Origin of the sequence: Methylobacterium currus, assembly GCF_003058325.1 — a bacterium.
In the GTDB taxonomy this organism is placed as follows: domain Bacteria; phylum Pseudomonadota; class Alphaproteobacteria; order Rhizobiales; family Beijerinckiaceae; genus Methylobacterium; species Methylobacterium currus.
Map to the genome: position 1 here is coordinate 699174 of NZ_CP028844.1, position 56656 is coordinate 755829.

53 protein-coding genes, 1 tRNA gene and 3 pseudogenes (2 of these 57 only partly in view) are annotated in these 56656 nt (G+C 66.7%); 39 read left to right on the top strand and 18 right to left on the bottom strand.

The window, feature by feature from the left end:
• The 9 genes from DA075_RS37940 to DA075_RS33395 all read left to right on the top strand — a co-directional run.
• Positions 1–399: the 3' portion of an SLC5/6 family protein gene (locus DA075_RS37940; protein WP_244537589.1), read on the top strand. It extends 108 nt beyond the left edge of the window; only the last 399 of its 507 coding nucleotides appear in the window; the start codon falls outside the window, past its left edge; it ends in the stop codon at positions 397–399.
• 60 nt (positions 400–459) lie between these two features.
• Positions 460–1317, top strand: coding sequence for an AraC family transcriptional regulator (locus DA075_RS33360; protein WP_048427910.1), 858 nt, complete (start codon positions 460–462; stop codon positions 1315–1317).
• A 269-nt stretch (positions 1318–1586) separates the two neighbouring features.
• On the top strand, positions 1587–4544 hold the full coding sequence (locus DA075_RS33365; protein ID WP_091887005.1) for a xanthine dehydrogenase family protein molybdopterin-binding subunit: 2958 nt from the start codon (positions 1587–1589) through the stop codon (positions 4542–4544).
• Positions 4541–5380, top strand: a complete 840-nt coding sequence (locus DA075_RS33370) for an FAD binding domain-containing protein (RefSeq protein ID WP_091887003.1) — start codon at positions 4541–4543, stop codon at positions 5378–5380. Before DA075_RS33365 ends, DA075_RS33370 begins: the two co-directional genes overlap by 4 nt.
• Positions 5368–5892 (top strand): (2Fe-2S)-binding protein, encoded by a 525-nt coding sequence (locus DA075_RS33375; protein ID WP_091887001.1) that lies wholly within the window; start codon positions 5368–5370, stop codon positions 5890–5892. The genes DA075_RS33370 and DA075_RS33375 overlap by 13 nt, the downstream gene beginning before the upstream one ends.
• Positions 5885–7435 carry an AMP-binding protein gene (locus tag DA075_RS33380; RefSeq protein WP_091886999.1) on the top strand — a complete coding sequence of 517 codons (1551 nt, stop codon included), beginning with the start codon at positions 5885–5887 and terminating at the stop codon, positions 7433–7435. Before DA075_RS33375 ends, DA075_RS33380 begins: the two co-directional genes overlap by 8 nt.
• 56 nt (positions 7436–7491) lie before the next feature.
• Positions 7492–8298 (top strand): enoyl-CoA hydratase/isomerase family protein, encoded by an 807-nt coding sequence (locus tag DA075_RS33385; RefSeq protein ID WP_091886997.1) that lies wholly within the window; start codon positions 7492–7494, stop codon positions 8296–8298.
• Between the two features lie 152 nt (positions 8299–8450).
• The gene (locus tag DA075_RS33390; RefSeq protein ID WP_091886995.1) at positions 8451–9797 is read left to right on the top strand and encodes an MFS transporter; all 1347 of its coding nucleotides are present in this window, start codon (positions 8451–8453) and stop codon (positions 9795–9797) included.
• A gap of 94 nt (positions 9798–9891) precedes the next feature.
• A complete protein-coding gene (locus DA075_RS33395) occupies positions 9892–10374 on the top strand; it encodes a TIGR02444 family protein (protein ID WP_091886993.1) in 483 nt (160 codons plus the stop codon).
• Between the two features lie 2 nt (positions 10375–10376).
• On the opposite strand, the gene DA075_RS33400 is transcribed toward DA075_RS33395, so the two are convergent.
• The 3 genes from DA075_RS33400 to DA075_RS33410 all read right to left on the bottom strand — a co-directional run bounded on the left by DA075_RS33400 (position 10377) and on the right by DA075_RS33410 (position 13463).
• Positions 10377–10949, bottom strand: a complete 573-nt coding sequence (locus DA075_RS33400; RefSeq protein ID WP_048436754.1) for a UbiX family flavin prenyltransferase — start codon at positions 10947–10949, stop codon at positions 10377–10379.
• Positions 10946–12403, bottom strand: a complete 1458-nt coding sequence (locus DA075_RS33405) for an aldehyde dehydrogenase family protein (protein ID WP_091886991.1) — start codon at positions 12401–12403, stop codon at positions 10946–10948. The genes DA075_RS33400 and DA075_RS33405 overlap by 4 nt, the downstream gene beginning before the upstream one ends.
• A gap of 133 nt (positions 12404–12536) precedes the next feature.
• Positions 12537–13463, bottom strand: coding sequence for a LysR family transcriptional regulator (locus DA075_RS33410; protein WP_048427920.1), 927 nt, complete (start codon positions 13461–13463; stop codon positions 12537–12539).
• A 205-nt stretch (positions 13464–13668) separates the two neighbouring features.
• Here DA075_RS33410 and DA075_RS33415 point away from each other — a divergent pair, with 205 nt between their 5' ends.
• Both DA075_RS33415 and DA075_RS33420 read left to right on the top strand, forming a co-directional pair.
• Positions 13669–15057, top strand: a complete 1389-nt coding sequence (locus DA075_RS33415) for a UbiD family decarboxylase (RefSeq protein WP_091886989.1) — start codon at positions 13669–13671, stop codon at positions 15055–15057.
• 5 nt (positions 15058–15062) lie between these two features.
• Entirely contained in the window at positions 15063–16778 is a 1716-nt protein-coding gene (locus DA075_RS33420; RefSeq protein WP_091887066.1) for a GMC family oxidoreductase, read from the top strand.
• Between the two features lie 19 nt (positions 16779–16797).
• On the opposite strand, the gene DA075_RS33425 is transcribed toward DA075_RS33420, so the two are convergent.
• Positions 16798–17622: a sterol desaturase family protein gene (locus tag DA075_RS33425; protein WP_091886987.1), complete on the bottom strand. Its 825-nt coding sequence runs from the start codon at positions 17620–17622 to the stop codon at positions 16798–16800.
• A 227-nt stretch (positions 17623–17849) separates the two neighbouring features.
• Here DA075_RS33425 and DA075_RS33430 point away from each other — a divergent pair, with 227 nt between their 5' ends.
• Both DA075_RS33430 and DA075_RS33435 read left to right on the top strand, forming a co-directional pair.
• The gene (locus tag DA075_RS33430) at positions 17850–18674 is read left to right on the top strand and encodes a helix-turn-helix domain-containing protein (protein WP_091886985.1); all 825 of its coding nucleotides are present in this window, start codon (positions 17850–17852) and stop codon (positions 18672–18674) included.
• Positions 18675–19727: 1053 nt separating this feature from the next.
• Positions 19728–20387, top strand: coding sequence for a tyrosine-type recombinase/integrase (locus DA075_RS33435; protein ID WP_244936660.1), 660 nt, complete (start codon positions 19728–19730; stop codon positions 20385–20387).
• Between the two features lie 163 nt (positions 20388–20550).
• On the opposite strand, the gene DA075_RS33440 is transcribed toward DA075_RS33435, so the two are convergent.
• Entirely contained in the window at positions 20551–22215 is a 1665-nt protein-coding gene (locus DA075_RS33440; protein ID WP_099957598.1) for an IS1182 family transposase, read from the bottom strand.
• Positions 22216–22316: 101 nt separating this feature from the next.
• On the opposite strand from DA075_RS33440, the gene DA075_RS38310 reads away from it, so the two are divergent.
• Complete coding sequence (locus DA075_RS38310) at positions 22317–22448, top strand: hypothetical protein (protein ID WP_276330944.1); 132 nt, start codon at positions 22317–22319, stop codon at positions 22446–22448.
• Between the two features lie 435 nt (positions 22449–22883).
• Here the strand turns inward: DA075_RS38310 and DA075_RS33445 are convergent, their stop codons facing one another.
• Together DA075_RS33445 and DA075_RS37945 are read right to left on the bottom strand one after the other, a co-directional pair.
• Positions 22884–24335, bottom strand: coding sequence for a diguanylate cyclase domain-containing protein (locus tag DA075_RS33445; protein WP_099957380.1), 1452 nt, complete (start codon positions 24333–24335; stop codon positions 22884–22886).
• Positions 24336–24444: 109 nt separating this feature from the next.
• A pseudogene (locus tag DA075_RS37945) lies at positions 24445–24884 on the bottom strand (hypothetical protein).
• Between the two features lie 301 nt (positions 24885–25185).
• Between DA075_RS37945 and DA075_RS33455 the strand changes: the two are divergent.
• From DA075_RS33455 to istB (DA075_RS33480), 6 genes and pseudogenes are all read left to right on the top strand, one after another.
• The gene (locus tag DA075_RS33455; protein WP_099957382.1) at positions 25186–25932 is read left to right on the top strand and encodes a LuxR C-terminal-related transcriptional regulator; all 747 of its coding nucleotides are present in this window, start codon (positions 25186–25188) and stop codon (positions 25930–25932) included.
• Between the two features lie 377 nt (positions 25933–26309).
• A pseudogene (locus tag DA075_RS33460) lies at positions 26310–26702 on the top strand (DDE-type integrase/transposase/recombinase); the annotation flags it as partial.
• A 153-nt stretch (positions 26703–26855) separates the two neighbouring features.
• Positions 26856–28121, top strand: a complete 1266-nt coding sequence (istA, locus tag DA075_RS33465) for an IS21-like element ISMex13 family transposase (RefSeq protein ID WP_200602002.1) — start codon at positions 26856–26858, stop codon at positions 28119–28121.
• Complete coding sequence (gene istB, locus DA075_RS33470; protein ID WP_099952836.1) at positions 28118–28984, top strand: IS21-like element ISMex13 family helper ATPase IstB; 867 nt, start codon at positions 28118–28120, stop codon at positions 28982–28984. The genes istA and istB (DA075_RS33470) overlap by 4 nt, the downstream gene beginning before the upstream one ends.
• A 189-nt stretch (positions 28985–29173) precedes the next feature.
• Positions 29174–29485 (top strand): hypothetical protein, encoded by a 312-nt coding sequence (locus DA075_RS38715; protein WP_420813168.1) that lies wholly within the window; start codon positions 29174–29176, stop codon positions 29483–29485.
• The gene (istB, locus tag DA075_RS33480) at positions 29482–30276 is read left to right on the top strand and encodes an IS21-like element helper ATPase IstB (RefSeq protein ID WP_091889755.1); all 795 of its coding nucleotides are present in this window, start codon (positions 29482–29484) and stop codon (positions 30274–30276) included. The genes DA075_RS38715 and istB (DA075_RS33480) overlap by 4 nt, the downstream gene beginning before the upstream one ends.
• A 569-nt stretch (positions 30277–30845) precedes the next feature.
• Here the strand turns inward: istB (DA075_RS33480) and DA075_RS38315 are convergent.
• The 3 genes from DA075_RS38315 to DA075_RS33490 form a co-directional block, all read right to left on the bottom strand.
• On the bottom strand, positions 30846–31094 hold the full coding sequence (locus DA075_RS38315) for a BA14K family protein (protein ID WP_276330945.1): 249 nt from the start codon (positions 31092–31094) through the stop codon (positions 30846–30848).
• A gap of 2 nt (positions 31095–31096) precedes the next feature.
• Positions 31097–31486 (bottom strand): hypothetical protein, encoded by a 390-nt coding sequence (locus DA075_RS37950; protein ID WP_244936661.1) that lies wholly within the window; start codon positions 31484–31486, stop codon positions 31097–31099.
• A 696-nt stretch (positions 31487–32182) separates the two neighbouring features.
• Positions 32183–33274, bottom strand: a complete 1092-nt coding sequence (locus tag DA075_RS33490) for an IS5 family transposase (RefSeq protein ID WP_099951685.1) — start codon at positions 33272–33274, stop codon at positions 32183–32185.
• Between the two features lie 188 nt (positions 33275–33462).
• Between DA075_RS33490 and DA075_RS36910 the strand changes: the two genes are divergently transcribed.
• Complete coding sequence (locus DA075_RS36910; RefSeq protein ID WP_164712588.1) at positions 33463–33606, top strand: hypothetical protein; 144 nt, start codon at positions 33463–33465, stop codon at positions 33604–33606.
• Between the two features lie 109 nt (positions 33607–33715).
• On the opposite strand, the gene DA075_RS33495 is transcribed toward DA075_RS36910, so the two are convergent.
• On the bottom strand, positions 33716–34564 hold the full coding sequence (locus tag DA075_RS33495) for an alpha/beta fold hydrolase (protein ID WP_164712589.1): 849 nt from the start codon (positions 34562–34564) through the stop codon (positions 33716–33718).
• 123 nt (positions 34565–34687) lie between these two features.
• On the opposite strand from DA075_RS33495, the gene DA075_RS33500 reads away from it, so the two are divergent.
• Positions 34688–35587: a LysR family transcriptional regulator gene (locus DA075_RS33500; RefSeq protein WP_164712590.1), complete on the top strand. Its 900-nt coding sequence runs from the start codon at positions 34688–34690 to the stop codon at positions 35585–35587.
• A 240-nt stretch (positions 35588–35827) separates the two neighbouring features.
• On the opposite strand, the gene DA075_RS33505 is transcribed toward DA075_RS33500, so the two are convergent.
• A complete protein-coding gene (locus DA075_RS33505) occupies positions 35828–36439 on the bottom strand; it encodes a TetR/AcrR family transcriptional regulator (protein ID WP_164712591.1) in 612 nt (203 codons plus the stop codon).
• 509 nt (positions 36440–36948) lie between these two features.
• On the opposite strand from DA075_RS33505, the gene DA075_RS33510 reads away from it, so the two are divergent.
• The 4 genes from DA075_RS33510 to DA075_RS33525 all read left to right on the top strand — a co-directional run bounded on the left by DA075_RS33510 (position 36949) and on the right by DA075_RS33525 (position 40721).
• Positions 36949–37821, top strand: a complete 873-nt coding sequence (locus tag DA075_RS33510) for a hypothetical protein (protein WP_099957386.1) — start codon at positions 36949–36951, stop codon at positions 37819–37821.
• A 165-nt stretch (positions 37822–37986) separates the two neighbouring features.
• On the top strand, positions 37987–39483 hold the full coding sequence (locus tag DA075_RS33515) for an ATPase domain-containing protein (protein ID WP_099957387.1): 1497 nt from the start codon (positions 37987–37989) through the stop codon (positions 39481–39483).
• 286 nt (positions 39484–39769) lie between these two features.
• Positions 39770–40231: a hypothetical protein gene (locus DA075_RS33520; protein ID WP_099957388.1), complete on the top strand. Its 462-nt coding sequence runs from the start codon at positions 39770–39772 to the stop codon at positions 40229–40231.
• A gap of 229 nt (positions 40232–40460) precedes the next feature.
• The gene (locus DA075_RS33525) at positions 40461–40721 is read left to right on the top strand and encodes a hypothetical protein (RefSeq protein ID WP_099957389.1); all 261 of its coding nucleotides are present in this window, start codon (positions 40461–40463) and stop codon (positions 40719–40721) included.
• A 1161-nt stretch (positions 40722–41882) separates the two neighbouring features.
• On the opposite strand, the gene DA075_RS33535 is transcribed toward DA075_RS33525, so the two are convergent.
• Positions 41883–43040, bottom strand: a complete 1158-nt coding sequence (locus DA075_RS33535) for a PAS domain-containing protein (RefSeq protein WP_164712592.1) — start codon at positions 43038–43040, stop codon at positions 41883–41885.
• 341 nt (positions 43041–43381) lie between these two features.
• Between DA075_RS33535 and DA075_RS33540 the strand changes: the two are divergent.
• Positions 43382–43968 (top strand): annotated as a pseudogene (locus DA075_RS33540) (MmgE/PrpD family protein); the annotation flags it as partial.
• Positions 43969–44263: 295 nt separating this feature from the next.
• Positions 44264–44455: a hypothetical protein gene (locus DA075_RS33545; RefSeq protein WP_164712561.1), complete on the top strand. Its 192-nt coding sequence runs from the start codon at positions 44264–44266 to the stop codon at positions 44453–44455.
• Here the strand turns inward: DA075_RS33545 and DA075_RS33550 are convergent.
• Positions 44436–45356, bottom strand: a complete 921-nt coding sequence (locus DA075_RS33550; RefSeq protein ID WP_244936662.1) for a helix-turn-helix domain-containing protein — start codon at positions 45354–45356, stop codon at positions 44436–44438. The genes DA075_RS33545 and DA075_RS33550 overlap by 20 nt on opposite strands.
• 248 nt (positions 45357–45604) lie before the next feature.
• Here DA075_RS33550 and DA075_RS33555 point away from each other — a divergent pair, with 248 nt between their 5' ends.
• The 4 genes from DA075_RS33555 (at position 45605) to DA075_RS33570 (ending at position 49361) form a co-directional block, all read left to right on the top strand.
• On the top strand, positions 45605–46771 hold the full coding sequence (locus tag DA075_RS33555; RefSeq protein ID WP_099957393.1) for an NADH:flavin oxidoreductase/NADH oxidase: 1167 nt from the start codon (positions 45605–45607) through the stop codon (positions 46769–46771).
• A 46-nt stretch (positions 46772–46817) separates the two neighbouring features.
• Positions 46818–47081: a DUF485 domain-containing protein gene (locus DA075_RS33560; protein WP_099957394.1), complete on the top strand. Its 264-nt coding sequence runs from the start codon at positions 46818–46820 to the stop codon at positions 47079–47081.
• Positions 47082–47095: 14 nt separating this feature from the next.
• Positions 47096–48688 (top strand): sodium:solute symporter family transporter, encoded by a 1593-nt coding sequence (locus DA075_RS33565; RefSeq protein ID WP_099957395.1) that lies wholly within the window; start codon positions 47096–47098, stop codon positions 48686–48688.
• Positions 48689–49284: 596 nt separating this feature from the next.
• Positions 49285–49361, top strand: a tRNA-Arg gene (locus tag DA075_RS33570).
• 130 nt (positions 49362–49491) lie between these two features.
• Here the strand turns inward: DA075_RS33570 and DA075_RS33575 are convergent.
• The 3 genes from DA075_RS33575 to DA075_RS33585 are packed head-to-tail and all read right to left on the bottom strand — an operon-like array spanning position 49492 to position 51523.
• Positions 49492–49935 carry an ester cyclase gene (locus DA075_RS33575; protein ID WP_165080825.1) on the bottom strand — a complete coding sequence of 148 codons (444 nt, stop codon included), beginning with the start codon at positions 49933–49935 and terminating at the stop codon, positions 49492–49494.
• A 5-nt stretch (positions 49936–49940) separates the two neighbouring features.
• Entirely contained in the window at positions 49941–51113 is a 1173-nt protein-coding gene (locus DA075_RS33580; RefSeq protein WP_099957397.1) for an alpha/beta hydrolase family protein, read from the bottom strand.
• A 5-nt stretch (positions 51114–51118) separates the two neighbouring features.
• Entirely contained in the window at positions 51119–51523 is a 405-nt protein-coding gene (locus DA075_RS33585; RefSeq protein ID WP_099957398.1) for a Dabb family protein, read from the bottom strand.
• Positions 51524–51670: 147 nt separating this feature from the next.
• On the opposite strand from DA075_RS33585, the gene DA075_RS33590 reads away from it, so the two are divergent.
• Together DA075_RS33590 and DA075_RS33595 are read left to right on the top strand one after the other, a co-directional pair.
• A complete protein-coding gene (locus DA075_RS33590) occupies positions 51671–52567 on the top strand; it encodes a LysR family transcriptional regulator (protein ID WP_099957399.1) in 897 nt (298 codons plus the stop codon).
• Between the two features lie 9 nt (positions 52568–52576).
• Complete coding sequence (locus tag DA075_RS33595) at positions 52577–53140, top strand: carboxymuconolactone decarboxylase family protein (RefSeq protein ID WP_099957400.1); 564 nt, start codon at positions 52577–52579, stop codon at positions 53138–53140.
• A 76-nt stretch (positions 53141–53216) separates the two neighbouring features.
• Here the strand turns inward: DA075_RS33595 and DA075_RS33600 are convergent, their stop codons facing one another.
• Positions 53217–53798 carry a TetR/AcrR family transcriptional regulator gene (locus tag DA075_RS33600; RefSeq protein WP_099957401.1) on the bottom strand — a complete coding sequence of 194 codons (582 nt, stop codon included), beginning with the start codon at positions 53796–53798 and terminating at the stop codon, positions 53217–53219.
• A gap of 148 nt (positions 53799–53946) precedes the next feature.
• Here DA075_RS33600 and DA075_RS33605 point away from each other — a divergent pair, with 148 nt between their 5' ends.
• The 5 genes in view from DA075_RS33605 to DA075_RS33625 are tightly spaced (at most 42 nt apart) and all read left to right on the top strand, a layout consistent with a single transcriptional unit that may run on beyond the window.
• Positions 53947–54912, top strand: a complete 966-nt coding sequence (locus tag DA075_RS33605) for an SDR family NAD(P)-dependent oxidoreductase (RefSeq protein WP_099957402.1) — start codon at positions 53947–53949, stop codon at positions 54910–54912.
• The gene (locus tag DA075_RS33610; RefSeq protein ID WP_099957403.1) at positions 54909–55565 is read left to right on the top strand and encodes an NADPH-dependent F420 reductase; all 657 of its coding nucleotides are present in this window, start codon (positions 54909–54911) and stop codon (positions 55563–55565) included. Before DA075_RS33605 ends, DA075_RS33610 begins: the two co-directional genes overlap by 4 nt.
• Before the next feature lie 42 nt (positions 55566–55607).
• Complete coding sequence (locus DA075_RS33615; protein ID WP_099957404.1) at positions 55608–56000, top strand: ester cyclase; 393 nt, start codon at positions 55608–55610, stop codon at positions 55998–56000.
• A 2-nt stretch (positions 56001–56002) separates the two neighbouring features.
• A complete protein-coding gene (locus DA075_RS33620) occupies positions 56003–56452 on the top strand; it encodes a VOC family protein (RefSeq protein WP_099957405.1) in 450 nt (149 codons plus the stop codon).
• A 20-nt stretch (positions 56453–56472) separates the two neighbouring features.
• A protein-coding gene (locus DA075_RS33625) for a nuclear transport factor 2 family protein (RefSeq protein ID WP_206289432.1) crosses the window boundary here: on the top strand, positions 56473–56656 show its 5' portion. Its footprint extends 242 nt past the window's final position; 184 of the gene's 426 nt are visible here — the first part of the coding sequence; it begins with the start codon at positions 56473–56475; the stop codon falls past the right edge of the window.

A 56656-nucleotide genomic window follows, 5' to 3' on the forward strand; every position in this document is an offset into this window, starting at 1 on the left:
TACATACCCCTTCGCGGCGATGTGGAAGGACGCGGCTCGCTCGCCTTCGTGCGTGCGGCGACGATCGCGGTGGGGCTGCTGCCGATTCCGCTCGCGATCTACGCGCCGGATATCCTGAAGGTTACCTTCCTCGCCAAGTCCCTGCGCGCCACTCTCGCGGTCCTGGTCCTGTTCGCCTTCTACGCGCCACACGTGACGCGGCCGCGGGCCGCATTCGTCAGCATCGTCGCGTCCCTCGTGCTGACGATCGGCTGGTTCCTGGCGGGCGACCCATTCGGGATCGACAATGCCTACGTGGCTCTGGTCATCCCACTGGTCGTGATGGGGACGGATCACCTGCTGAAGCGGTCAGGCGCGGACATCCCGGCCTCTGTTCCGGTATCCCTGCGACAGAAGTAGCAGCGAGGCTGGGCATGGCGACGGCTGGCTGCGTTCGGCACCGGGTGCTAGGCTGTTCTCATGTCTGATGCTCTCGAAATCACGTACGGAGATTTCGGCCGCGTTGCCCTGCTCGACATGGATCGCGGGTTGGTTCGCCACGCCCATCCGCACTGCCACGTGCTGCTGAAGGTCGAGGGTGACGACACGCAGTTCCTGGTCGGCGACCGGGTGGTCAACCTGACCGACAGCCAGGCGGTCCTCGTCAACGCGTGGGAGACCCACGCCTACGTCCACGATCCGCGCCGCGAGCCGTCGATGATCCTCGCGCTGTACATCGAGCCGGCATGGCTCGGCGCCTTCCGGCACAATTGGTCGGCGAGCGCCGCACCGGGCTTCTTCGACGAGCCCGCCGGGCTGATCACCGCGGTGATCCGCGGTCTCGTGCGGGATCTCGCCGCCGAGATGGTCTACACCCCCGGTTCACCGCGCATCCGGGGCGAGCTGCTGCCGGGACTGATGATCGCCCTGATCGAGCGGTTCACGAAGTGGCGCGAGATCGGAACCTCCCTGCGCGAAGCAGGGCGGCGCCCGCGGGGAGACTGGCGTGTGCAGCGGGCCATGGCCCGGATGCGCGGCGAGGACGGGCTCGGCCTCAGCGCCGAAGCCCTGGCCCGCGAAGCCGGCCTGTCGCGCGCCCATTTCTACCGCCTGTTCGAGCAGACGACCGGCGCCTCGCCGCACGTCTTCCTCAACTCGATCCGGATCGAGCGCGCCGTCGAGGCGATCGTCGCGGGCGACGAGAGCCTTTCGGATCTCGGCACGAAGCTCGGCTTCGCGGCACCCGCGCATTTCTCGCGCTTCTTCCGCGACCACGTCAGCGTGCCCCCGAGCGTCTTCCGCGGCATCGTCCGCCGCTCGGCCGGCTTCGCGGCCTGATCCCACCCGCCGCAACTCACGCGCTGCTCCCTGCCTGCACGACCGCCGCCCATTGCCGGACGGGGTGCGACGCTCGCCTGTCCCGTGCGCCGGAGAAGCAAGGGTCGCACCCCTGCACCAGCAAGCCCGCCCGGACGTCACGATGCCGGTCCGCGGATTTTGAGACGTTTCGGTAAGTCGTGAGACGGGGGCGTCTCACGTCCCGCGGCGGGGTCGATGCAGTTTGCACTCACGAGGCCTCCCTAGAGCCTCGAACGAGGAAGCGAGCATTGGGCATCGAGCACAGCCGTTTCGTCGGGCAGTCGGTCGAGCGCGTCGAGGACGCCGCTCTGCTGTCCGGACGCGGACGCTACATCGACGATCTCGGGCACAAGCCCGGTACGCTGCACGCGGCGATCCTGCGCTCCCCTCACGCGCACGCCGACATCCTCGGCCTCGACGCCGACGCGGCCCGCGCGCTCCCGGGCGTGGTCGCGGTGCTCACCGGACACGATCTCGCCGACGTCGCCGGTCCCCTCGTCCCGGCGCTCCGCGCCGCCGTGGACGCACGGGCGATCGCTGTCGACCGGGTGCGCTACGTCGGCGAGCCGGTCGCCGTGGTCGTGGCGCAGGATCGTTACGTCGCCGAGGACGGCTGCGACCTGATCGAGGTCGAGTACCGCGCCCGTCCGGCGATGGTCGATCCGCTGGCAGCGCTGGCCGAGGACGCGCCCGTCCTGCACGAGGGCGTCGGGCAGAACCTCGTCAGCGACCGCGCCTTCCGGTACGGCGACCCGGACGCCGCCTTCGCGCAGGCCCGCCACACCCTCTCGGTGACGGTCCGCTATCCCCGGAACACCGGTTCGCCGATGGAGACCTACGGGGTCGTCGCCGAGTACGACCCGAGCGACGATTCCTACGATCTCCTCGCGAACTTCCAGGGCCCCTTCAGCATCCATGCCGTGGTGGCCCGCGCCCTCAAGGTGCCGGGCAACCGCCTGCGGCTGCGCACGCCGCCGGATTCCGGCGGCAGCTTCGGCGTGAAGCAGGGCGTCGCCCCCTACGCGGTCCTGATCTGCGCCGCCGCCCGCAAGGTCGGGCGCCCGGTCAAGTGGATCGAGGACCGGATGGAGCACCTCGCCGCCTCGGTCTCGGCGACGAACCGCGTCACCACCCTGACGGCCGCCTTCGACGGCGAGGGCCGCATCGCTGCCCTCGACTGGGACCAGGTCGAGGATTGCGGCGCCACCCTGCGCGCACCGGAGCCGGCGACCCTGTACCGGATGCACGGCAACATGACCGGCGCCTACGCGATCCGGCACGTGCGCATCCGCAACCGGGTGGTGGTCACCAACAAGACGCCGACCGGCCTCGTGCGCGGCTTCGGCGGCCCGCAGGTCTACTACCCTCTCGAGCGCCTCGTGCAGCGCATCGCCGCGACGCTCGGGCTCGACCCGCTCGACGTGATCCGCCGGAACCTGATCCCGGCGGATGCCTTCCCGTACCGCACCGCGACCGGGGCACTGTACGACTCGGGCGACTACCAGCGCGCCCTCGACGAGGCCGTTCGCGATGGTGGTCTCGACGCTCTGCGCCGCCGTCGCGAGGCGGCGCGGGCGGAGGGCCGGCTCTACGGCATCGGCTTTACCGCCGCGGTCGAGCCCAGCGTCTCGAACATGGGCTACATCACCACGGTGCTGACCGCCGCCGAGCGCGCCAAGGCCGGCCCGAAGAACGGCGCGCAGGCCACCGCGACCATCACCCTCGATCCGGTCGGCTCGGTGACCGTGCAGGTCGCCTCGGTGCCGCAGGGCCAGGGCCATCGCACCGTTCTCGCCCAGGTCGTGGCCGACGTCTTCGGCATCCCGCTCGATCAGGTCCGGGTGACCACGGATCTCGACACCGCCAAGGACGCGTGGTCGATCGCCTCGGGCAATTATTCGAGCCGCTTCGCCGCCGCGGTCGCCGGGGTGGCCTACCAGGCCGCCACGCGCCTGCGCGACCGGCTCGCCCAGGTGGCGGCGGCCCAGCTCAACGTGCGGGCCGACGACCTCGTCTTCGCGGGCGGCCGCGTAGCGTCGCGGACGAACCCGGACGCCGCGCTGCCCTTCGCGCGCGTCGCCGCGACGAGCCACTGGTCGCCGGGCCTCGTGCCCGACGAGGTCGGCTCCGTCATCCGCGAGACGGCGTTCTGGACGCCGCCGGAGCTGGCAGCACCCGACGAGGGCGATGCCGTCAACTCCTCGCTGTGTCACGGCTTCATCTTCGATTTCTGCGGCGTGGAGGTGGATCGGGCGACGGGCAAGCTCGTCATCGACCGCTACGTCTCGATGCACGATTGCGGCCGGATCCTCCACCCCGGCATGGTCGAGGGCCAGGTGCGTGGCGGCTTCGCCCAGGCGCTCGGCGCCGCCGTGTACGAGGAGCTCGCCTACGGCGAGGACGGCGCCTTCCTGTCCGGCACCTTCGCCGATTACCTCTTGCCGACCGCAACCGAGATCCCCGACCTCGTCGTCCTGCATCTCGAGAGTCCCTCTCCTTTCACACCCCTCGGAGCGAAGGGCGTAGGCGAGGGCAACTGCATGTCGACGCCGGTCTGCCTCGCCAATGCGGTGGCGGACGCGCTCGGGATCGACGCCATCGACCTGCCGCTGACGCCCGCCAAGCTCGCCGCGCTCAGCGAGCGCAGCGACGAGCCGGCTCCCCCGCAGGGCCGCACCGTGCAGGCGCAGGCCCGCCCGGGCGACCGGACCATGCGCGGCGAGGGTGAAGCCCGGGTGGCGGCGGCCCCGGAGGCGGTCTGGGCGATGCTGCTCGACCCCGCCGTGCTGACCTCGGTGATCCCGGGCGCGCATGGCGTGCGCAAGCTGTCGGAGACGCATTTCCGAGCCGACGTGACCCTCGGCGTCGGCCCCGTGAAGGGCCGCTACAAGGCCGACATCACGCTCTCGGATCTCGATCCGCCCCGGGCCGCGACGTTGTCGGGCACCGTGACGGGGGCGCTCGGCAACGGCGGCGGCAGCGGGCGGATCACCCTGGCGCCGGACGCCCGGGGCGGGACGCGCATCGGCTACGCCTACGAGGCCTCCGTCGGCGGCAAGGTCGCGGCGGTGGGTGGCCGTCTCCTCGACGGGGCGGCCCGGGTGATCATCGGCGGCTTCTTCTCCGCCCTCGCGCGCCGTGCCGGCGGCGAGTCCCGGCCCGGCCTGCTGCGCCGGCTCCTCGCGCGCCTGGGGGTCTCCGCATGAAGCCCGCCCGCTTCGACTACCTGCGCGCCGCGAGCCTCGACGAGGTTCTGGAGGCGCTGACCCGCCATCGCGACGAGGCCCGCATCGTCGCGGGCGGCCAGTCGCTCGTGCCGATGCTGAACATGCGGCTAACGAAGCCCGCGCTGATCGTCGACCTCATGCGGATCGAGACGCTGCGGTCGCCCCGCCGCGAGAACGGCGCCCTCGTCATCCCGGCGGGCGTGCGGCAGACGCTCCTGCTCGACCGGCCGGGCCTCGCTGACGAGGTGCCGCTCCTGGCCGCAGCCCTCCCCTTCGTCGGCCACGTCCAGACCCGGGCCCGGGGCACCCTGTGCGGCTCCGTCGCCCATGCCGACCCCAGCGCCGAGATCCCGCTCTGCCTCGTCGCCCTCGAGGGCGAGGTGCATCTGCGCTCCGCCAAGCGGGCGCGGCGGGTGCGGGCCGACGACTTCTTCGTCGGGATGATGGTGACCGACCGGGCCGACGACGAGCTCGTCGAGGCGATCGCCCTGCCGGTGCGCAGGCCGGGCTCCGGCTACGCCTTCACGGAGATGGCCCGGCGCCACGGCGATTTCGCCATCGTGGCCTGCGCGGCCGTGGTCGACGGGCAGCGGATGCGCCTCGCGGTGGGCGGCGTCGCCGACCGGCCGACCGCCCGCGACTGGCCGCTCCTAGACGGCGCCGCCCTCGACGACGCCCTCAACGCCCTCGCCTGGGACCTCGGCGCAGGGGACGATGTCCACGCCACTGCCCGCTACCGCCGCGACCTCGTGCGCCGCCTCGGCCGCCAGGTCCTCGAACAGGCCGCAGAGGAGGCCCGCCGATGCCACGGCTAGACGCGACGCGACGCCACGAGGTCGCCTTCACGCTGAACGGCGCCCCCGCCCGGGTCGAGGTCGAACCGCGGACGCTGCTCACCGACGCGCTCCGCCACGGCCTCGGCATGACCGGCACCCATGTCGGCTGCGAGCACGGCGTCTGCGGCGCCTGCACGATCACCATCGACGGGTTGCCCGCCCGCGCCTGCCTGACGCTCGCCGTCGCCGTGGAGGGCAGCGACGTGCGCACCGTCGAAGGGCTGGCGCCGGAACCCGGCCGGCTCGGCGTGCTCCAGGCGGCCTTCCGGCGCCACCACGCCCTGCAATGCGGCTTCTGCACCGCCGGCATCCTGATGTCGCTCGACGCCTACCTGCGGCACCGCCCGCACGCGACGCAGGGAGAGCTCACCGAGGTGATCGGCGGGCATCTCTGCCGCTGCACCGGCTACGCCCCGATCATCGCGGCCGCCGTCGAGGCCGCCGCCCTGCTGCGCGGCGAACCGACCGAGGAGACCCCATCCCATGCTTGACCTTGGCACCAGCTTCCTGGCGAGCGTGTCCCGCGACCCGCGGGGCATCGCCATCGTCGACCGGGAGATCCGCCTCACCTACGCGGAGTGGTATGGGCTGATCTCCTCCGTGGTCGCGGGCCTCGACGCGCTCGGCCTTAAGCCCGGCGACCACCTCGTCACGGTGCTGCAGAACCGCCTGGAAGCGGCGACGCTCCACTGGGCCTGCCAGTTCGCCGGCCTCGTGCTCACGCCGGTCAACTGGCGGGCGAATCCCGACGAGATCGACTTCGTGGTCGAGAACGCGGAGGCGAAGGCGGTCGCCTACGAGGGCGTCTCGGCCGCGAGCGTGCGGGCGAGTGCCGCCGCCCGCCTCTGCCCGCGCATCGTCGTCGGCGTGGAGCCCGAGCCCGGCGAGACGCGCTTTGCCGACCTCGCCGCCTTAGCGGCCGAGCCCATCGCGCCTAGGGCCGATGCCGAGGCGGTCTCGCTGATGCTCTATACCTCGGGCACCACGGCGAAACCCAAGGGCGTGCCGCGCCGCCACCGCACGGAGCGCGCCGCCGCCCTCGCCCACGTGGCCCAGAACCTCTATGGCCGCGGCGAGCGGACCCTCGGCGTCATGCCGCTCTACCACACGATGGGGGTGCGCTCGCTGCTCGCCATGTCGCTCATCGGCGGCACCTTCGTGTGCCTGCCGCGCTTCGACGTGGCGGGCGCGCTGCGTCTGATCGCGGCTGAGAGGGTGACGAACCTCTACCTCGTGCCGACGCTCTACCACGACCTCGTCCACCATCCGGACTTCGCCGCGACCGACACGTCGTCGGTGCGCAAGCTCGGCTTCGCGGGCGCGCCGATGACGGACGGCCTCCTCGGCCGGCTGACCGAGGCGTTCCGGCCGGACCTCTTCGTCAACCATTACGGCTCGTCGGAGGTCTACACCTTCACGATCAACCAGGACGCCGCGGTGAAGCCCGGCTCGGCAGGGCGGGCCGGCCTCAACACCCTGGTGCGGATCGTCCCGCTCGGGGCCACCGATCCGCACGCGGCCGCCGCCCCCGGCGAGGAGGGCGAGATCGCCGTGATCGCGAGCGGCGACGAGGCCTTCGAGGGCTACTGGCGCCGCCCGGAGGCCGACGCGAAGGCGTTCCGCCAGGGCTGGTACTTCACGGGCGACACCGGCTTCATGGACGGCGATGGCGACGTGTTCGTGACCGGCCGGGTCGACGACATGATCATCACGGGCGGGGAGAACGTCTCTCCGGTCGAGATCGAGAGCTGCCTGTCGCTGCACCCGGCCGTCTCGGAGATCGCCGTGGTCGGCCTGCCCGACGAGCGCTGGGGGAAGGTGGTCACCGCCTTCGTCAAGCGCCGTGCGTCCGTCGACGAAGCCGCTCTCGACGCCCATTGCCGCGCGGCCGGGCTGCCGAGCCACAAGCGCCCGCGCGCCTACGTGTTCGTCGCCGAGATCCCGAAATCCCCGGTCGGCAAGCTCCTGCGCCGCCAGCTCGTCGCGGGCGCGTACGAGGCCGAGGCGGCGAGCGACCCCTCCGCCGCCGCCTGAGGCGATTCCTTCCCCCCCAAAGGCCTTGTCCCCAAGGTCAACGAGAGAGTGACCCCATGACCAGTGATTCCCGGACCAGCGATCCCCGGCTTTCCAACCTCGACGGCTTCCGCGTCGAAATCGACCCCGCCCGTGAGCGCGCCGACGTCATCCTGGCCCGCCCGCCGATGAACGTGATCGAGATGCCCCAGCGCGACCAGATCCGGAAGGTGTTCGAGGCCCTCGACGAGGACGACCGGGTCCGCGTGATCGTGCTGCGCGCCGAGGGCGAACACTTCTCCTCGGGCGGCTACATCAAGGGCTTCCTCGACGCCTCGCCCGAGCATGTCTCCAAGCTCGCCTGGAACATGGCGGCGCCGGCCCGCTGTGCCAAGCCGGTGATCGCGGCCAACCGCGGCTATACGTTCGGCGTCGGCTTCGAGATCTCGCTCGCCTGCGACTTCCGCATCGTCTCGGAGACCTGCCGGTACGCGCTGCCCGAGCAGAAGCTCGGCCAGATCCCAGGCTCCGGGGGCTCGGCCCGCCTGCAGAAGATCGTCGGCATCACCCGCACCAAGGATATCGTGATGCGCTCGAAGCGCATTCCCGGCCGGCAGGCGCTGGAATGGGGGATCGCCACCGAGTGCGTGCCGGACGGCGAACTCGAAGCCGCCGTCGACGCGCTGGTGGAGGAGCTGCGCGGCTTCTCGCCCATCGCCCAGCGCACGGCCAAGAAGCTCCTCAACGACACCGAGGACTCGACCCTCTCGATCGCCATCGAACTCGAGGGCCACTGCTACAGCCGCCTGCGCCAGTCCGACGACTTCCGCGAGGGCGTCGAGGCCTTCCACGCCAAGCGCAAGCCGAGCTTCCGCGGCTCGTAGCGCTGCCCCGCCCCAGCCGGCGACAAGAACCAGCGCCAAGAACCAGCGCCAAGAGCCGGCCGGGCGGCCCCGAAATCGACCCTCATGACCATCGGAAGGCCCGGCCGCACCGGCCGGGCCAACGATGCCGCGTGCCCAAAGGAGGAAACCCGATGTCCGCCGCCACCACGATTCCCGTGTCCGAGGCCTTGCCCAAGCCGACGACCCGCCAGACCGCCACCGCCGCCATGGCCTCGCTGTTCGGATGGGGCCTCGACCTGTTCGACCTCTTCATCCTGCTCTACGTTGCTCCCGTCATCGGGACGCTGTTCTTCCCCGCCGACAAGCCGATGCTGTCGCTTGCGGGCGCCTACGCATCCTTCGCCGTCACGCTGCTGATCCGTCCCCTCGGCTCGGCCCTGTTCGGGTCCTACGCCGATCGCCTCGGCCGGCGGCGCGCGCTGATGATCGCCGTGCTCGGGGTCGGCGTCTCGACCGCGGCCTTCGGGCTCCTGCCCACGGTCGGCCAGATCGGCTGGGCCGCTACGGCGATCTTCCTCGCATTCCGACTGATTCAAGGCATCTTCGTCGGCGGCGTGGTCGCGGCCTCGCACACGATCGGCACCGAATCCGTCCCCGAGCGCTGGCGCGGCCTGATGTCGGGCGCAGTCGGCGGCGGCGGCGCGGCGATCGGCGGGTTACTGGCCTCGCTGGTCTTCTACGTGATCTCCCTGCTGGCACCCGGCGAGGCCTTCGCCTCCTGGGGCTGGCGGGCGATGTTCTTCTCGGGGCTCCTGACCTCGGCCGTCGGCCTGGTCCTGTTCCGCAACCTTGAGGAATCCCCGATCTTCCGGCAGCTCCAGGCGGAGAAGTCGGCGCGCCGCGCCGGGGCACCCGTGGTCGCCTCGCCGGTGCGTGCCCTGTTCTCGGCCGAGTACATCAGGGCCTTCCTGGTCTCGACCCTGATCTCGTTCGGCGGTGGCGCAGCCTACTATCTCACCTCCGGCTACCTGCCGACCTACCTCAAGCTCGTGAATGGCGTTCCGAATGCGACCGCGTCGATGATGCTCATCGCCGCCAACGTCGCCGCCGCATTCGGCGCCTGCGCGCTCGGCGAACTGAGTCAGCGCATCGGACGCCGATCGAGCTTCCTGCTCATGGGCGCCGTGCGACTGGTGGCCTTCCCGGCGCTCTTCCTCGCCATGGCCCAGACCACCGACACTGCGCTCCTCACAGTCTACGTCATGCTCCTGTCCCTCATCGCCAACGCGAGCTACGGCCCGCTGCTGATCTTTCTCAACGAGAAGTTCCCGACCGCTTTGCGCGCCACCGGCACCGGCCTGACCTGGAACGTCGGCTTCGCGCTGGGCGGCATGCTGCCGACGCTGGTGTCGCTGGCGGTCGACGGTCCCGGCCAGATCCCGATGATGCTCGCGATCTTCACGACCGCCGTCACCGCCGTCTACCTCGTTGGCGCCTTCATGACGGAGGAGACGCGGGGCAACCTCGAGCGCATCTGAGCGCTCCCTTCTCTGCAGACTTGTACCTGCCGCTGATCCCGGGACCGGCCAGGGCATACCTGGCCGGTCACCCCCGTTTCCGAAGGAATGTGCGATGGACGCACACGCGCTCTGGGCCTTTGCCCTTGCTCTCTATGGCCGTCCGGGGGCCGCGCCGGCCTGCCTCGCCCTCCAGGACGAAGCAGCGGCGGACGTGACACTCGTGCTCTACCTGATCTGGTGCGCGGAGACTGGCCGGCCTCTCGATGCAGAAGCGGTCCGGTCGGCCGACGCCGCCGTCGCGCCGTGGCGCGCAGCCGTGGTCGCACCGCTCAGAGCCGTGCGCAGGGCCATGAAGGCGCCCCTCCTGCCCGGCCTCGCGACAGAGTCGCTACGGGACAGGATCAAGGCCTCGGAAATCGAGGCGGAGCGCCTCGCCCTGGTAATACTCGCGGGGGGCGCGCCCGCTCCGGAGCCGTCCGCTCCCGAGCCCCTCGCAGCGGCAAACCGATACCTCGACCTTTACGCCGTTCATCTCGGCCGGCCCCTGCCGGGAGTCCCCCGCGAGGCGCTGCTCCGGGCTTTGGCAGAAGCATGACCTCAAGAACTGGCGTCGCGCCAGCGCCGGACCCGCCCGGATTCGATCTCGAAGAGGTCGAGTACCCGGCCGAGCGTGTGGTCGATCATCTCGGCGAGGCTCTCGGGCCGCGCGTAGAAGGCAGGGACCGGAGGCGCGATGATCGCCCCCATCTCCGACAGGGCCGTCATGGTGCGCAGGTGGCCAGTATGCAGGGGGGTCTCTCGCACCATGAGGACGAGACGGCGCCGCTCCTTCAGCACCACGTCCGCGGCCCGGGTCAGCAGGCCAGAGGTCACGCCGGTGGCGATCTCAGCCATACTGCGCATCGAGCATGGCGCCACGACCATGCCGCGGGTGCGGAAGGAACCGGAGGAGATCGCCGCGCCAATATCGGCCTGCGCGTACGTCCGGGCGGCCAGTACGCGCACCTCTGAGACCTTGAGGTCGGTCTCGTGGGCGAGCGTCACCTCGGCCGAGCGCGACATCACGAGATGTGCCGGAATGTCGAGGTCGCGCAGGATCTCCAGCAGGCGGATCCCATAGATCACGCCCGAGGCCCCCGAGATGCCGACCACCAGGGGCAGGTTCGTCACGGCACTGTACCCTCGACGAGGCCCGGCGCCTGATAGATGTGTTTCAGTTCCGTGAAGTCATGGACTGCGTCGTAGCCGTGCAGGCGCCCCAGGCCGCTCTGCCGGTAACCGCCGGTTTCGGCTTCGGCGAACAGCTTGTTGTGGTCGTTGATCCAGACCGTGCCGTTGCGCAGCGCCCGGGCCACCCGCAGCGCCCGCGCCCCGTCGCGGGTCCAGACGCTGGCGGAGAGACCGAACACGGTATCGTTCGCCCGCGCCACCGCCTCGGCCTCGGTGTCGAAGGCTTCGAGCACTACAAAGGGCCCGAAGATCTCCTCCTGCACGAAGTCCGCATGCGGATCGTCGTGCGCGACGAGGGCCGGCGTGAGGAAGGCGCCGCGCGCCCGCGCCCCGTCGGGAATCGTGGCCCGCAGCAGCACCCGGTCGGCCGCTGCGCAGGCTGCCTCCATCCGGGCCGCGACCGCGTCGCGGCTCGCCCGGTCGATCAGCGGGCCCATCTGCGTGCCAGCCTCGAGGCCCGGTCCGACCCGCAGGTCGGCCAGGGCAGCGGTCAGAGCGTCGCGCATCGCGGGCAGCCCCGCACGGTGGACGAGGACGCGCCGCGCAGCGGTACATTGCTGGCCCGAGATGACCGTCGCGGCGGCGGCAAGCTTGCGCGCGACGTCGCCGATCTCCGCGTCGGGGAAAACGAGGCAGGCGGATTTTCCCCCGAGTTCCAGCGAGAGCTTCTTCATGCTGTCGGCGGCGGCCCGCATGATCGCCTTGCCGGTCGCCGTCGAACCGGTGAAGCTCAGGACGTCGACGTCGTGCGACACCGACAGGTGCTGGGCACCTGCGTGCCCGGTCTCGACCACAACGTTGACGACGCCCGGCGGCAGCCCGGGGGCGGTCAAGAGCGGCGCCATCAGGGCCGCGTTGAACACTGCTGTCTGCGCGGCGGGCTTGACGACGGTGGTGCAGCCCGCGGCCAGCGCCGGAGCGAGCGAGCGGACGAGCAGCACCGCGGGCGCGTTCCACGGCACGATGATGCCGGCGACGCCGGCCGGCTCGCGCTGCATGGTCGAGAGCACGCCGGGCTCGGGTTCCAGTACGTGGCCCGGTATGTGGCGGGCGAGGCCCGCGTAGTAGAGGATCTCGGAAATCGCGCCCGCGAGTTCCCCGCGCGCCTGCGCGAGCGGCTTGCCGTTGTCGCGGGTCAGGAGTTCGGCGAGGGGTTCCTTGCCGGTTTCGAGCGCGGCCGCCCAGTGCAGCAGCACCGTTTGCCGCAACCGAGGCGACGACGCCCAGATGCCCCGGTCGAAGGCCCGTCGCGCGGCGGCGACGGCTGCTTCGGCCTCCCGGGCGCCACCCTGCGCGAGGTGGCCGACCCGCTCGCCGCTCGCCGGATCGAGGCTGTCCGCCTCCGGCTGGCCGTAGGCCTCCCCGTCGATCCAGTGGCGTGCCACCGCGTCCATGCCTGCTTCCCCGCTCTCTGATGTGCGTCCCGGGCCTGGGCGCCGGGTTGGGGCGGAATGGTAGGGTTGAGGGTGTTTTCCTGTCGAATAAGGATGGATGATGCGGGCGATCAGCGGGACGTCGGTTCGCCGGTCAGGGACCCGTGACGATATGGGCCTGGAGCGCGGCCGCGGCTGCCGACAGCTCCTCGCCAAGGATCTCGACGAAGCGCATCGCCGCGGGGGTGAGCGGGTATTTTGGGTGATGGATGATGACGAGCTGGCGGGTGATCCGCGGCGCCACGATGCGGTAGGCCTTGAGCGAGCCCTCAACGAGCTGCCGGCTCACCGCGATGCTGGGAAGGACCGTGAAGCGGTTCGAGCGCGCGACGAAATCCGCGATCGCGGAGGGCAGGTCGAGTTCGATCTGGGGGCTCAAGGTGATGTCCTCCGCGCCGACCCGCCGGTCGAGTTCCAGGCGTAGACCGTGGCGGGCCGAGGGCAGGACGAGGTCGAGTCCGACGAGATCGCGCGTGCGCACCGGCATGGGGATCGGCAGCGGCGTCGCGCTCCCGCCCACCACCACCATCTCTTCATCGAGAAGTGGCTCCATCATCAGCCCGAGGCGGCGGTTGGGCTTGTTGATCACCGCCAGGTCGAGGCTGCCGTCGCCAACGCCGTCGATGAAGGTCGAGGAATAGCCGTCCGCCAGAGACAGTTCCACCTGCGGGTAGGTGGCGGCGAAGCGCGCCAGCACGCTCGGCACCACGCTCATCGAGAGCGACGACAGGATGCCTGCGGTCACCCGCCCCGACACGCTCTGGGAGAGCTGCGCCATCGTGGCCCGGGCCTCGGCAACGTCGCGTAGGATCGGCTGCACGAGCCGGTGCAGCAGCCGGCCTGCGGCGGTCGGCACCATTGCCTTAGGTTGCCGCTCGAAGAGGCGCTGATCCAGTTCGCGCTCGAGCTTGGCGATCTGCATGCTGAGTGCTGGCTGCACCACGTTCATCCGCTGCGCCGCGCGCGTCACGCTGCCTTCCTCGAACAGAGCGACGAAGTAGGAGATCTGGCGCAAATCCACGTGCGGAATCCTGGCTTCCGGCGGTGCTCCAATGCGGCGGTCGGCCGTCGAAAACACGCCGTATCACAGGAGCATAAGCCTGCTGCCACGGCAATTCAGACCGCCTGATCGGCCCCATCAGCAATCCTTATTTCAGTCCGTCGCCGCAGCAGCCTAACGAGACGGGACGACGGCGCCCCGCGCGGGCCGCGACCGGGAGGACAACATGAGCGTGCCGGCCCCAGCCCGATCCCTGCGCGACTGGCTCGCTCGCCTCGGGCAGAGCGGGCGCCTCAGCGTGACACGGCCGGGCATCGGGCTTCGCCACGAGGCCGCGGCGGTGGCGAACCGGCTTGACGGGCGCAGCGCCACTCTGTTTCCCCGCCCCGACGGTCAGGACGGCACCATCGTCTCGGGCCTCGTCTCCAGCCGGGCCTGGATGGCCGAAGCGCTCGGGACGACGGAGGACCGCCTCGTCGCGCATGTCCAGCAGGCCTGTGCGGCGCCGCTGCCCTGGCGCGAGCGTGAGACCGGGCCCGCCCAGAGCATCGTCCACCGCACCGACATCGATCTCCTGCGGATGCTGCCCGTGCCGACGCTCAACGAGCACGATGGAGGTCCCTACATCTCGGCGGGGCTGATGATCTCGCGCGATCCAGAGACCGGCGCGCAGAACGTCGCCATCCTGCGCTGCCAGATCAACGGGCCCGACCGCATCGGCGTTCTCGTGCTGCCGCGCCACACCGATCATTTCTACCGCCGCGCCGAAGCCGCCGGCCGCGGCCTGGAGGTCGCGCTCGTTGTGGGCGTCGATCCGGCCTGCCTGCTCGCCTCCCAGGCGATCGTGCCGCTCGGCCAGGACGAACTCGAGATCGCCGGTGCGCTCACGGGCGTTCCCCTCGACGTGGTGAAGTGCCTCACGAACGACGTGCGCGTGCCGGCAGAAGCCGAGATCGTGATCGAGGGGAGAATCTTGCCGGAGCTGCGCGAGCCGGAGGGGCCGTTCGGCGAGTTCCCGCAATATTACGGCGAGCGGGCCGAGCGCCACGTCATGCAGGTCGACGCCGTCACCCACCGCGAGCGGCCGCTCTTCCACATGATCGTCGGAGGCGGACTCGAGCACCTGCTGCTCGGGGCAATCCCCCGCGAGGCCACGATCCTGGCAACCCTCAAGCGTAGTTTCCCAGGGGTCGAGGACGTCCATCTCTCCCTCGGTGGGGTTGGCCGCTACCACCTCTACGTGAAACTGCGCAAGACGCAGGAGGGCGAGGCCAAGAACGTCCTGCTTGGCGCCTTCGCCGCCCATTACGACATCAAGCACGCGGTCGTCGTCGATATGGACGTGGACATCCACGATCCGAAGGAGGTCGAGTGGGCGGTCGCCACCCGCTTCCAGGCCGACCGCGACCTCGTGGTGGTCGCGCATTCGCAGGGCTCGAAGCTCGACCCGTCCGCACGCGAGGGCGTGGGCGCCAAGATGGGCCTCGACGCCACGGCACCGCTGGACGCGCCGCCGATGAAGTTCACCCGCATCCGCGTGCCAGGCCAGGCCGAGCTCGACCTCGCCGCCGTGGTCGTGCCGGATGCGGACTGGCGCGCGGTACTCGGGGGCTGATGCGCATGAGCGAACTGCCCCATGAGGTCGATGTGCTCGTTGTCGGCGGCGGCTCGGCCGGCTGCGTCCTCGCCAAACGTCTCTCGGCCGATCCGAACCGGCGGGTGCTTCTCGTCGAGGCCGGCTGCGACACGCCCCCAGGACAGGTGCCGGCCGAGATCCTCGACAGCTACCCGATGCCGCTGTTCTTCGGCGACACCTACATCTGGCCCGGCCTCGACGCGGCCGTCACCCGCGGGGCCGATGGGCGGATCCGGCGCCGGGCCTACGAGCAGGGCCGCGTGATGGGCGGCTCGTCGAGCATCAACGTGCAGGCGGCCAACCGCGGTCTCCCGCGCGACTACGATGCCTGGGCGGCGGCCGGGGCGAGGGGCTGGGGCTGGGACGACGTCCTGCCCTACTTCCGCAAGCTCGAGACCGACCTCGACTGCGACGGCCCGCTGCACGGGCGCGACGGCCCCCTGCCGATCCGACGCATCCTCGAACCGGCCTGGCCGCCCTTCGCACACGCGGTTGCGACGGCTCTCGACGCGACCGGCCTGCCGCGGCGCCTCGATCAGAACGGCGAATTCGAGGACGGGATCTTCCCGCCGGCCTTCTCCAACCGGGATGACGCCAGGGTTTCCTCTGCCGCGGCCTATCTCGACGCGCCCACGCGGGCGCGCGGGAACCTCGTCATCGCTGCGCACACGCAGGTCACCGACCTGATGTTCGACGGACGGCGCGCCGTCGGCGCGCAGCTGCGCCAAGCGGACGGACGCGATCAGCGCGTGGCGGCGCGGGAGGTGGTAGTCTGCGCAGGCGCGTTGCAATCGCCGGTCCTGCTCCTGCGGGCCGGGATCGGACCCGCAGAACACCTGCGTACCTGCGGCGTGACCGTCCTCGCGGACCGGCCCGGGGTCGGCGAGAACCTGCGCGACCACCCAGCCCTGACCATCGCGCAGTACCTGCCCCGTCGGCTTCGCCTGCCGCTGAGCTACAGACGGGCGAGCTTCGTCGCCCTGCGCTCCTCCTCCGGCCTGCCGGGCGGTACACCCTCCGACATGTACCTCACCGCCTCCGCCCGCGGCGGCTGGCACGCGCTCGGGGCGAGCCTCGCCCTCTATTTCCTATGGGTGAACCAGCCGCACTCGATCGGGCGGCTGCGCCTCGACCCGGCCGATCCGGCGGGCCGTCCGGACGTCGACCTCGGCCTCCTGTCGGACCCGCGCGATCTCGAACGGCTGGCGACGGGCCTGCGCGACCTCGTTGCGCTCGTGGTCTCGCCGCAGCTCAACCCGGATCCCGCGGCGATCTTCCCGGCGAGCTTCACGCCTGCGATCAAGCGGCTCAGCCGGGTTACGCCTCGCAACCGGCGCGTCACTGCCCTGCTGGCCCGGCTCCTCGACGGTCCTGCCCCCTTGCGCCGGCTGATGCTACGCGCCGTGTCCGGCGGGGTCGATCTCGGCCGGATCGCTGCCGACGACGCAGCCCTGCGGGACTTCGTGCGCGAGACGGTCTTCGGCGTGTGGCATGCGAGCGGCACCTGCCGCATGGGCGATTCCACCGACAGGGGTGCGGTGGTCGATCCGACCGGGCGGGTGATCGGCGTCGAAGGGCTCTCCGTCGCGGACGCCTCGGTAATGCCGAGCTTGCCGAGTGCCAATACCAACGTGCCGACCATCATGATCGGCGAGAAGATCGCCGATCACCTCGTCGCGCAGCTGGGAGCCGGGGCCTGAGGCCGCCGGCACCCGGGCGTCAGGCGAGGCGAGCCCGCGTACGCCGCTCGGCCTTCTCGATGCTTGTCGCCGACAGATCCGGATCCGCCGACCGGATGTCGGCCCGCATGTGGTCGTGCGATGCGCCGTTGAACAGCGTCCCGACGAGGGATCGGTCGAGGTCGCTGGTGCCGAACAGTGCGTCGCAGATCGGGAATGTGAGGTTGAAGTTGCGGGTCTGCATGAACCCGAGCACGTGATGAATGTAGTGCATTCGCCGCACGGTGTTCACCAGGGGGATGTGCCGCAGGTAAGGATGCCGCGTGTCATCGAGGTGTGAGAGCGTGTGCAGGCCCTCGTAGAGCAGGTAGTAGGCGGCCATCGTGAGCACGACGATGTACCCGGCATTCGACGAGATCAGCCAGCCGGCCAGAAGCGCCGGCGGCAGGGCGGCGAGCACGAAGCCGATCGGGGCGAAGGGCGGAAACAGCAGAGCCCGCCATTCCTTGTGGCCACTGTAGCCAAGGTCATGGTGCGTGAAGAACTGATGGTGCACTGTGCAGTGGCGCTTATAGATCATTGTGAGCCCGGGCACCGGGCGGTGCAGCACGTAGCGGTGCGCGGCCCACTCGCACCAATTGCCGAGAAGCACGATCGGCACGACCAGCAGCCACTCCCATGCCGAGGAGACCTCGATCCGGTTCCAACAGTACAGGACCGTACCGCCGGTGATCAGCAGCGTGAAGCCGAGATGGATCGCGCCGTGGTACCAGGGCGGGGTTTCGGCCACGAAGCGTTCGCGAAAAGTGCTCTGGCGCTCCTGCTCGCGCCGGTCGCGCTCCGGGCTTTGGAAGACGGGTGTCATTGGCTTCCTCCTCGTCTCGCTTTCCCTCTCGGACGGGGAACCTGCTTGCGAGACGTGGAGTGTGGCGCAGCTCGCGCGCAGAACCCTGATCACCCCGGAGGCTGACTTATCAATCCGGATGTTTTTCGCGCGCCCAACCAGAGTTGTAGGCGTGCGCATGGGTTAATCTCCCCAATCGGAACTATGGTGATGCCGGCCCGGGCCGGCAGGGAAGGTGATCGCGGATCGTGACCCAGGCTCTCGGAATCCTGCGCGGCGCGTTCGGCCGGGTGGCGCTCCTCGACATGGACACCTCCCTCGTTGATCACGCGCACCATCATTGCCACGTGATCCTGAAGGCGAGCGGCCCCGACCAGGATTTTATCGTCGCGGGCCGGGCGCTGCCCGTGCGCGACGACACCGCGATCTTGATCAACAGTTGGGAGCCGCACCGCTACCTGCACCGGGGTGGGCTGCAGCGGACGGCCTTCCTCGCCCTTTACATCGAGCCCGCTTGGCTCGCTGGGATTGATCGCGCGTTCCGGCCCTGCGGCGCCGGCCGCTTCTTCGAAGGGTCCTGCGTGCCACTCGACGGCACCCTGTGGAGAGCGCGCGAGGACCTTGTACGGCGCATAGGTTGCCACGATACTGACGCAGCAACGCTCGAAGACCGGATCCGTGCCCTGATCATCGCCCTGGCGCATCGCTATGGAGACCGGCAGCCCCCGCGTGTGGCACTGTTGACCAATCACCGCATCCGGCGGGCCCTTCAACTTATGGGGGAATCGGGTGCCGTACCCCGCGATCTCGACACCGTTGCGAGGTCGGCCGGTCTATCGCGGCCGCACTTCAACACGCTTTTCCGCCGCTGCACGGGGCTGAGCCCGGCCGTCTACGCCAACGCCGTGCGCGTCGAAGCTGCTGTCGCGGCTATCCTAGACCCCGCCACGACCCTTGCCGTGGTCTCTGACGACCTAGGCTTCAGCGCACCAGCCAACTTTACCCGCTTCTTTCAGCAACATACCGGTACAATACCCAGTCAGTTTAGGCGTGTCGTCGCTGAGCTTCCGTAAGTGATATTGAGTTAGAATCGCGATTGAGTAGCGAATAATCTGATCGGGAGCTGGGAGGCGGCCGCTCGATAAAGGGTCGTGAAGGGGGCGATCAGCGCTCATTATTCATCGTAGACATCAGGATAAAGGGGTGTCTATACTACATGTGGTGGAAATTCACGATTCTTAAAGCTGTCAACGGCCTCTGAAGTGTGTATCGCTTCGCTGAAAATTTGATATCAATACCTATAATATAAGTCGCATATCTCACCGGGCCATGTGCTATATGCCTTTGCGACATTTTCGAACCCAAATGTCCGGAAGCTGCTTGCAACCGGACGTTTCTTATACGCATCATGAAGGGCCGCTTCGGGTCAGGACCGGCGGTTCGGGCCGGGGTGAGCGCCAACCTCGCCCTACCGAGCTCGACGCTCGGCTCGAACAGTCATCGCCACAGTTGCAGAAGTGCGGGCAGGTGCCGACAACACCGATACATCATCGGCGGAAATACCGGTCGATGGCCTCTGCCGACTAATGCGATGGCGCCAACTCCGGTGGGCAAGTAAATCAGACAGGCCCGGTTGGTCGCGGCCCGCCGAACCGCCTTCGCCACGTCGATGGATTACGCCACCGCGTTCACGGATTTCCCATCGCTAAGTCGGGAAGGCTTTCCAAGTCAGGCTCACGTATGGCCCCGAGGAGCTTGAAGCGAAGTTCGCCGCTCATCGTAAGGCGCTCGTGCGGACAGACCCCGAGATTGGAGAGCTCGTGCAGGGTAGCCGCTTGCCCATGAATAAGAGCAAGTCGGGCCCCTGAGCCGCAACTCCGCCATCAGGGCAGTCTGGACACGCGGTACAAAGGGCTGGTACAAAGCGTATGCAAAGCCGAACACGAAACCACTGATTTCATTGATCTTTTCGGTCTGCTTGGACAGTCCCTCCCTCTCCGCCAAATTTACATCCCAGGCTGTTCCACGCCGTTCTCTGATCGCCCCTAACTACTTGGACGGGCTCTGAGGGCGGCTTGCCGTCGTTCCAAACTGTCTCCTACAATTCAGCATCACCGCTGATGTGAGTGCTGCGGCTGGGCGGACAGGTGGCTCGGGAAATCGATAAGCTCAGCGCCCGAGCGGTCGCCACGCTGACCAAGCCGGGCCGGCATTCCGACGGCGGCCGCCTGTACCTCATCGTCGATCCGAGCGGCGCCAAGCGCTGGCTCTTCATCTTCAGAAGCCGCGGGAAACAGCGGGAGATGGGCCTGGATGGCCTCCTGTCCGTCTCGCTCGCGGAGACGCGCCGGCGCCGGAACGACGCACGCAAGCTCCTCGCGGCCGGCCTCGACCCGATCGCCGAGAAGCGCCGGGCCGAGCGCGCTGACGGCGAGGTTGTCACCTTCGGGGCCTGCGCCGACGAACTCATCGCCGAGCTGAGCAAGGGCTCCCGGAACGAGAGGCATGCGGTGCAGTGGGGCACCACCCTCAAGACCTACGCCGCGCAGCTCCGGCCCAAGCCCATCGACGCGATCGGCACCGACGACGTGCTTTCCGTGCTTCAGCCGATCTGGACGACGAAGAGCGAGACGGCCTCTCGGGTCCGCGGCCGTATCGAACGCGTGCAGGACGCCGCGCGGGCCCGTGGGCTGCGAACCGGTGAGAACCCCTGGGATTGCCCCGTTTTCCCGCAATCGGGGCGGCGGCCACTGGCTGCGTCCAGTCGCATGGGGATGACGAGGTGATCCTCGTGCGGTTCGACGAACCGCGCGACACGGCACTCGGGGATGGAGAGGGGGATAGCCATGCCATCCACGATGGGGAGGGCTGGCCAACCCATCATCGACCCGAGTCAATCCACCGCGCTCCACGCAAAATGATATTGGTGGCGAATTCGGCACAGCTCAGTCAGGCCGCGAGTTGATGCAGCCGCGCAAAGGCTGAGTGCCGTGTTCGCGCCTTTGGTTCGTCTGCCAGCCACCGCAGCAAGCGTGCCAAGTTCATCGCGGCTGCCGTCATCAGGTGGGCAAGGTGCGTCTTCGCGTGCCCAAAGTACGGCGTTCGTCGGAGCCGAGATGACCGCACACCCTGGGCAATCGTGCCTTCGACGCCGGCCCGCCGCGCGTATTCGGCTGCGAAATCCGCGGTCTGCTCCCGCGCCCGCCCGACGCGCAAAGCCTCGTGTTGCGCCTCTGGGCGGATCGTGATCGCCCGGCGTGCAGTGCTCGCGCGCGTGCACTGCGGCCGGAGCGGGCACGCTCGGCAGTCGCTGGGGGCGAACTTGATCTTGATCACCGGCGTCGTGCCGCGGGCGAGCGCCGGCGTCCAGCTCTGGCTTCGCTTGCCGGCTGGACACGTTGCCCGCTGCTGAACGAAGTCGATGGCGAAGTCCCGTGCGGCGAACCCAGCGCCGGCCCGCGCCTGCCACTGTCGGTCGCCGCGCGTCGGGCCAATCAGGTCGACCCCGTAGCGTTCCTGGGCGTCGACGAACAGCGCCGCATTCACAAAGCCGGTGTCGGCAATGTGGGTCTTGGGCAGCAGGCCCCGTGCAGCGAGCGCCGCGTGGATGGTCGAAGTCGTGGCGTCGTCCGAGACCGCGGCGGTCGTCGTCTCAACGTTGGTGATCAGGTTCGGGGTGCCCTCGTCGCACGTCTCGGTCAGGTGCACCTTGTAGCCGCTCCACACCGTCGCGCCCTTGCTCGCGTAGCGCGCCTCCACGTCGTAGGGCGAGCCGATGTAGCGACCCGACGGCGGCACCTGATCATTCGTCCGCCACTCGACGCGGGCGCCTTCCGGCCCGTGCTCGACCAGGAAGTTCTGCACCCAGACGCGCCGCAGGGTCTCAAGGGCCGCGGCGTCCCGCACAACCGGCGGCGCGCCGTCCGCTGTGGCGAGAGCCAGCAACGTGAAGCCATCGACGCCGGTCTGCACCGCCCACGCCCGGCGCCCAGTCTGGCTCTTGGGCAGCCGAAACTCGCTCGCTCGGAGCTCGTAGCGTTCGGCCCATGTCGGGGTCGTGCACGCGCGCAGCCAGTCGGGCGCCACCGTCGCCAGCGCGTTCAGTGCGTAGCGCAATGTCTCGCCGACGACTTCGAGCCGGCTCATGGTGCGCATCGCCCCGAGGACGTGCGTGGAGTCGCTGCGCTGGCGTCCGCCGCCCTTCAGCAGTCCGCGCTCTCGCGCCAGTTTGAGAGTTGCGTCGAGGAGGCGGCTTTCCGCCCCGTGCGCGAGAAGGCGCGTGCGAAACTCGCTCAGGACAGTGTGGTCGAAGCCAACGTCAGTCAGTTCCAGACACAGCAGGTATTTCCAGTCGATCCGCGTGCGAACCGCGTCGGCGGCCTGCCGATCGGTCAGCCCCTCCATGAACTGCAGGAGCGTCGCGAGCGCGAGTCGGGCCGGTGCCTCTGCGGGCCGTCCCCGGGCCGGGAACAGGTCGGCGAAGTCGCGATCCGCCACGACCCTATACAGGTCGTCGTAGAGGCGCATGACCGGATTGCCATTCGGAAAGATCGCCCGCGCGACCTGCGCGGTCTGGTCAGGCACGACGTACGTGCGCTTCACGTCGAGCGACATCGCCCACCCCTGGCTGGCTTGGGGCTGCATCGTCGCTCAAGCGCATTGCGCGGTCGTCCTCTCATCGCAGGAGGCACGCCGAATTCGCCACCAATATCAAAATGAGCAAGAACCCAGAAAACGGGGCAATCCCAGGCCTGACCTTCATCCGAACCGTGGACCTGAACGCCTACCTGGCCGGCGATGATCTGTGCGAGCAGGGCTCGACGCCATCAGGGTTGATGGCCGGGTAACCAATACCCACCATCCTACGTACGGGCCGCGTCGCGTATTGGCCCACCAGCCCCGCCAGCCCCCCCGGCCGGCGGGGCTAGCTGTTTCAGCCGCCGGTCAGCATAGCGAGCGGCGCTCGGCTACATCCGGCGGGCGAACGCCTTCAATGGGCATTCGGGGAGCGGGTTTTTGCGATCGTGGCGGGCTGTTCGCAGTCATCAGCACATATAAGTTTCAGCAAGAAGCGGGCGCACATCACACCCATAGTGCCCGCAAGCATTGAATGAGGAAGTATATCAATTGTATTTCCTCTGAACAAAAATACACCCGTTGCCACAGATGCTGCAAATCCTGCCGTGAAAGTGAAAAACATTCACATCCCCGCTACCAGTCCAGTCAGGCACTTCGAATTCTGCTGGGTCGCACTTCGATTGAGAGAGCAGAACGATTATCGTTCAAGCGGTGATTCGGTCGTCCAACACATGATGATATGTGCGGGCTGTGCCTTTGCGCGTCCGCTTGGCCTCGTAGAGCGCCGTGTCGGCGCGGCGAAGGATTTCCGCTCGGCTCCGAGCCGCCGCACCGGACCAAGCGACCCCAATCGTGCCGGTGACGTTCGCGATCTGCCCTAATCCATCCGCAACGATGTGAAGGTTGCGGAGCAGCTGCTGCACCAAGAGATCCAGAGCAGCTCGACTTACCGTTGAGGGAACTAGGACTGCGAACTCGTCACCCCCGAGCCGTGCCGGGAAGAACGAGCTCAGGTACTCTGCTCGCAACTGCTCTGCTACGCGGCGCAGCACCTCGTCGCCTGCAGCGTGCCCCATCACGTCGTTCACGCCCTTGAAGCCGTCGAGGTCAATCAGCATCACTGCCAGTTCCGCGCCCGTCGCGTGGGCGTCCCTCAGGCGGGCATCCAGGACGCGGTTGAACTCCGCTCGGTTAGGGAGCTGGGTGAGGTCGTCGGTACGGGCGAGGTGCTGCAGCTTCTCCTCCATGCGATGCCGCTCCGTGATGTCCTGGATCAGGCCGACCAACGCGATGGGTTTGCCCTTCGACAGCTCAATCTCCCCCAGGCAGCGCACGCGCCGCTGGTGGCCCCTGGCAGTCACGAGGTCGGCGTCCAGTTCAAACGGTTCACCTGTGTCGAGCGTGCGCCTCACCGCATCGAGGAAAGTGGTCCGGTCCAGTTCCGGGATGTAGCTCATGAGGTCGCCATTCGGTACACCTCCGCTGACGGGCAGCTCATGGATTGCGAAGACCCCATCCGACCAAGTCGCGGAGCGTCGCTCGAGGTCGTAGCGCCACGACCCCATATCGGCCATTCGCTCGGCCCGCTTGAACTGACGCCGTTCGCGCTCGAGGTGCTCGACCATCAAGCGTCGATCCTCGGCAATTTCCGCGGCACGCAGGGCCACCATCCGCGCCTCGAACAGCGCCTCGGCCGCGCAGGCCAGATCCGAGAGGATTTCCACATCGGTGGCAGAGGGCTCGCGAGGCTCATCGTCCAGCACGCACAGCGTGCCGATGGTAACTGCATCACCGTTGGCCTGAGTGATGCGGACTGGGACCCCTGCGTAGTAGCGGATGTTGGGCGAGCCCGTGACGAACTGGCTCGCCGCGAAGCGAGGATCGAGCCTGGCGTCCGCCACGATCAGGGGCGCTTCCGTCTCGAACACGACAGGACAGAAAGCTCCCGCACGGGTCGTTTCGGGCGCCAGCGGCCCGCATCGCGCCTTGAACCACTGCCGTTCGGGGTCAATCAGCGTGATCGAGGACATGCGTGTGCCCAGCATGCGCTGGGCGAGTTTCGCCAGGGCGTCGAACTCGGGCTGTGGTGGAGTGTCGAGGAGCGCGATCTCGGCGAGCGCCTTCTGGCGCACCGCTTCCCGTTGTCTGTCCGACATGCTGCCTCACCGCATTCCTCAGCCGGTGCTACATCGGCGGCAGTGAACGTCTCGTTTCTGACAGTTCCGACCAGGGGCAACCATTGGCGTGGTTAAGCCAATCGGGTTCTTAGCTTAAGACGGTCGGATACGGCCCCTGGAACAGCTCGCCATGGCCTCGCGTCGGAACAGGGTGCGCCAGCGGCGGCGCCGATGCTCATCGCGGTCGTGCACCATGTGGCCGCGCTGACAGAATGCCGCCAGGTTGGCGTCCTCGTTGTTGGCCGTGTCGTGGTCGCGGTGGGCCGCCGCCAGTACCACCCTCGTGACACGGACCCGAGCGAGCAGATCATCGTCGCGCAGCCGCTGCCGGAGCCGGTGCCCCTGGCCGTCGCGCCAGTCCGAGATCTCGGCATCCCCCCGCCGGCCGTCGCCGAGGTGGAAGACCCGCTGCAGGAGCGGGCGGGCGCACTCCTCGCACCGGCCCCGCGCCCGGCGGAAGCGGATGGCGCCACAGAGCTGTTGCCAGTCGATGGGGTAGAAGAAGCGGTGCTCCGGCCGGATCGGCACTCCTGCTTCCCGGATCAAAGAGTGGCATTCGAAGACGCCTATCAACCTAAGCCGATAAGCTTGTTCGCCAGTGAATACTAATCTTGCCTCGCTGGCGTGAGTCGATTTTCCCCGAGCGCTCGTGCCGAAATCGATCGCACACCCCTTGGGGTCTGCCAGAAATGTAAAAGCAATACAATATGATGCTATGTGAGGTAATCTTATCGATATATTTTGCCGGATATTTACAAATTGTTAATACTAACTTTGCCGAAACGTGTAAAATCACAAAATCCGATGCATCAATACAGGTAATATTCTGATGACAAATTTCGACGATTTTGACGGAAAGATAGAAAAATTTAGATCAAGGGAACATAACAAAGTTAAAGCGGTCGATAATATCAAGCAGGAATTGAGGCGACCATCTTTGATTGCGATCGATCATCGGAATGTATTCCGTGATTGTCTTTGCATATGTTTAAATAAAATTTTTACAGGCGACAAGATACTATCTTTTTTGTCAGTTGATGATCTATTTAAATCAGACTTTAATCTTATTGAAGGAGATCTGATAATTTTATACTGTGATATACGCGAAACTTTGCAAAAAAAGGCGGCGCGTGACGAGCTACTTTCGCGAGTGGGCCATGGTATTAATGTGGTTCTTATTTGCGAAGGTGATGATATTCGTGACGTGATGGGGTGTTTGGAAAACGGAGCACGTGGTTATATCCCCACCAGTGTCAGCCTGCAGGTGGCAATTGAAGCAATACGACTAGTCCGTGCTGGCGGCATCTTCATTCCGGCAAACTCTCTGCTCCAATCCTATAGCTCCGCCTCTGATCTTGATCCACCGCGCCAGTTCACCCCACGACAGACTGACGTTTTGGGGCAGCTACAGAAAGGCAAATCGAATAAAATTATCGCCTTCGAACTCGAAATGAAAGAAAGCACCGTCAAGGTGCACGTGCGCAATATCATGCGAAGACTTGGTGTAACAAATAGGACAGAGGCCGTTGTCGAGATGCAGCAAAATTATAAGACAGATTATAAGAACTATAAATAATGCAAGGTGAATTCATTATATTGATTCAAGAGACAAAAATTATGCCAAACCGACAGGATTTATATAAAAATCCCAACGGGGATTACGGATACCTCGGGCGAGAACCAGGGAGATGGCAGAACGTTCATCATCCATCAGCCCAACGGCTCGTCGGATGGCCGGCAGGTCGTCGTGGTCCGGCACAACCTCATGGGCGAGGGCGCTCAGGCCTTGGTGGCCGGTAGCATGACCGGGGGGCTCGCTCTCGTATGCGGTCCGGAGGGTAGGGGTGAATTCAGCCGATGCACCCTGTAGGCGCCGATGTGAAACTGACCCAGTCGCCGACTGAACCCTGACCCAGGCCGTAGGCTGGGCTCCTTCTGCGGGAGGAGGCCCGGATGGTGGGTGAGGAGGCAGCGTTGGAGATCCGGGTGTTGCATCGGCACGGGAAGGGCATCCGCGAGATTGCCCGCGCGACGGGTCTGTCGCGCAACACGGTGGTGCGCTTCGAGACTGCGCCGGGCGAGCAGATGCAGGTCGACTGGGCGGTGATGCGGCGCGGCGCCGACCGTCTCTCGGTGTTCGTGGCAACGCTGGGCTGGAGCCGGGCGGCCTACCTGGAGTTCGTGACCGACGAGCGCCTCGAGACGCTGATCGCCGCCCACGAGAACGCCTTCCTGGCCTTCGGGGGCGTGCCGCGCGAGGTGCTCTACGACAACATGCGCACCGTGGTGGTGGAGCGGAACGCCTACGGTCGCGGGCGTCATCGCTTCCAGGCCGGCTTCCTGGACTGTCAGCGGGCGTTGAATACTCCCTGATTGTGGGCATCGAAAATTCCCTGGTCGGTGCCCTGGCCCGTAGGGTCGCGACGCCCCGCGCCCTCTCGGGCTTTTCCATCCTCAGCCACCATGCCTGCCGATACCGATCGGCTGGGAGCGACGAGGATGGTTCTGCTGGGAGAACTCGTCATGATCTTGGACCTGCACCGACAGGGCCTGTCCGTCTCCGCCATCGCCCGCCGGACCGGCCGCGATCCGAAGACGATCCGCAAGTACATCGAGCGCGGCCTCGAGCCGCCGGCCTACGGCCCGCGTCAGCCCGGCCGCCCGAGCAAGCTCGCGCCCTATCTCGATTATCTGCGCGAGCGGATCACCGCCTTCCCCGACCTGAGTGCCGTGCGCCTGACCCGCGAGTTGCGCGAGCGCGGCTACACCGGTGCCTACACCGCGGTGAAGCGGTTCGCCGCCGCGATCCGGCCGCCCGAGGCCAAGCCCTACGAGGTCCGCTTCGAGACCCCGGCCGGCCAGCAGGCGCAGGTCGACTTCGCCCGCTTCCTCGTCACCTTCACGGATGCGCCGGACACGACCTGCATCGTCTGGCTGTTCTCGCTGGTGCTCGGCCATTCCCGGCACATCGAGGCGCGCTTCGTCCTGCATCAGGACCTGCAAACGCTGCTGCGCTGTCACATGCAGGCCTTCACCGCGATCGGCGGCGTGCCGATCGAGATCCTCTACGATCGCATGAAGACGGCGGTCACCGGCGAGGATGCGGACGGCCACATCGTCTACAACCGATCCCTGCTGGCACTCGCCCAGCACTACGGATTCCTGCCGCGCGCCTGCCGCCCGTACCGGGCCAAGACCAAGGGGAAGGTCGAGCGACCGTTCTCCTACATCCGCCAGGACTTCTTCCTCGCACGTTCCTTCCGCGACCTCGACGACCTCAACCGCCAGCTTCGGAGCTGGCTCGATACCGTCGCCAACGTCCGCTTGCACGGCACCACGCAGCGGATCGTCTCGGAAGCCTTCGCCGCCGAGCGGCCCGAGTTGCAGCCCTTGCCGGCTCTGCCCTTCGACGCTCTGCTCACGCTGGAGCGGCGCGTCAGCCACGATGGCCTCGTCTCGATCGGTGGCAACTATTACAGCGTACCGGATCGGACCCGGCGCGTCGTCGAGGTGCATCAGTTGCCCGACACGATCCGCATCCTCGATGGTGGCCGGCTCGTCGCGAGCCATCCGATCCTGGAGGGACGACGGCAGTACCGCATCGACCCCGACCATCGGCAAGGCACGGCCGCTCGGGCCATGCGCCACGGCCATCCCGACAGTCTGCCGATCGGCCGCCATGGCGATCACGTCGCCCGGCGCTCGCTGGCTGTCTACCAGGCAGTCGGCGAACGGCTCGCCGGCGGGATCGGAGGCCAGCGATGAGCCGCACCGCATCCTGTGCCATCACGACCCTCGACAGCATCAAGCGCAGCTTGGTCGGCCTGCGCATGCCGCGCGCCCTGGAGGTGCTCGACGCGACGGTCCGGCGCATCGAGCAGGGCGAGATCGACGGCTTGGCCGCCCTCGACGTGATCCTGACCGAGGAACTGACGCTGCGCGAGAACCGCCGCGTGAAGACCGCCCTGCTGGTCGCGCGCCTGACCACGATCAAGACGCTGTCCGGGTTCGACTTTGCCTTCCAGCCCTCGCTCGACCGCGAGCGCGTCCTGGCGCTGGCGGAACTGACCTTCATCGACCGGGCCGAGGTCGTCCATCTGCTCGGACCACCCGGCACCGGCAAGAGCCATCTGGCGATCGCGCTCGCCGTCGAGGCGGTCAAGGCCGGGCGCAGCGTCGTGTTCTCGACGCTGGCCGACCTCGTGACCTCGCTGGCCAAGGCCGAGCGCGACGGCTCCCTGCGCGAGCGCATCCGCTATCTCTGCCGGGCCTCGCTGCTGGTCGTGGACGAGATCGGCTACCTCCCCGTCGTCCCCGGTGGCGGCAACCTGTTCTTCCAACTCGTCAACGCGCGCTACGAGCGCGGGGCGATGATCCTGACTTCGAACCGCGGCTTCGCCGAGTGGGGCGAGGTGTTCGGTGATCCGGTCGTGGCGACAGCCCTGCTCGACCGACTCCTCCACCATGCCGTGGTGATCCAGATCGAGGGGGCGAGCTACCGCCTGCGCCAGCACGCCGACCTCGTCCCCGAGCACGTCCGCTCCAAGGCCCTGATCGTTCCGCCGCCCGCACCCAGGCGTCGCGGTCGTCCACCCGGAAAGGCTGCCTCCGATCACACGGCCGGCTGATCACCGATCCGCACCGAACCCGCCGGCCAGGGAATTTTGAAAGCCCACAATTGCGGAGACTTCGGTGCCCGTTGACACCTGGACTTTGCCCGCCATTGCGGCTTCCGGCCCCGGCTGTGCCAGCCCGGACGGGCGCAAACGAAGGGCAAGGTCGAGCGCTTCATCCGCTACCTGCGCGGCAGCTTCTACGTGCCGCTGGCCAGCCGGCTGGGCCAGGAAGGGCTGGTGCTCGATCGCGAGGCGGCCAACCTGGCGGCGGGTCGCTGGCTGCGCACGGTGGCCAACCAGCGGGTCCATGCCACGACCGGCGCGGTGCCGGCCGAGCGCCTGGACGTGGAACGGACGCAGTTGCAGCCGGTGCCGCCGCCCTATGGCGGCCGCTCGGTGCGCCAGATCAAGGCCCCGGCGGTGCCGGCTCCCGCCCACCCGGTGGTCGGGCTGCAGCACCCGCTGGCGCTCTACGACGGGCTCTCGGGCCTGATGACGGGAGAGCCGGCATGAGCGACCTGCAGCATGCCCGCCTCGCCGAACTCTGCGGCGAGTTGCGCCTGCAGGCGGTGCCCGCGGCCTACGGCGCGCTCGCGCAAGCGGCATCCGAGCGCGACACGCCCTACGCCGTCTTCCTGGAGGAGGTGCTGCGCGCCGAGCGCGAGGCCCGGCGCACCCGGGCACGGGAGATGTTCGCCCGGGTGGCGGGGTTCCCGGCGGTGAAGACGCTGGAGGGCTACGACTTCGGCTTCGCCACCGGAGCGCCGCGGGCGCAGATCCAGGAACTGGCCAGCCTGGCCTTCGTGGAACGGGCGCAGAACGTGGTGTTCCTGGGTCCGTCCGGCGTGGGCAAGACGCATCTGGCGATCGCGCTCGGCTACCTGGCGACGCAGCGCGGGATGAAGGTGCGCTTCACCAGTGCGGCGGACCTGGTCCTGACGCTGGAGACGGCGCAGCGCCAGGGTCGCCTGAAGGAGGCGATGCACCGGGCGGTGAACCTCTACCGGCTGCTGATCGTCGACGAGATCGGCTACCTGCCGTTCGCGCGCGAGCAGGCGAACCTGTTCTTCCAGGTGGCGGCCAAGCGCTACGAGCGGGGCGCGATGATCCTGACCTCGAACCTGTCGTTCGGGGCGTGGGACCAGGCGTTTGCCGGCGACGCGGTGCTGACGGCGGCGATGTTGGACCGGGTGCTGCACCATGCCAGCGTGGTGACGATCACCGGCGAGAGCTACCGGCTGAAGGACAAGCGGCGCGCCGGACTGGTGGCGCGGCCAGTGCGGGAACCAGACGTTCCTGCGTGAGGGGTGGGTCAGGTTACGATCGGCGACAAACCCAAAGGTGGGTCAGACTTCAATCGGCGTTGACACACCCCATGAGGGGTGTTCCTGCGATCAGTTGCGGGGCGCGTTCGCGGCTCCGCGCTGCGGGGCTCGGCGTCGGGACGGGGCACATGCCGGGCATCCACCGGGGGCACCAGCACGGGCGCCAGGACCCCCGAGGGCCGGGAGCGAGCTACGCGGGCGAACTGGAAGCATGGGGCGCGGTGCACGGCACGAGCGATCGCACTCCGGCGAATGATCGCGAAGGCGGGCCGGGATCTGGGAGAGATGGTCAGGGCGGCAGAAGCGGCGATGGATGGCCGGCAGGGCCAATAGCAGGACTGCGCTCACGATCACCGGACCCAGGAGACAGGGGCTACGGGCTGAAGCCCGATCTATTATCGCTGTGTCTTGCAGAGCGCTTCGGCAGCTGTACGACACGGGGGCCGTCAGCCGGGTACGACTGGTACTATGTGCCTACAGGTCTCAAGGGAATGCCCAGCAAGCCGATGTCGGCCGCTGGGCTTCAGGCATCCCTCGATCAGGTGAGCCTACGGGCAGGGATGCCTCTGCCCATCGTTGCCGAGGTAGGTGCCGCTGGCCCTGTCATAGGACCGGAAGCGTTGGATGCAGTAGTTCACCTGATCGGCATCGGACGTGACCTCGGTCGCAGCAGGCGCGTAGCCCTCGTCGAACCCGCCGTATCCGGCCGGCGCATAGCCATCACCATAGTACCCGGTATCATAGCCGCCGTACCCGTAGCCCAACCCTCCAGCGGCCAGGCCAAGCCCGAGGCCCACGCCTAACCCGGCAGCTCCGTACCCGTAGCCCCGTCCGCGGTAGTAGCCACCTCGATTGCCGGCGTACCCGCGCCCGTTAAAGCCGCCAACGGCAGGACGGACGCCACCAGCTGCGACGGCACCAACTCCACGTTGACCACCGACAGCAAGCCCCGAGCCGCCAGCAGCGCCACGGAAGCCACCCGGACCTCCGCCGCCGCGGAAGCCGCCCGCCGCGAGCCCAGAACCACCTCGGAAGCCGCCACCCGCGCCTCCGATGCGCGCACCACCAAATCCGCCGCCGCCGGTGCCGAAGCCGCCACCCCGGAACCCTCCTCCGCCGGGACGAGCATCGGCTGTCGCCGGGAGGAGAGCAAACGCAGCAGCCACGGTCGCTGCAGTGAGGAGAGCATGTTTCATCGGATCTGTCCGTGGTGAGAGAAGCCTCTCAGACTCAGTAAACTTCCCCCGGGCGCTTTCGGTCCATGCTCGCGACAATTCTGCTCGCACGAGAGATGGCTCAGAACGGCGCAGCTTGAACGCAGGATCGTATCTGACACCTCTCATGCAATACGCCACGCAACACAGATGCAATGGTTAAGCTCTACACGCCCCTCGTCGACGGTCGCTCGAGGCCGCAAGGGGGATAGAACGATGCTGCCCATCATTCGGATCATTGTCGCCGGGGCCATCCTGAGCGGGTGGACTCATCTTGGTCCTGCCAAAGCGGCCCATATCGTTCCAACGGGTGCATCAAACCAGACGGTCAATTCCGCTCCTGTGGCTGAGAACTGCTGTCCGCTGCGGGCCTGGCCGTATATCGGCTGAAGCTGACTGCAGGTCGAGACCGCTGCAGGGTCGTCAGCAGCTATCTCCCACTTGATGGGCGGCGTGGCCGGCTGCAGGTGGGCGAGGCTGATCCGACGCCTAGCAGGCTGCTGAAAAAGGGGCTTGTCGCTTTGATGCCTGGCTTGGCGCCGTTTGGTTTGCTGGTTTTCGCCTTGCACCGGCGTTGCGGTGGCTCGTCGTGCCGGGCTCAACCGCTGCGCTGGGGCAGGGTTCGGCTGCGTTGAGCAAGAGGCGGCACCGTTCTGTCGTCAGGCGGTCGCTTACGCTCCGAGGAGTTTTGGCAGCCGCACGAGGTTGAAGGCTGCGGCTGTGAAGGTGAAGGCCATGTCGATCCGCTCCCGCCCGCGGACCCGGATGCGGCCGATCAGGCCGATCTCCTTGCTCCAGCCGAAGCTTTCCTCGATCCGCTTGCGGATCGTCTGGCTGATCGCATAGCCGGGCTGGCGTGTGGTGCGTCCGTCGATGGCGGAGCGGCGTCCCGCCGTGTTGCAGGCCACGTGCGGCGTCACCGCCATGGCGCGCAGTTCGTTCACGAAGTCCGCGGCGTCGTAACCTTTGTCGGCGCCCAGGGTGACGCGGGTGGGACGGTTGGCCCGTTTCTCGATCATCGCCAGGGCCGCGACGCGCTCGGCCTGCCCCGTCGCCTGGGTCACGCAGCCATCGACGATCAGCCCATTGCGGTTCTCCATGAGCGCATGACCCATGAAGCAGAGCTTGGCTTCCTTGCCCTGACCCTTGCGGTAGAGCCGCGCCTGGGGGTCAGTGCTGCTCTGATGAGTGTCGTTGGACAGGCTCTTGCCGCGAAAGTCGACGTCGGGATTGCGCCCGCCTGCCGGGGGATCAGGCGGGTCGGAGGGCGCAATGTCCTTGGGCTTGAGGCTCTTCATCGAGGCCCAAGCCTGGATCAAGGTGCCATCGACGGTGAAATGATCCTGCGACAGCAGCCGCTTGACGCGCGGGATCGCCAGCACGGCGCTCAGGAAGGCGGCGGCCACGCTGCCGCCCAGCAGCCGATCGCGGTTCTTGGAGAAGGTGGAGGCATCCCAGACGGGATCGTCGATGCCGAGGCCGACGAACCAGCGGAACAGCAGGTCGAAGTCGAGGCGCTCCATCAACTGTCGCTCGGAGCGCACGGAGTAGAATGCCTGGAGCAGCATGGCGCGCAGGAGTTGCTCGGGTGGGATCGAGGGGCGGCCAATCTGCGAGTAGATCTCCGAGAACTGCCCGTCGAGCGTCGTGAGCGCCTCGTCGACCAAAGTTCGGATCGTTCTCAGGGGATGGTCAGGCCGAATGCGGCGCTCGAGATCCACGTAGGAGAACAGCGAGCTGCTTCGGAGATCCTGACCACGCACTGAAAACTCTCCCGATGATCCCAGAAGAGTGAATCACGCTTCTGCCGACAGGCGAAGCCCTTTTTCAGCAGCCTGCTAGATAGGCTGTTACTCGCCAATCGGAGGATGGAATGGCCGGAAAAGCTCGTAGACGCCCCTCGTGGAGGCGGAACCGCTCGGGCCTCCCCACGCCGCAGGGCGCGAAGTTCATGACCATTGAGCAGCGCCTGAACAGCGCGCAGAAGGGCGGTCTGCTGTCCCGGGCCGGTGATGTCGCGACCAGTGCGCTCAAACGGGTGGCGAAAACGGTGAGGCGGACGAGCAAGGCCGTGACCGAAGCCGTCTCCGGCTGAAATCAATCTAGGCGATCTGTCCCGATCGCCCTTCATCTGCGGTGAACGCGGGGCGGCCGTCAGAGCCGCCTCGCCCTAGTCAGGGGGGCTGGCGGCGCCCTCACTCATCCTATGAGGCTTCCCGCGATGCCGGCATGGCGTCGATGAACGCGTCCAGGTCGACGCGGCGGATGAGGCGGACGCGATCGATCATGCGCTCACAACTCGACGCAATCTCTCCCGGCGCTTCGAGCGGAACGAGGTGGCCGATGCCGGAGATCGTTGTGATCGTCGCAGACGGCAGGTGCTCGGCAAAAATCGGCTTCAAAATGGCTCCCCGTTCGACTTGGTCGTGCTCCGCCAGGACGATCTCGACGGGTACCTCCAGCCCTGTCAGGGCCGCAGTGATATCCACCGTCATGCCGTGGTCGGGCCAGTACCGTTTGGCCCCGGCGTCGCCGCTCAGCGTGTCTCGGATGACCTGCTCCCGACACGCGTCGTCGAGCGCCGAACCGCTTAGAACTTGAAGAGCCTCCAGCACGCCGCCCCGCGACTGGTACGAAGCCAGCATGCCAGCCCTGACCGCCGGCGGAACTTGCATTGGAGTCGGCGGTGCCGGCGCCACGAGCACCATGCCAGCCAGACCGAGGGGCCGGCGACCGGCTAACAGTTGAGCTACCTTGCCGCCCATGGAGTGCCCGACCACAATATATTGCCTGATGCCGAGCGCCGTTACCGTATCGACGATGTCGTCGGACAGCGCGTCCAAATCATAGCGGCCATCCAAGGCGCGTGAGCCACCCCATCCGCGCTGGTTGATGACGACCTTCCGCCCGGTGATGGGCAAATGCGAGATGACCGCGTCCCATGTACGGGCCGAGCCGCCCCAGTAATGCAGCAAGACGAGCGCCGGCTCGGTTTGTCCGGCATCATCGATGAGGAGGTCCGCGCCTCTCGTCCGGATCGTTCGTGACGCCATTGCTCCGCTCCATGCTCGATCACGAGGCGGAGGGTATTTGTTCACAGGCCGCCCTATAATCCCGATGTAAGATGGCTCACTCCGAAGCAGCATTTCGCAATGGCACTGGATAGGCTCGTAGGGATGATGGTGCTGCGGCGCGCCATCGAGCTTGGCAGCATCGCAGCAGCGGGACGCGCGACAGGTCTCTCGGCGGAGATGGCTGGACAGCATCTCAAGGCGCTGGAGACGCGCCTTGGTGTCCGTTTGCTCAGCCGCACCACGCGCCGCCTTGCGCCGACGGATGCCGGACGAGCCTATTACGAACGCTGTGTCGCAGCGCTGGAAGAGATCGCACTGGCGGAGGCAGAAGCGGGCGCTCGTCAGGCAGAGCCGAGCGGTCGGCTTCGCCTGACCGCACCCCTTGGGTTTGGAAACAGTCTTCTCGCGCCGGCGATTGCAGCGTTTCTCGACCGGCATCCGCGTGTGGACGTCGAGATTGACTTGTCCGAGAACAAGACCGATCTGCTCACTGGGGATTATGATCTTGCTATTCGGCTCGGCGAACTCGCTCCTTCGAGTCTCGTGTCGCGTCGGCTCGCCAGTTTTCCGCTGATCCTCGCTGCTTCACCCGCCTATCTTGCGGCATCCGGCATGCCCCAGCATCCCCGAGACCTCGCGCAGCACGAGGCGTTGATCTATGCGCAGACGGCCGCGCCGATGAAGTGGTCCTTCCTGTCTCGGGATGGGCAGCGGGCGAACGCCACGCTCCAAGGGCGCATCGTGGCGTCCGACGTCGAGTTCCTCGTCCGCCTCGCCCAGCTCGGCCGGGGCTTGCTGCTCGCACCGAGTTTCCTGCTCGACGAGCATCTGAACACTGGAAGCTTGGTGGAAGTGATGCCGGGTTGGCACGAGCGCTCGCTTCCGCTTCATCTATTATGGCCGCACCGCGCATTGATCCCAGTGCCCACGCGCGCTTTCATCGATTTCATGGTTGGCTGGACAGCATCAGAGCTGAAAGTCTCTCACGCATTACGTCTATAATTGTTCAACTTAACCCTCGCACGGTCCGAGATTGATGAATATTCCTGATCAAATACATGAGAGAAGAGATTGAAGGATAATTATGATCATTTTTTGACCGAGAGTAGACCATGGCGATACCATCCCTGGACATCATTCTGCGTATCAGTATTGGGTCATGCAAAAAATTTCGGATGATTGACATTGCTGGAGCCTCATAACGGGCCTTGAAATGCGATCCGAAGCGCCGATACAAATAACTCACGTCAGCAGCTTCAACGTAGCGGCGACCCGTTTTTCTACAAATGTTTTGTCAATCGGGCGTTGACTGAATATTGCTCTGAACCAGGCGGCGGTGGTTAGGTTCTCAATAATTAAATCGCAGGGATGACTGCCTGCGATCTCACCTCTGTCATAAGCTCGATCGAGAATGACGCTCGCTGCGGCAAAACGGTGATGCCAGAATGTCCTCATAACCTCCGTTACTTCCTCATCGCCATCGGATGCCGCGATTGCTAATGACAGAGCGACCTTCCTGGTTCTCACGTCAGCCAAGCCTTGGACGATTTGTTGTAGGAGGTCGGTGAGATCACCTTCCAACGTTCCCGTGTCGGGGATCGTCACGAACTCGTCAGACAAACCGAGAAGCAGGTCTGCCACAAGCCTCGGGCGCGTCGGCCACCGGCGGTAGAGCGTGCTCGCATCCACGCCCGCTCGGCGCGCGATGTTCCGATACGACAGTTCGGCGTAACCGGTCGCGATCAGTTCCTCGTGGACGGCAGCCTTCACCGCCTCGCGAATTTGCGAGCTTCGTCCGCCGGGGCGATCCTTCACGCGATCCAGATCACCGTCCGCCCTGCGCATTGACGACATGGCCCTCATCCCCTACCACTAATGCGACATTTGTTGCATTAAACGCCTTCCGCGCTCACCGCGGGGGGAGCGCTCAGCCGCCGTTCCCGTCTCGCTCGGGAGTGCTTGGCCTTGAAGGACCCCAGAAGTTGCGGAAGCTCGTAGCATTGTTGGACGAGATCGTGATCGGGTGCGACCGGAACATGATCAACGGCCCTTTTCATACCTTCTGTGCGATTGCAGTTTTCCTGCTGGTGTCCGGCAGCCTCTTCGCATTCTTGTCCTAGCTTCGGTTCAATGAGGGAACGGGCGATTGTCGCGCGGCGGAGGTCGGCTTTCCACCCAAAATCGGACCCTCATGGTCGACGCCCCCACTATCCGCCTTGGAACAACCTACAAGGAGACGTTCGTGCGGGTTCATGCACGCTCACCATAGTCCGATCTCAGAAATAGATGCGTCATTATTGCCCCTTGCGCTTGGCACGGCTGCGGCTGGACGCCTTGTTTCACCATGCCGCAGGAGTGCTGAGATGGACGCCGCCGACCACTTGGTGCGCCGGACGCCGCCGCACACCGCACGGCGTCACCGCTACGACGGCGGCCCTGCACTCACCCCGCCCAACTCCGCCCGACCTCACCCCTCCCCTCCCCTCCGCACCGCCATCGCGGCCGTCACCGATCCCTGGCCCAACCCGGAGCGCGATCCCCTCGCCGAGCCGGAGCGGCGGCACGTCACCGTCCACCGCTGCACCGACCTCCTGGGGCGCGAGGCCAGCCACGGCCGCCTCTCGGCGGAGGCGTACCTCGTCGGGCGCGTGCTGCAGGAAACGTTCGAGCGCCGGGCCGGGGCGCGGGCTCGCCGGAGAGGCGGCAACCGGGTCGATCACACGGTGGCGCACGAGCTGGCGATCCTGCGCGCCATCGATGACGGGCGGCTGGTCGAGCGGCTGCTGGACAAGCTCCGCGAGGCGATCGGCACGGTGGGGATGCGGTTCCTGCACCAGGTCCTGGCCAAGGGGCGGGACTTCGCCGGCATCGCCCGCGGGCTCGGCCGCGGCGACGGGCGGGCGGCGGTGGCCGGGGTGGCGCAGCGGTTTCGCGATCTCCTCGGGGATGTGGCGGCGGATTGGCTGGCGCGGCAATCGGGCCAGGGGCGGCAGACAGGCCGGATCGTCGGCGCGCCGGCGGCACCGGCCGCGCCAGGCGAGGCCACGGATGCGGCGGGGTGCCTGGTGCCGGTGGCCCGAGCCTACGCGGTGGGCGCCGACCCGGACGGAGCGTTGCGTTGGCACAGCCGGCCTGGAAGCGGCGGGCGGCGGAACGGCAGGCCGAGGCCGCCCTCGCCCGCACGCGATCCGCGCGGCGACGGTAGAAAGGCGGATCCGATCGGCTTGATCGGATGAGGGGCCCGCGACCCGGCTCGGTCACCAGCATTCGCCTGCGGCTGACATTACTGTGGTACAGCATCCTGCAAGGGGGACACCCCGGCCTCAGGCGCGCGACCGGACGGGCCGACGATGAGCCCGGATTGCCGCTTTGGGCCCCCCTGCCTGCCGAGATCTGACTTCATGACCACGTCCACAGAGCCGAGCACGAAGGCCCTCTTCGGCATCACCGGCCTCGACGACATCCTGGGTGGTGGCCTCACCCGTAATCGCCTCTACCTGCTCGAGGGCGACCCGGGCACGGGCAAGACCACCATCGCTCTGCAGTTCCTGCTCGCGGGTGCGGAGGCCGGCGAGGTCGGCCTCTACATCACCCTGTCGGAGACCAAGCAGGAGCTGTGCGACAACGCCACCTCCCACGGCTGGAGCCTCGACAAGCATCTCGCGGTGTTCGAACTCGTTCCGCCCGAGAGCCTGTTCGAGGAAAGCCAGCAGCAGAGCCTGCTCTACTCATCCGACCTCGAGCTCGGCGAGAGCACCCGCGCCATCCTGCAGGCGGTCAAGGAGCGCAAGCCTGACCGCATCGTGCTCGACAGCTTGTCGGAGATCCGGCTCCTGGCCGGCGGCTCCCTGCGCTATCGTCGGCAGATCCTGGCGCTCAAGCACTACTTCGCCGTGCAGGGCGCCACCGTCCTGATGCTCGACGATCTCACGGCCGACGTGATGGACAAGGCCGTCCACAGCGTGGCTCAGGGTGTCGTTCGCCTCGAGGAGCTGACACCCGAGTATGGGGCGGAGAGACGACGCCTGCGGATCGCCAAGTACCGCGGGCAGCGCTACCGTGGCGGCTACCACGATTTCACCATCGCGACCGGCGGCGCGCAGGTCTTCCCGCGCCTGGTCTCGCTGGAGCACAAGACAGCCTTCGCACGCACCCAGCGGGCGAGCGGCATCGGCGCCCTCGACGCGCTTCTGGGCGGTGGCATCGAGCAGGGATCGAGCACCCTGATCCTGGGGCCGGCCGGCGCCGGCAAGTCGCTGTTGGCCATCCAGTACGTGCTCGCGGCCGTCGCTCGCGGCGAGAGGGCCGCGATGTTCGTGTTCGACGAGGAACTGGGCATTCTTCTCGATCGGACCCGGGAGATGGGGATCCATCTCGAGGCGTTGCGCGACCAGGGGCTGCTCTTCCTTGAGCAGGTCGACGCCGCCGAGCTGTCGCCGGGCGAATTCGCGCATCAGGTCCGCCGCTGCGTGGACACCCACGCGGTGAAGACCGTGGTGATCGACAGCCTCAACGGCTACCAGGCTGCCATGCCGCAGGAGAACGCGCTGATCCTGCACATCCATGAATTGCTGCAATACCTCAACCGGCAGGGGGCGGCGACCTTCCTGACGGTCGCCCAGCACGGGCTCGTCGGCAGCATGACGTCGCCGGTCGACCTCACATACCTGGCCGATACCGTCGTGCTGATGCGCTACTTCGAGGCGCGTGGCCAAGTCCGCCGGGCGATCTCCGTCGTGAAGAAGCGGATGGGCTCGCACGAGGATACGATCCGTGAATACGCGATCGGCTCGTCGGGCCTGACGATCGGCGCGCCGCTGACGCACTTCCAAGGCGTCCTGCGCGGCGTCCCCGTCTATCTCGGCGACGCCACGGAGCTTGGACCTGCGGCTGACTGACAACGTCCGGTGACGCTCCCGCAGCCTCGCCGGGTTGATGCTCCTGCGGGACGCGGCCGATCCCCATCGGGGCCGCGACGCTATGGGTGCGGCGGGGGGGCCTGTTGCCGGCGGGACAGGCCTCCGCCCTCGGCACCGATCCGGACGGGGCGCTGCGGTGGCAGCCGGCCTGGACGCGGCGGGCGGCGGAGCGGCAAGCCCAGGCCGCCCTCGCCCGCAGGCGGGGCTCGCGGAGGGGGTAAAAGGCTGGACCGGTCCGGCTCGGTCATGCGAAGCCGTGGCCGTGATGCTGAATTCTGTCGGCACGATCATCAGTGCCTCGATGGGGGCGGTCGCCGTCACGCTGGTGGTGTCCTGCACGGATGCCGCGCCTGTGACGCTGCCTGATCCCCCGGCACCGATCGCCAGGCCCGCGGAATATGCCTTCGGTGATGTGATCGCCTCCCTCGACAATCGGGCAGCGAAGGCTGCCCAGGATGCGTTGAGGCCATCCTTCGGACGAGGCATCGAAGTGACCCTCATCGCCCCGGCGAGCACGAATTTCACCGCGCTGGCGCGGTGGTACGAGACGCGCGCCCAGGAGGCCGGCTGGCAGCCGATCGCCGATTTCACCGCACGGCTGGGCCGCGGACGGCACGGATTTGCCTATTCACGCGGCGAGCGCGCCTTCGCGATGGTCTGGATCGACGCGACTGCGCCCGACGGTAGCCGACCGGTCACGGTGATCCGCCTCGGCTGGCCCGGTTGAGCCCGGCTGCCGTGCGCAGTGGCTGGGGTGGCGGAGCGCTTCCGCGACCTCCTCACAAGCTCGGGCGGGCCTCGCGGCGGCGATAGGGCCGACGCGGCACGCGACGCGAAGAAACACCGTGCGACGGCATCGTGTCGATTTAAACCCGGATTTCTTTTACTAGTTATTCTAATGTCAATAATCGCAAAATGTGCTTTTCAGGGGCATGCCTTTGCGCTAGACGGGCCGAATGGCCCGCCGCGTGACCTATCAGATCTTTGACATGCCGGACGGGCGATTTTCCGTGACGGTGACCATCGAGCCGGACAAGACGATGGTCCGCACCGGCTTCGCGACCCAGGCTGACGCCGATGCCTGGGTCGAGGACTTGCGGCACATCATGTCCGCCCTCGGCGCACCCGTTGCCCTCGCCTTCCCCGACTATCCCGGATCGCTGCCTCTGAACGAGGTGCTGACCTTCATCCGGACGGCCCCCACGGAGGCCGACTGACCGCGCCTAGCCCGACTTGGGCGGCGATCCTCTCGCCAGGCCGGGGGCGGTTGCGCGTCCCTTAGAGCAACTGCACCGCTCTCCTGAGCCTGAGGCCAGCTTCGGGGCGCTTGAGATGCCGGCGGGCCAAGCCTACGCGATAGGACGTGATCCGGACGGGGCTGCGGTGGCAACCGGCCCGGGATCGGCAGCCGCAGGCAGCGCTCGCCCGCAAGCGGGCCTCCGGCGGTCCTAGGGTCCAATCGGCGCGATCGGACGGCTCGGGCGCGTGCTCCTCGAACGGCGCAAGCGCTGGCATGTCTTCGCTTAAGCTGCGGCCAACTCTGTTGGAAGCGATGGGCTAAATTTATTTTTCATGGAAGGGTGCGACCAACACCCCGCAGCGTTATGGTATACTTTATATCTATTCATCGTCCCATATAAAGAGTTACAGATAAGAGGGGCGAAACAAAACAGATGGCTCTCGATGTCTTGATCCAGCGGTTAGAACATGCTGGGCCTCTGTTTCAGATGGAGCGGGATGCTCTCCGAGGATTGACGGTGAAGGCCCATTGCATAAATTCACGACAAGATATTGCGTAAAGGAGATGGGATCAGACTGTGCCCTTGATCGTGAGTGGCGTCGCCTGCCGCTACAAGCTTCGTCCCGAGAGACAGCGTCGGATCGTGCATGTCCTGCCACCAGGCGATCTCTATGACATCCATGCCACCGCTCACTTCGCGTCGGATTGGCACCTGGGGGCCCTCACTCGCTGCTCCATCGCCCATGTTCAGCGCCAGGAACTCGAGAGCTTGTCGGCGCAACATGCGGGCATCGCTCATTGTGATCGACAACATTCGTTGAGCTGGAAATAGAGCGAGAATGGCTCGTCAATGATATCCGTCCAGCTGAAAAGCGCTTGAGGCATCTCTTTTGCGAATTGTCCGTTCGACTGCAGACGATTGGCTTGACATCAAATGATAATTGCAAATTGCGTCTGATGCAGACTGATCCAGCGGACGCAACGGCCGTCTCGTTCTTGCACATGAACCGTATTATTCAGTCTTTGCGCAATAGCAGATTGATTTCATACCAGAGAGACTCTATGAGAAGACCTGATTTTCGTCGATTGTGTGATTTCTCCGAGTTCGATCCGATTTTTTGCATCTATCGGCAAATTTCTAGTTGTTGGCAGAAATTTTATTGGCAAGAGGAAAACTCAATCTATAGATCAAGCCACGTGATGAAAATTCGAACTTTGCCTTCGCGCCGAGATCACGCGGCATGATCCGCTCTAAGTAGTTCATCCCGAAGCCATTTTTAGTGAATGACCCCACCAGTTTTGACGCGCCACTCTCCACCCACGTGATGATGACCCGAGGCATTGTCCCGCGGGACTCGACGCGCCAACTGACCGTCACGGAACCACTCGCCTCCGACAGCGCACCGAATTTGAGCGCGTTCGTTGTAAGTTCATGAATTCCGAGCCCGATTATCTCCGCCATTCGCGGTGGGAGATAAATTTTTGGTCCTTTGATCTTCACTCGATTTTCGCCTGGCGTGTCGAAGGCCAGCAATTCCTGTATCACCAGCCCCCCCAATTCCAAGCGGTACCCACCGGGTTCCACGGCGGCACTCTTCACACGCGCGAGGGTGCTTATCCGCCCATCGAGGTGCATGATGTAGTCTTCGGCCGCTTCGTGGGTCTCGGCCGTGCGGCGGGCGATCGAGCGTATGGTGGCGAGGGTGTCACGCACCTGCATCTGAAGGTCACGCGTCCCTGGCTCGGATGGATTCCGACGATGGTTTGCATGGTCCGTTGGTCGGACCTTTCCGGCCAAGCACGCTGCCGCCTGGCTGGTGATCTGGCGCACGCGATGCACCCCCTCCTCGAACGCCTCATCACCGCCCGCGTCGGACTTGATTTCGCGTTGGAGGGCAATCCAGTGCGTCAGTTCTCCCGCTCGGTTGCGCATCGGTGTGATGTGCCAGTGGAGAAGATAGGTCGTGCCGTCCTTCCGATAATTGATTGCGGTGCCCTGGAAAGCTTCTCGCATCTCGAGATCGGACCGGAGGCGGCCCAACACTGCGCGGTCTGTCAAAGGGCCCTGAAGGATGCGTGGCGTCTTCCCGACAGCCTCCTGGGCGGAATATCCTGTCATTCGGCAGAAGGCGGGATTAACGTATTCAATCACTGGTCCGGGTCGGCTGAGCTGGGGGCCCGTGATAATGACAGCCTCTCCAATTCCATCCAGGGCAGCCTTGAAGAGCGAAAAATCCTGTCGAGCGGTGTCAATATCCGCGGCATTTTCATCAATATGATCATCATTGTATGTCATTTTGCTAGTCTTGGGTTTTACCGTGATCCCTTGTGCGTGCGAGCTTGGCATTGCTGCTCGCCTCGGCGGCAGGGAGCTCAAGGAAACCCATATTAGACTGCGCCGGACCCGCGAATATTAAAGATGTGAAGTCGCGGTCGGAAATTATTCCGCGCTCCGGTATTTTTCCAGAGCGCAGCCCTGATCCAGTATGGCTATATCTCTGGACAGGTCCTGTTGCACCAGGCAAGCCAGTGCGCCCGAGGCCTTGGCGGATTGCCTCGGCCTTGAAGCCTTCGTGTGCATGTTCATACGGCTGCGCCGCATGGGAAGTGATCAGGTCGGAACGGAGTCTGGCGTGCCTTGGTTGGTCTCGCGAGGCGGCGCTCAACACCTACAAGCCCTTCGCCTGCGGCATCGTCATGCATCCGGCGATCGACGCGGCGGTGCAGCTGCGCAACGAGAACCGGCTGACCCCCGAGCAGATCCAGCGGGTCGACCTCACGGTGCACCCGCTCGTGCTCGAACTCACCGGTAAGACCGCGCCGCGCTCCGGGCTCGAGGGCAAGTTCAGCATCTACCACGCGGTGGCGGTGGCCCTCGTCGAGGGGGCGGGCGGCGAGAAGCAGTTCAGCGATCGGGCGGTGCGCGACCCCGTCGTGACGGCCTTACGCGCCAAGATCGTCCCGGCCGTCACCCCGGGCGTGAAGCCCGAGCAGGTCGACCTGACGATCACGCTCGCGGACGGGCGCATGCTGACGCGCCACATCGAGCACGCGATCGGCAGCGTTGAGAACCCGATGAGCGACGGGATCTGGAGCGCAAGTTCACCGACCTCACCGACGGCATCCTGCCCGAGGCGCAGATCCGGCGCGTGATGAGCCTGTGCTGGGATGTGGCGAACCTGAAGGACGCGGGCGAGGTCGCACGGGCCGGGGTGCAGGCCTGACTTGAGATACGCGGCGGCGAGGCGTTCTCCGCGCGTCGGCAGCTACCGGCGCAAGTGCCGTTCGGGCACCAGGGCACAGCGTGTCAGCGAGCTGCCACCCAGACCCCGGGCGGCACACCAGTGGCACGCGGCGTCGGCCGCACCGCTCACCGTCCGGCATCCGGGACACAATGCCGGCCCCTCTCAGCCTCCCCCCCGCCGCACCCGACACGCTTCGACCGTGTGACCGTTGCCTTCGGAGCCGCTCATCGACGAGAGCCTCGAAACCTCAGCGCTCGAGGGTCTGGTGATCGGCATGCGTCTGTTCGAGGCCGGACCGTTCCATGCCGGCTTCGGCATCATCGTCGAGCCGCAGGATGATCTGGTCGCGCTCTGGTCTCTCTCGCACAACTCCCGCTCGCCGCCGGTGCGTGCCATGGCGGATTCAGCGCAGCGGAAATTTTGTAAGGCGCACCGAATCCCGCCCGTCACTTTCCGGATTGCCTGAACTCCTTGGGAGTCAGTCCCGTCAGCTTTCGGAATGCCGTCGCCAGATGGCTCTGGCTCGAGAACCCCGTGTCGAGCGCGATCGACGTGATCGTCAGGTCCGTCGAACCCAGCATCGTCTTCGCTCGCTCCAGGCGGCGGGACAGCACGTATTGATGGACCGTGGTCCCCCAGTGCTGGTGGAAGGCGCGTGACAAGGAGCGCGGGGAGACGCCGATTTCTCCGGCGATGCTCGCCAGGGAGAGATCTTCGGCGAGACGCGCCTCGACAAGGTCGCGGACGCGCCCGAGATCGGCGCGGTCGGGCAACTGGGCGTCCGGCCCGACTCGCGACGAGCGACCATCGGCCGTGTAGGTCCGCACAAGGCGGACAACCATGGCGTGGACCAGCTCGTCCACGTAGAGCGCCGAGGCAGGATCGGGGGACTCCCGCAGGATGTCGAGGATCGCCAGCGCGAGCTGCTCGAGGAGCGGGTCGGACGTCCCGAGCGGAACGTCGAGCTCGACGCGCCTGGCGGCAGAGCTCCACATCTGCCGCGCGGTGTCGTCGATCAGGCCCTGGTGGAGATGCATCGCCAGCATCTCGGACCGACCCCGGCGCTGCCATTCACTCTCGTCATGCGCCGGGATTAGGTGGAACTGGCGGGGACGGAGCGTGCTGGTTTCAGTGGGGCCGCACCGCCCGATGCGCCGGCGGATCTGCGCCGGGCGATTGACGCAGTAACCGAGGCAGGGATTGCCGACCGGGTCGAGCGTCCCGGTCCATGGTTCCACGGCGACGTGCTGGGCATGGATGTTGCGCCATCCCCGCCCCGTGCTGCGGGCGAGTGCCACGTTCTTCGGCCAGGAGCTGATGTCACGCGTCTGCATGGTCGTGATCGTCGTCGCGTCGGTCTCGGTCACGCGCCCCTCCGGCCATCTCCTGCCTCCACGTTGGCCGAAATCTGATCAAGGCCGGCGCGTTTTTGGAAGATGGCTCCGACAGGGTAGGGGCAGTCTTCAAGCCACGCAAGTCATCGGCAGCGCAGATGCAGGCATTTGGATGCCCGTTCCTTGCTTATATTGGACGATTTTCAGGCATGGCGCACTTTTATCCGGCAGAAGCCTAGAGCGCAAGGTTCGGCCGGACATGCCTGTAAGGGGGACTCACCGTGGCATCTTCACTCTTCAGCGAACTCAAGGTCCGGGACGTCACGCTGCGCAATCGGATCGCGGTGTCGCCGATGACGCAATTCTCGTCGCCGGACGGCCTCGTCACCGACTGGCACCTGGCGCATCTGGGCTCCAAGGCCGCGGGCGGCGCCGCCCTCGTCATGGTCGAGCAGGCTGCGGTGGCGCCGGAGGGCCGCATGTCCACCCAGTGCGCGGGCATCTGGAACGACGAGCAGGGCGAGGCGCTGGCGCGGATCGCCCGCTTCGTCGCATCGGTGGGCTCGATCCCGGGCATACAGCTCGGCCATACGGGCCGCCGGGGCTGCGTCGAGCCGCCGTGGAAGGGCGGCGGGCATCTGCCGGAAGACCATCCCGACGCCTGGGAGATGATCGGTCCCTCCGCCAGCGCCTTCGGCGGGATTATGCCGCGCGTCCCCCGGGCCATGACCCACGACGACATCCGGGCTGTCACGCGGCAATACGCCGAGGCCGCGCGCCGGGCACGCGAGGCCGGCTTCCAGTGGCTGGAGATTCATTGCGCGCACGGCTTCCTGCTCTCGAGCTTCTTCTCCCCGCTCGCCAATCAGCGCACCGACGAATACGGCGGCGACTTCGTAGGCCGTAGCCGGCTTCTCGTCGAAGTCTTCGAGGCGGTGCGCTCGGAATGGCCCGAGCGGCTGCCGCTCTCAATGCGCTTCGGCGTCACCGAGTTCGCGCCCGGCGGACAGACGATCGACGACTCGGTCGAACTCGCCCGCCTGCTCGCACCACGCGGTCTCGACCTTGTGGACGTGTCGTTCGGCGGCAATTCGGGCCGTGCCCAGACGCCGTGGGACGAGGAGGGCTTCATGGTCCCGGCGGCGCAGCGCATCCGCGAGGAGGCCGGTGTGCTCACCGCCGCGAACTGGAATCTCGCCGACCCGGTCTACGCCGACGCGATCGTCCGCGAGGGACAGGTCGACCTCGTCATGCTCGGCCGGCCGATGCTCGCCAACCCGCACTGGCCGGTCTACGCCGCGATGGTGCTCGGCGAGGAGCGCCCCTACGACATGCTGCCGGTCCAGTTCAGCACCTGGCTGAACAAGTATCAGCGCAGCCGTGTCAACAACGGCTTCGGCCGCGTCGTGGGTGCCGACACCGACGCCTTCCCGAAGGCGGCCGAGTAGCCGCCCCCGATCTGTCCTTTTTCTTCGAAAGCCGGAGGCCGGAAGCATGTCCGCGGACCACACCCTTGCGCGATCATCAAGCGACGACCTGCCGCAGGCGCGGCTTGGCTGGATCATGGCGGCGATCCAGACGCTGATCTACGCTGGCTTCGTCGGCACCTTCATCGCCTCGCCCGAGACGATGACCCGCCCGATCGCCACCGGGATGGCAGTTACGGTTGCGACCGTGTTCGGGCTCCTCTGCATCCTGTCGACGATGGTGCTCACCGGCACCTACGTCCTAATCGCCAACCGCCTTACCGCGCGCTGACGGAGAACGGGCACATGTCCAGATCCTTTCTCCTCGGCCTCGCCCTTGCGGGCGCCGTCACCCCGGCGCTCGCGGCGGATTCCGGCAGCGGGATGAACCCGGTGGCGGTGACGATGTTCGTCGCCATCGTGCTCGTCACCCTCGGCATCACCTGGTGGGCGGCGCGGCGTGCCAGCTCGGCGGATCAGTTCTACGCCGCCGGCGGCCAGATTTCCGGTTTCCAGAACGGCATCGCGCTCGCCGGCGACATGATCTCGGCCGGGGCACTGCTGGGTCTGGCCGGCCTCATCTGCGCCTCGGGCTTCGATGGGTTGATCTTCGCCGTCGGCTACGCTACCGGCCTGCCCTTCGTGGTGTTCCTGGTGGCCGAGCGCCTGCGCAAGCTCGGGCGCTACACGGTCGCCGACGTGCTCGCGACGCGCCTGTCCGAGACGCCGATCCGGATCTTCACCGCGGTCGCGACCCTCGTCATCGTGATGTTCTACCTCATCGCCCAGATGGTCGGGGCCGGCCAGCTGATCCGGCTGCTGTTCGGGCTCGACTACCTCTACGCGCAGATTCTCGTCGGCGCCCTGATGATCTGCTACGTGATGTTCGGCGGCATGGTGGCGACGACCTGGGTGCAGATCGTCAAGGCGGTGCTGCTGCTCGGCGCCGGCGTTGCGATCGCGCTCCTCGTGCTGGCCTCCTTCGGCTTCGACTACAACGCCCTCGTCGCCCGGGCGATCGCTGTGCACCCGAAGCACGAGGCAATCATGATGCCGCAGGTCTATGCCGGCAGCGTCTGGCAATCCCTGTCGCTGGGCATGACGCTGATGCTCGGCACCGCCGGACTGCCGCATGTGCTGATGCGCTTCTTCACCGTCCCGGATGCCCGCGCCGCCCGCGTCTCGGTCTTCTGGGCAGTGATGTGCCAGAGCGGCTTCTTCGCCCTCATCTTCGTCATCGGCTTCGGGGCTCTCGCCATCGTGGCAGGCGATCCGACCTATCTTGACGCCAAGGGGGCAATCCGAGGCGGCGGCAACATGGCGACCGTCCACCTCTCACATGCGCTGGGCGGCAACACCCTGATGGGCCTCGTCTCGGCGGTCGCCTTCGCGACCATCCTGGCGGTGGTGGCGGGTCTGACGCTGACCGGGGCGTCGGCGGTGAGCCATGATCTCTACGCCCGCATCCTCGGCCGTCGCACCGCCACCGAGCGCAGCGAGATCCGGGTCTCGCGTCTCGCCACCGTTGGTCTCGGGTTGCTCTCGGTCGTGCTTGGGATCGCCTTCCAAAGCCAGAACGTCGCCTACATGATCAGCCTCGCCTACGCGGTGAGCTGCAGCTCGACCCTGCCGCTGCTGATCCTGGCGCTCTACTGGGGCGGGCTCACCACCCGCGGGGCGATCGCAGGCGGCGTCACAGGACTTGTCGGTGCGGTCCTTCTCACGGTGCTGGGTCCCCCGGTCTGGGTGAAGGTTCTGGGCAACCCGGCCCCGATCTTCCCCCTCGACCCGCCGACCGTCGTGACGATGCCGGTGGCGTTCCTGACCGCCGCCCTGGTCTCGATCCTCGATCGCAGGCGCGCGCCGGCCGCGTCGATGCCCCAGGCTATCTCGGCCTGACGCTCTCGGGCCTCGCCCTCCCGCAAGGGCGAGGCCTGACCGGGCAATTGCCGCATCACGGTCCTCCACGACGAAGCTCGCGGCAGCCATGCCACCGTCTTTCGTGCAGCACTTCGTGTCCCATACGCTGCCCAGCTCGCGCGTCAGGGCTCGGTCGAACCTACCTCGGTCGTCGAAGACAGCGAGCTGCCACCCAGACACCGGCCGGCACACCAGCGGCACGCGGCGTCGGCCGCGCCGCGGCACCGTCCGCATCCGCGGCGCGATCCCGCCACCCGCCGGCCCAGCCCCCTCCCCCCGGCGCACCCGACACGATTCGACCGTGTGACCTGTGCCGTCGGAGCCTTCGCCCGGATCCCTTTGAGCGGATTCGCGATCCCTTTCCCTGTTGCGCTCCGCGGCGGGTCGGGCTACAGAGGCTTCGCGGTCAGCACCCGTAGCTCAGCTGGATAGAGCGTTGCCCTCCGAAGGCTGATGTCAAGCGGAACGATTGTGAGAAGGAGTTCGAAAAACACTTGAAATACAGCACTTTGAGAGCACCGAGGTTGGCGCTTTCAACTCTAAGATTTTTCGCGTAAGCACCGCGTAAGCATAATGCACCCGTAGCTCAGCTGGATAGAGCGCCACCCTCCGAAGGTGGAGGCCACACGTTCGAATCGTGTCGGGTGCGCCACATACCGCCGTTCGCCGCCGTATCCTGCTCTAACGTCGCCGGGAGTACGCCAGCGCAGCGGATACGGCGGCCGATAGCGGCATGCAGTTCGAGTCATCGCTGTGGCGGCCCTATTGGGTAGCGCGAGTCGCTAGTAGCCCGGCATCGTCTGAACACCGAGTTGCTGGACGAACAGCAGGCTGTCTGCGTTGCCCCAATATTCGACGATGCAGCCATCTTCTGTGCGTAGGCTGTCGGTGCCGGTGAAGGTCACCGCGCGGCCGATCGCTTCGGGTGGACTGCCGGGAAAGCCGCCACGATAGCAGCCCCGCGCGCGCCAGCGCACCGCCATCAGGTTGCCCTGGGTGATCGGCCCCAGCTCGTAGGTGAAGGCGAGCTCGTCGAGCAATTCGTGAATGCCTGAGATCCAGGCTTCGAGCGCCGTACGTCCCCGAATGAGGTCATCGCCCGATCCGGTCATAGGCGCGGCATGGGCGACGAAGTCGTCGGCGATGATCTCGCGTCCCAGCGCCAGATCCCCGTTCCAAAGCAGCCGCCAGCGTTCGGCAAGCGTGACGAGAGTGGTTTCGGACATGGTGCTCAACGCCCCAGCCGATCGGCGAGCCAGTCGCAGATCAGCTCCATGCCGATGGTCGGATTGTCGATCTGGCAATGCGCGGCCCCGGTCTCTTCGGGCGAAAACCATTTGATCGTCACGTCGACGCCCGCCGCCTTGGCTTCTGCATATACGCTCTCGGCGTTGTGGGTGCCGAAGCTGTCGAGCTCACCCGCCACGATTAGGAAGGGACAGGCTATATCCTTGACCACGCCTTCGAGATCGAACGGCTCGGTGACGGTGACCAACTCCTCCATGTCACGCGCGCCGAACACCCAGCGCGAGAGCACTGCCGTCATGCTGTTGGGCTGCGCCAACAGCGCTTGCGCCGACTTTGCCACCTTCCACTGCGCCGCGTCTGAGACGGCGCAGGCCACGCGATGCTCGCGCGCGGCGGCGCGGGTGACGTAATAGCCCCCCAGGCTCGCGCCGTAGACCCCGATCCGACCGGGATCGACATCATCGCGGCCAAGCAGCCAATCGATGCAGGCCCCCACCGGCACCTCGGTGTCCGGTCGCGCGGTGATTCCCTCCCGACGCAGCGTTCCACCCTGTCCGGGAAGGTCGACCAGCAGCAGCGAGAGGCCGCGGGCGAGCGCATAGCGCTCCATCTCCTGGATCAGCTCGTCCTTATATTCGTCGAGGCCGCCGAAGGCGATCACCGCCGGGCGGCGCCCTTCGCCCGGTGCGATCAGGAAATAGGCGTCGAGATGTGTGCCATCTTCATAGGGGATGCGCGCGATCTCGCCGGCCGGCTCGAACAAGGTGAGCGCGCGCTGCGAGCAGGCCTCGATCCGGTCGAATGTCGAAAGGCGCCGGGGATCGGCCGGGTCGAGGAAGAATTCGGCGGTTCGAAAATAGTTGGCCGCGCGGATCCAGTTGGCACGGGCAGTCAGGCGATGACCGGCGGCCTCGGCCGCTTCGGCGCGCGAAACGGAGCGTTCCGCCGGCGTGAGCCAGGACTCGTGCCAGCCATCGCGATCGCCCGACTGGATGCGGCCCGCCGTCTGGAAGCACTCGCCGACCGTGCTCGCGCCGTCCTGCGCGGCGGCCAGGATGCGGACGAACTGGGCCGAGAACTCCTCGTCTTCGGGCCACTGCTTCCAGCCGTCCGGGGCGTAGCCACCGCCGGTGGCGGTGAGCACGGGCTTCGCCATCGCGTTCACTCCGGCCTGCTGCTACCGGAGTAGGACTTGAGGCCCTGCACCAGCTTGGCGAGCGCTGGGTCGCTTTCGAACCGCTCCTTGTGGATCGCCTTGATCTGGTCGGGGATGGTTGGGTCCTCCTCGTCGGTGACGTCGAACGAGACCATGTCGACCACCAGCGGCAGGCCGATCTCGTCCACCTTCCGGTGGATCGGCGAATGCATGTAGGTCTTGTAGTCGTCGATGTTCTTGACGACGAAGGTGGCGCCATAGTCGAAGTCACCGCCGATATCGCGGCCGACGCAGTAAGTCTGAATGACCGGAATCTCGGTGCCCATCTTGTGTAACTGCTTGAGCACGGGATCGAGTTGCTCCGGCGTCACGCTCTCCTTCAACTGGAAGCGGATCGAATGAAAAATCATGACTGCGTACTCCGGCGATTGATCTTGAACCGTAAACGTCGCGAGAGCGGATGGGATCGATAGGCGTGGCCTATATCGGACAATCGACAGCGGCGATGATCCGCGTTCCGTCTATCGTCACGGCCGATTGGCAGATAGCCTCGTCACATGGACCTTAGGGATGTCGATCTGAATCTTCTGGTCGTGCTGGATGTCGTGCTCGAGGAGCGCAAGCTCGTCAGCGCGGCGCGCCGGCTCGGCATGGCCCAGCCCTCGGTCTCGGGCGCGCTCGACCGGTGTCGCAAGCTGTTCGGTGATCGTCTCCTCGTGCGCGCCGGCCGGGGGATGGAACTCACCGCGCGCGGACAGGCACTACGCGAGCCGATCCGCGCGTTGCTGACACAGGCTCGCGCTGTGATTGGCGCCCCGCCTGATGAACTGGCCACGGTGGAGCGCACGGTCCGCATCGTTTCCACCGATATTCCCGCGCTCACGCTGCTCCAGATCCTGTGGGAGCAGACCCGACGCACCGCGCCGGGCATCAGCCTGGTGCTGCTGCACTGGCGCGAGAGCGAGGACGTTATCGATGCGCTCGCGCGCGACCAGGCCGACGTCGCCATCTCGGTTCTGCCGCAGGCCGGCAGCGGATTCGTGCGCACCGAACTCTATGTCGAGCGCTATTGCGTCGCCATGCGGCGCGGGCATCCGGCGGCGCAGGACTTCGATCTCGACCGCTGGCTCGCTTTTCCGCACGTCGTCCTTTCGGCGCGCGGGAGCCGCCGCACGCCGCTCGACGACCAGCTCGCGCTGCTCGGACGCAGGCGGCGGGTCGGGATCACCGTGCCGAGTTTCCTGATGGTGCCGCCGCTGCTGCTGGCCAGCGACCTCATCGCCATGCTGCCGCGCGCGTGCATGCATCACGAACCCGAGCTGCACTATTGCGAGCCGCCGATCGCGGTCGAGGGTTTTCCGCTGCACCTCGCCGTCGCCAATCGCGCGCAGGGCGACGTCGCCGTCGCCCATGTCGCAGCGCTGATCCGCGACCATTTTCCCGGTCAGCCCTGAGGATCCGCCATGCGCCTGCCGCCGATCCCGCCCAATGATCTTTCACCGGAGGTGCGTGCCCTGCACGACGCGATCGTCGAGCGCATGGGACGAAGCCTGTCGGCCTTCGCCTCGCAGGACGCGGACGGCGCGCTGATCGGTCCGTTCCCGGCGCTGCTGCACTTCCCGCGGTTCGGCGCGCCGGCGTTCGCGTTTCTCGACTCGCTGGTCGGAGGCGCGACCCTGCCGGAGACGGTGCGGGAGGTGGTGATCCTGGCGGTCGGCGCGCGCTTCAAGGCGCGATACGAACTCTATTCCCACGAGAAGATGGCGGTGGAGGCAGGATTGCCGAGACCGTTGATCGCGGCGATCGCCGCCGGCCAGCGTCCGCCGGATCTCGACGAGATGCAGGCTGCCGCTTTCGACTTCGTGACGGCGGCGACCGGCGGCGGCTCGGTGCCCGCCTCGACCTACGAACAGGCACGAGCGCTGTTTGGCAACGAAGGTGTGGGCGAACTCGCATTCTTGGTCGCCAGCTACACCGTGATCTGCATTCTGCTGAACGCGTTCGACGTGCCGGTTCCCGAGAACTGATCCAGTCACGCCGCTCCGCACGCAATCCCAGGGTGAGTTCCGCGCGCATTCGGGCAGGGTCGCCGCGCGTGCCGACCTACGTCGGCCAGGACGCCAGCGCCTGTTCCGCCACCGCGTGCAGCAGCGCGCGGCAGCCCCCGGCCTTGGCTTGCACCGCGATCCCCTGGCTGACCGTCATGACGTAGGCGGCCAGCACGGCGGGGTCCGCGGCCTCGGGCAAATCACCCTCCGCCTTGGCGCTTTCGAAGCGCTCGCGGAAGCGCTGCTGGCCGGCTGCGCGAAACGCAACCAGCGCTTGGCGCACCGGCTCGGCCTCTTCGCCGCCCGCCATTGCTCCATTGATGCCCAGACAGCCGGTGCGATCCTCAAAACGCGTATTGAGCTCGACCGTGCTGCGCAGGAAGTGCGCCGCGACGTCACGCGCCGTAGGCAGCTCGAGCGCCTCGGGAATATAGTGGAGATACAGCTCCTCATAGCGGGCCAGCGCCTTGCGGAAGAGCGCTTCCTTGTTTCCGAACGCCGAATAGAGCGCCGGCCGCTCCACGCCGGCCGCATCGACCAGATCGGCATAGGACGTGCCTTCATAGCCCTTTCGCCAGAAAACCGGGAGCACGGCGTCGAGCACTTCCACCTCATTGAACTCACGACGACGTCCCATCAGGTCGGCTCCCCACTTTTCATAACGGTCATTACTAAACCGCTTGACTCTGTTTGTCCAGATTCCGTAACAGTCATTATCGTAATGTCCGTTATGTTATCGGATGGCCGGGGTTGGCTCACTGGCGCGATGGTCAGCAGGAGTGAAAATGACAGACAATTTCAACGCCCGGTCGACCGCCGACGAGGTCCTCGCCGGTATCGATCTTTCGGGAAAGCGCTACCTTATCACGGGCATCTCGTCGGGGATCGGGCTGGAGACGGCGCGGGCGCTGGTCGCGCGCGGCGCCAGCGTCGTCGGCGCGGTGAGAGACATCGCAAAGGCGGAGGCGGCGACGGTGCCGGTCCTTAAGGAGGCCGAAACCGCCGGCGGCAGCCTCGAACTGATCGAGCTCGACCTTGCGTCGTTGGCGAGTGTTCGGGCCGCCGCGGACAGGCTGCTCGCCGACGGCCGCCGGTTTGATGCCATCATCGCCAATGCCGGCATAATGGCAACGCCCGCTGGCAGGACCGCCGACGGCTTCGAGACGCAGTTCGGGACCAACCACCTCGGCCACTTCGCGCTCGTCACCCGGATCGAGCCGTTGTTTGTCGACGGCGGCCGCCTCGTGGTGCTGTCGTCGCAGGCGCATCGCGTCGCGGACGTGGATCTGGACGATCCCAATTTCGAGCGGCAGGAATACGAGCCGTTCGTCGCTTATGGCCGGTCGAAAACGGCCAATGCGCTGTTCGCCGTCGAGTTCGACCGCCGCCATCGAGCCCGCGGCATCCGCGCGGCCGCGGTCATGCCCGGCAACAGCCTGACCGACCTTCCCCGCAACTTCAGCGAAGAGGAGCTGAACGGCCTGTTCCAGACCGTGGGCAATGCGCGCGCCGAGGCGGGGCTGCCGCCAGCGGAACTGAAGGACGTCGGTCAGGCGGCCGCGACGACGGTCTGGGCCGCGGTCGTTGCAGACGGAGACGAGATCGGCGGTAGGTATCTCGAAGATGTCCGTGTTGCGACAGTCGACGACACGCCCAACCCCTTCGCCGATGGCGTGCGCTCCTATGCGCTCGATGAGGGAAAGGCGCGGCAGCTCTGGGCCAGGAGCGAAGCGCTGGTCGGGGCCGCATGACCACCATCGGCATCATCGGCGCGGGCGAGGTCGGCAGTCATATCGCGCGTGCGGCGATCGCCAGCGGCTATGAGGTCGTGCTCGCCAACTCGCGCGGGCCCGAGACGTTGGCCGATCTCGTCGAACAACTCGGTCCGGCGGCGCGCGCTGCCACGGCGGCGGAAGCCGCTGCCGCCGGCGATTTTGTCGTCGTCGCGGCGCCGCTCAAGCTGGTCAACGACATGCCGGCTGATGCGCTCGCGGGCAAGGTCGTGATCGACACCAACAACTATATGCCGTGGCGCGACGGCAACTACGGAATCGTCGACTCGGGCGAGAAGACCGAGCACGAGCTGCGGCAGGAGCAGCTCCCCGCTTCGAAGGTGGTGAAGGCGTTCACCCACATCCAGGCGCCGCGGATTCTGACCTGGGGTAAACCCTCCGGGGCACCCGACCGGCTGGCGCTGTCCGCGTCCAGCAACTTTCCCGAGGCCGTCGCGATCGTCGCGCGGCTCTACGACCAGTTCGGCTTCGACAACGTCGACAACAGCCCTCTCAGCGAATCCTGGCGGACCCGCCCGGGCCAGCCCGCCTGGAAGCAGAGTGCTCAGACCCGAGCCGAGCTGGTCGCCAATCTCGCCCGCGCGCACCGCCCCGGACAACCGTCAAGCTGAGAATCCAGCAAGCTTCCACCTGACCGATCAATGGAGATAACAATGTCGAACCCAGACCTGCGCGATTTCTACGATCGCTACATTGCCGCCCTGAATGCCAGGGACTTCGATGTCATGGACACATTCATCCATGACGAGGTCACCCTCAATGGCAAGCCGGCCACCCGCGAGGACATCCTCGCGGTGCAGCGGGAAGAGGCCGGCGCGGTTCCAGACCTTCACTGGGAGCTGACGAACCTCATCATCGACGGCGACCGGCTCGGCGCGCAGCTCGTGAACACTGGCACCCCGGCCAAGACCTTCGTTGGTGTCGAGCCGACCGGCGCCTCGTTCGAGGTCGTCGAATATGCCGTCTATCAGGTGATCGACGGCCGCTTCAAGCACATGGCGGCGATCCATGATGCCGAGGCGGTCGCCCGGCAGCTGAGCGCCTGACGATGGCGCTGTTCTCACCGCCCCGAAAGCCGTCCAGCCCGCTCGCGTCGATGCGCGGCGACCATGCCGGCGTGCGCGTGCCCGATTTCGACGCAGCCGTTGCCTGGTACACCGAGAAGCTCGACTTCCGGCTGACCGCCACCACCGAGGCGGTCGGGTTGAAGTGGGGCTTCCTCGCGCCGCCGGACGACGACGATTTCCAGATCGAGATCGCGGCTGGCCCCGGCGCCGTCGACCGCCCGGGAGCGGGGGAGATCGAGGCCTCACTCGGTCAGCGGGGCTGGCACCATCTCTGCCTCAAGGTCGACAGCATCGAGGACACGCTTGCCGAGCTCGGGCGGCGCGGCGTGACGATCGTCGCCGGCCCACTCGAATATGAGCCGATCCGGCGACGCGGCGGCTTCTTCGCCGATCCCTGGGGCAACCTCATCGAGATCATCCAGGACGCGTGAGCGTCGACAGGAGAGCCGCAGTGGCGAACCCAGACTCCACCGACCGGCGCGATATGATCCGGCAGTTCTTCCGCTATGCCGATGCCGCCGATACCCGCGTCCTTGACCTGTACACCGACGATATCCGGTTGACCTATCCCAAGTTCGGCACGGCGATCGGCAAGGAGGCAGTGCGCACCTTCACGATCCGCATGGCGAAGGTGC

Excerpts from the sequence above, each read along its gene's own strand:
- DA075_RS33360 (WP_048427910.1), top strand. The coding sequence starts at position 460 with ATGTCTGATGCTCTCGAAATCACGTACGGAGATTTCGGCCGCGTTGCC.
- DA075_RS33370 (WP_091887003.1), top strand. The coding sequence starts at position 4,541 with ATGAAGCCCGCCCGCTTCGACTACCTGCGCGCCGCGAGCCTCGACGAG.
- DA075_RS33375 (WP_091887001.1), top strand. The coding sequence starts at position 5,368 with ATGCCACGGCTAGACGCGACGCGACGCCACGAGGTCGCCTTCACGCTG.
- DA075_RS33380 (WP_091886999.1), top strand. The coding sequence starts at position 5,885 with ATGCTTGACCTTGGCACCAGCTTCCTGGCGAGCGTGTCCCGCGACCCG.
- DA075_RS33385 (WP_091886997.1), top strand. The coding sequence starts at position 7,492 with ATGACCAGTGATTCCCGGACCAGCGATCCCCGGCTTTCCAACCTCGAC.
- DA075_RS33390 (WP_091886995.1), top strand. The coding sequence starts at position 8,451 with ATGTCCGCCGCCACCACGATTCCCGTGTCCGAGGCCTTGCCCAAGCCG.
- DA075_RS33395 (WP_091886993.1), top strand. The coding sequence starts at position 9,892 with ATGGACGCACACGCGCTCTGGGCCTTTGCCCTTGCTCTCTATGGCCGT.
- DA075_RS33405 (WP_091886991.1), bottom strand. The coding sequence starts at position 12,403 with ATGGACGCGGTGGCACGCCACTGGATCGACGGGGAGGCCTACGGCCAG.
- DA075_RS33415 (WP_091886989.1), top strand. The coding sequence starts at position 13,669 with ATGAGCGTGCCGGCCCCAGCCCGATCCCTGCGCGACTGGCTCGCTCGC.
- DA075_RS33420 (WP_091887066.1), top strand. The coding sequence starts at position 15,063 with ATGAGCGAACTGCCCCATGAGGTCGATGTGCTCGTTGTCGGCGGCGGC.
- DA075_RS33425 (WP_091886987.1), bottom strand. The coding sequence starts at position 17,622 with ATGACACCCGTCTTCCAAAGCCCGGAGCGCGACCGGCGCGAGCAGGAG.
- DA075_RS33440 (WP_099957598.1), bottom strand. The coding sequence starts at position 22,215 with ATGTCGCTCGACGTGAAGCGCACGTACGTCGTGCCTGACCAGACCGCG.
- DA075_RS38310 (WP_276330944.1), top strand. The coding sequence starts at position 22,317 with ATGAGCAAGAACCCAGAAAACGGGGCAATCCCAGGCCTGACCTTCATC.
- DA075_RS33445 (WP_099957380.1), bottom strand. The coding sequence starts at position 24,335 with ATGTCGGACAGACAACGGGAAGCGGTGCGCCAGAAGGCGCTCGCCGAG.
- DA075_RS33455 (WP_099957382.1), top strand. The coding sequence starts at position 25,186 with ATGACAAATTTCGACGATTTTGACGGAAAGATAGAAAAATTTAGATCA.
- istA (WP_200602002.1), top strand. The coding sequence starts at position 26,856 with ATGGTTCTGCTGGGAGAACTCGTCATGATCTTGGACCTGCACCGACAG.
- istB (WP_099952836.1), top strand. The coding sequence starts at position 28,118 with ATGAGCCGCACCGCATCCTGTGCCATCACGACCCTCGACAGCATCAAG.
- istB (WP_091889755.1), top strand. The coding sequence starts at position 29,482 with ATGAGCGACCTGCAGCATGCCCGCCTCGCCGAACTCTGCGGCGAGTTG.
- DA075_RS37950 (WP_244936661.1), bottom strand. The coding sequence starts at position 31,486 with ATGCTCTCCTCACTGCAGCGACCGTGGCTGCTGCGTTTGCTCTCCTCC.
- DA075_RS36910 (WP_164712588.1), top strand. The coding sequence starts at position 33,463 with ATGACCATTGAGCAGCGCCTGAACAGCGCGCAGAAGGGCGGTCTGCTG.
- DA075_RS33495 (WP_164712589.1), bottom strand. The coding sequence starts at position 34,564 with ATGGCGTCACGAACGATCCGGACGAGAGGCGCGGACCTCCTCATCGAT.
- DA075_RS33500 (WP_164712590.1), top strand. The coding sequence starts at position 34,688 with ATGATGGTGCTGCGGCGCGCCATCGAGCTTGGCAGCATCGCAGCAGCG.
- DA075_RS33505 (WP_164712591.1), bottom strand. The coding sequence starts at position 36,439 with ATGTCGTCAATGCGCAGGGCGGACGGTGATCTGGATCGCGTGAAGGAT.
- DA075_RS33510 (WP_099957386.1), top strand. The coding sequence starts at position 36,949 with ATGGACGCCGCCGACCACTTGGTGCGCCGGACGCCGCCGCACACCGCA.
- DA075_RS33515 (WP_099957387.1), top strand. The coding sequence starts at position 37,987 with ATGACCACGTCCACAGAGCCGAGCACGAAGGCCCTCTTCGGCATCACC.
- DA075_RS33520 (WP_099957388.1), top strand. The coding sequence starts at position 39,770 with ATGCTGAATTCTGTCGGCACGATCATCAGTGCCTCGATGGGGGCGGTC.
- DA075_RS33525 (WP_099957389.1), top strand. The coding sequence starts at position 40,461 with ATGGCCCGCCGCGTGACCTATCAGATCTTTGACATGCCGGACGGGCGA.
- DA075_RS33535 (WP_164712592.1), bottom strand. The coding sequence starts at position 43,040 with ATGACATACAATGATGATCATATTGATGAAAATGCCGCGGATATTGAC.
- DA075_RS33545 (WP_164712561.1), top strand. The coding sequence starts at position 44,264 with ATGCGTCTGTTCGAGGCCGGACCGTTCCATGCCGGCTTCGGCATCATC.
- DA075_RS33560 (WP_099957394.1), top strand. The coding sequence starts at position 46,818 with ATGTCCGCGGACCACACCCTTGCGCGATCATCAAGCGACGACCTGCCG.
- DA075_RS33565 (WP_099957395.1), top strand. The coding sequence starts at position 47,096 with ATGTCCAGATCCTTTCTCCTCGGCCTCGCCCTTGCGGGCGCCGTCACC.
- DA075_RS33575 (WP_165080825.1), bottom strand. The coding sequence starts at position 49,935 with ATGTCCGAAACCACTCTCGTCACGCTTGCCGAACGCTGGCGGCTGCTT.
- DA075_RS33580 (WP_099957397.1), bottom strand. The coding sequence starts at position 51,113 with ATGGCGAAGCCCGTGCTCACCGCCACCGGCGGTGGCTACGCCCCGGAC.
- DA075_RS33585 (WP_099957398.1), bottom strand. The coding sequence starts at position 51,523 with ATGATTTTTCATTCGATCCGCTTCCAGTTGAAGGAGAGCGTGACGCCG.
- DA075_RS33590 (WP_099957399.1), top strand. The coding sequence starts at position 51,671 with ATGGACCTTAGGGATGTCGATCTGAATCTTCTGGTCGTGCTGGATGTC.
- DA075_RS33595 (WP_099957400.1), top strand. The coding sequence starts at position 52,577 with ATGCGCCTGCCGCCGATCCCGCCCAATGATCTTTCACCGGAGGTGCGT.
- DA075_RS33600 (WP_099957401.1), bottom strand. The coding sequence starts at position 53,798 with ATGGGACGTCGTCGTGAGTTCAATGAGGTGGAAGTGCTCGACGCCGTG.
- DA075_RS33605 (WP_099957402.1), top strand. The coding sequence starts at position 53,947 with ATGACAGACAATTTCAACGCCCGGTCGACCGCCGACGAGGTCCTCGCC.
- DA075_RS33610 (WP_099957403.1), top strand. The coding sequence starts at position 54,909 with ATGACCACCATCGGCATCATCGGCGCGGGCGAGGTCGGCAGTCATATC.
- DA075_RS33615 (WP_099957404.1), top strand. The coding sequence starts at position 55,608 with ATGTCGAACCCAGACCTGCGCGATTTCTACGATCGCTACATTGCCGCC.
- DA075_RS33620 (WP_099957405.1), top strand. The coding sequence starts at position 56,003 with ATGGCGCTGTTCTCACCGCCCCGAAAGCCGTCCAGCCCGCTCGCGTCG.